General features: G+C 66.9%; 53 protein-coding genes, 1 tRNA gene and 1 other RNA gene (2 of these 55 only partly in view). 35 read left to right on the forward strand and 20 right to left on the reverse strand.

Annotated features, from left to right (window positions below; genetic code table 11):
* A protein-coding gene (gene thyX, locus WG921_RS12940) for an FAD-dependent thymidylate synthase (protein ID WP_340109661.1) crosses the window boundary here: on the reverse strand, positions 1–688 show its 5' portion. 245 nt of this gene lie to the left of the window's left edge; 688 of the gene's 933 nt are visible here — the first part of the coding sequence; the start codon lies at positions 686–688; its stop codon lies off the left edge, out of view.
* Between the two features lie 139 nt (positions 689–827).
* On the opposite strand from thyX, the gene WG921_RS12945 reads away from it, so the two are divergent.
* The 5 genes from WG921_RS12945 to WG921_RS12965 all read left to right on the forward strand — a co-directional run bounded on the left by WG921_RS12945 (position 828) and on the right by WG921_RS12965 (position 3,981).
* Entirely contained in the window at positions 828–1,256 is a 429-nt protein-coding gene (locus WG921_RS12945; protein WP_340109662.1) for a VOC family protein, read from the forward strand.
* An 18-nt stretch (positions 1,257–1,274) separates the two neighbouring features.
* Positions 1,275–1,624: a transfer-messenger RNA gene (gene ssrA, locus WG921_RS12950) on the forward strand.
* Positions 1,625–1,743: 119 nt separating this feature from the next.
* Positions 1,744–2,211 carry an SspB family protein gene (locus tag WG921_RS12955; RefSeq protein ID WP_340109663.1) on the forward strand — a complete coding sequence of 156 codons (468 nt, stop codon included), beginning with the start codon at positions 1,744–1,746 and terminating at the stop codon, positions 2,209–2,211.
* Between the two features lie 67 nt (positions 2,212–2,278).
* Positions 2,279–3,673: a class II fumarate hydratase gene (fumC, locus tag WG921_RS12960; RefSeq protein ID WP_340109664.1), complete on the forward strand. Its 1,395-nt coding sequence runs from the start codon at positions 2,279–2,281 to the stop codon at positions 3,671–3,673.
* Between the two features lie 50 nt (positions 3,674–3,723).
* The gene (locus WG921_RS12965) at positions 3,724–3,981 is read left to right on the forward strand and encodes a ribbon-helix-helix domain-containing protein (protein WP_340109665.1); all 258 of its coding nucleotides are present in this window, start codon (positions 3,724–3,726) and stop codon (positions 3,979–3,981) included.
* Between the two features lie 18 nt (positions 3,982–3,999).
* Here the strand turns inward: WG921_RS12965 and WG921_RS12970 are convergent, their stop codons facing one another.
* On the reverse strand, positions 4,000–4,731 hold the full coding sequence (locus WG921_RS12970) for a cytochrome c biogenesis CcdA family protein (protein ID WP_340109666.1): 732 nt from the start codon (positions 4,729–4,731) through the stop codon (positions 4,000–4,002).
* 72 nt (positions 4,732–4,803) lie between these two features.
* Positions 4,804–5,211, reverse strand: coding sequence for a c-type cytochrome (locus WG921_RS12975; protein ID WP_340109667.1), 408 nt, complete (start codon positions 5,209–5,211; stop codon positions 4,804–4,806).
* Positions 5,212–5,291: 80 nt separating this feature from the next.
* Here WG921_RS12975 and ychF point away from each other — a divergent pair, with 80 nt between their 5' ends.
* Positions 5,292–6,389 carry a redox-regulated ATPase YchF gene (ychF, locus tag WG921_RS12980; RefSeq protein WP_340109668.1) on the forward strand — a complete coding sequence of 366 codons (1,098 nt, stop codon included), beginning with the start codon at positions 5,292–5,294 and terminating at the stop codon, positions 6,387–6,389.
* A 6-nt stretch (positions 6,390–6,395) separates the two neighbouring features.
* On the opposite strand, the gene WG921_RS12985 is transcribed toward ychF, so the two are convergent.
* Complete coding sequence (locus tag WG921_RS12985) at positions 6,396–6,995, reverse strand: HD family hydrolase (protein ID WP_340109669.1); 600 nt, start codon at positions 6,993–6,995, stop codon at positions 6,396–6,398.
* Between the two features lie 135 nt (positions 6,996–7,130).
* Here WG921_RS12985 and WG921_RS12990 point away from each other — a divergent pair, with 135 nt between their 5' ends.
* Positions 7,131–7,763 carry a hypothetical protein gene (locus tag WG921_RS12990; RefSeq protein ID WP_340109670.1) on the forward strand — a complete coding sequence of 211 codons (633 nt, stop codon included), beginning with the start codon at positions 7,131–7,133 and terminating at the stop codon, positions 7,761–7,763.
* A 144-nt stretch (positions 7,764–7,907) separates the two neighbouring features.
* The gene (ahcY, locus tag WG921_RS12995) at positions 7,908–9,299 is read left to right on the forward strand and encodes an adenosylhomocysteinase (protein WP_340109671.1); all 1,392 of its coding nucleotides are present in this window, start codon (positions 7,908–7,910) and stop codon (positions 9,297–9,299) included.
* Between the two features lie 80 nt (positions 9,300–9,379).
* Here ahcY and WG921_RS13000 read toward each other — a convergent pair whose 3' ends face one another.
* Entirely contained in the window at positions 9,380–9,991 is a 612-nt protein-coding gene (locus WG921_RS13000) for a glutathione S-transferase (protein ID WP_340109672.1), read from the reverse strand.
* A gap of 138 nt (positions 9,992–10,129) precedes the next feature.
* On the reverse strand, positions 10,130–11,818 hold the full coding sequence (locus tag WG921_RS13005; protein ID WP_340109673.1) for an NAD(P)H-dependent oxidoreductase subunit E: 1,689 nt from the start codon (positions 11,816–11,818) through the stop codon (positions 10,130–10,132).
* Positions 11,819–12,014: 196 nt separating this feature from the next.
* Here WG921_RS13005 and WG921_RS13010 point away from each other — a divergent pair, with 196 nt between their 5' ends.
* Entirely contained in the window at positions 12,015–13,718 is a 1,704-nt protein-coding gene (locus WG921_RS13010) for a bifunctional sulfate adenylyltransferase/adenylylsulfate kinase (RefSeq protein WP_340109674.1), read from the forward strand.
* 173 nt (positions 13,719–13,891) lie between these two features.
* On the opposite strand, the gene WG921_RS13015 is transcribed toward WG921_RS13010, so the two are convergent.
* Positions 13,892–14,881, reverse strand: a complete 990-nt coding sequence (locus WG921_RS13015; RefSeq protein ID WP_340109675.1) for an extracellular catalytic domain type 1 short-chain-length polyhydroxyalkanoate depolymerase — start codon at positions 14,879–14,881, stop codon at positions 13,892–13,894.
* A 191-nt stretch (positions 14,882–15,072) separates the two neighbouring features.
* Here WG921_RS13015 and WG921_RS13020 point away from each other — a divergent pair, with 191 nt between their 5' ends.
* A complete protein-coding gene (locus WG921_RS13020) occupies positions 15,073–15,528 on the forward strand; it encodes a methylated-DNA--[protein]-cysteine S-methyltransferase (RefSeq protein ID WP_340109676.1) in 456 nt (151 codons plus the stop codon).
* 21 nt (positions 15,529–15,549) lie between these two features.
* Here WG921_RS13020 and WG921_RS13025 read toward each other — a convergent pair whose 3' ends face one another.
* Genes WG921_RS13025 through dgcN form a run of 3 tightly spaced genes read right to left on the reverse strand, consistent with a single transcriptional unit; the run spans position 15,550 to position 18,370 of the window.
* Positions 15,550–16,401, reverse strand: coding sequence for a D-amino-acid transaminase (locus WG921_RS13025; protein WP_340109677.1), 852 nt, complete (start codon positions 16,399–16,401; stop codon positions 15,550–15,552).
* Between the two features lie 2 nt (positions 16,402–16,403).
* On the reverse strand, positions 16,404–17,378 hold the full coding sequence (gene dgcA / locus WG921_RS13030) for an N-acetyl-D-Glu racemase DgcA (protein ID WP_340109678.1): 975 nt from the start codon (positions 17,376–17,378) through the stop codon (positions 16,404–16,406).
* A complete protein-coding gene (dgcN, locus tag WG921_RS13035) occupies positions 17,375–18,370 on the reverse strand; it encodes an N-acetyltransferase DgcN (RefSeq protein WP_340109944.1) in 996 nt (331 codons plus the stop codon). Before dgcN ends, dgcA begins: the two co-directional genes overlap by 4 nt.
* Before the next feature lie 318 nt (positions 18,371–18,688).
* Between dgcN and WG921_RS13040 the strand changes: the two genes are divergently transcribed.
* From WG921_RS13040 to WG921_RS13055, 4 genes are all read left to right on the forward strand, one after another.
* The gene (locus WG921_RS13040; protein WP_340109679.1) at positions 18,689–20,035 is read left to right on the forward strand and encodes a ferredoxin reductase family protein; all 1,347 of its coding nucleotides are present in this window, start codon (positions 18,689–18,691) and stop codon (positions 20,033–20,035) included.
* A gap of 201 nt (positions 20,036–20,236) precedes the next feature.
* Positions 20,237–22,111 (forward strand): dihydroxy-acid dehydratase, encoded by a 1,875-nt coding sequence (gene ilvD / locus WG921_RS13045; RefSeq protein WP_340109680.1) that lies wholly within the window; start codon positions 20,237–20,239, stop codon positions 22,109–22,111.
* A gap of 105 nt (positions 22,112–22,216) precedes the next feature.
* The gene (locus WG921_RS13050; protein ID WP_340109681.1) at positions 22,217–22,768 is read left to right on the forward strand and encodes a sigma-70 family RNA polymerase sigma factor; all 552 of its coding nucleotides are present in this window, start codon (positions 22,217–22,219) and stop codon (positions 22,766–22,768) included.
* A 58-nt stretch (positions 22,769–22,826) separates the two neighbouring features.
* Complete coding sequence (locus tag WG921_RS13055; protein ID WP_340109682.1) at positions 22,827–23,477, forward strand: anti-sigma factor; 651 nt, start codon at positions 22,827–22,829, stop codon at positions 23,475–23,477.
* Between the two features lie 541 nt (positions 23,478–24,018).
* Here the strand turns inward: WG921_RS13055 and WG921_RS13060 are convergent.
* The 3 genes from WG921_RS13060 to WG921_RS13070 all read right to left on the reverse strand — a co-directional run bounded on the left by WG921_RS13060 (position 24,019) and on the right by WG921_RS13070 (position 27,790).
* On the reverse strand, positions 24,019–24,936 hold the full coding sequence (locus WG921_RS13060; RefSeq protein WP_340109683.1) for a hypothetical protein: 918 nt from the start codon (positions 24,934–24,936) through the stop codon (positions 24,019–24,021).
* Between the two features lie 143 nt (positions 24,937–25,079).
* On the reverse strand, positions 25,080–25,748 hold the full coding sequence (locus tag WG921_RS13065; protein ID WP_340109684.1) for an FAD-binding oxidoreductase: 669 nt from the start codon (positions 25,746–25,748) through the stop codon (positions 25,080–25,082).
* Positions 25,749–25,978: 230 nt separating this feature from the next.
* Complete coding sequence (locus tag WG921_RS13070; RefSeq protein ID WP_340109685.1) at positions 25,979–27,790, reverse strand: PHA/PHB synthase family protein; 1,812 nt, start codon at positions 27,788–27,790, stop codon at positions 25,979–25,981.
* 151 nt (positions 27,791–27,941) lie between these two features.
* Between WG921_RS13070 and WG921_RS13075 the strand changes: the two genes are divergently transcribed.
* From WG921_RS13075 to WG921_RS13100, 6 genes are all read left to right on the forward strand, one after another.
* A complete protein-coding gene (locus WG921_RS13075; protein WP_340109686.1) occupies positions 27,942–28,190 on the forward strand; it encodes a hypothetical protein in 249 nt (82 codons plus the stop codon).
* A gap of 108 nt (positions 28,191–28,298) precedes the next feature.
* Positions 28,299–29,591 (forward strand): homoserine dehydrogenase, encoded by a 1,293-nt coding sequence (locus tag WG921_RS13080; protein ID WP_340109687.1) that lies wholly within the window; start codon positions 28,299–28,301, stop codon positions 29,589–29,591.
* Positions 29,592–29,708: 117 nt separating this feature from the next.
* The gene (gene glpX, locus WG921_RS13085; RefSeq protein WP_340109688.1) at positions 29,709–30,677 is read left to right on the forward strand and encodes a class II fructose-bisphosphatase; all 969 of its coding nucleotides are present in this window, start codon (positions 29,709–29,711) and stop codon (positions 30,675–30,677) included.
* The gene (locus WG921_RS13090; protein ID WP_340109689.1) at positions 30,677–30,925 is read left to right on the forward strand and encodes a hypothetical protein; all 249 of its coding nucleotides are present in this window, start codon (positions 30,677–30,679) and stop codon (positions 30,923–30,925) included. Before glpX ends, WG921_RS13090 begins: the two co-directional genes overlap by 1 nt.
* A complete protein-coding gene (gene recJ, locus WG921_RS13095; protein WP_413788595.1) occupies positions 30,913–32,691 on the forward strand; it encodes a single-stranded-DNA-specific exonuclease RecJ in 1,779 nt (592 codons plus the stop codon). Before WG921_RS13090 ends, recJ begins: the two co-directional genes overlap by 13 nt.
* 63 nt (positions 32,692–32,754) lie before the next feature.
* A tRNA-Glu gene (locus tag WG921_RS13100) sits at positions 32,755–32,829 on the forward strand.
* A gap of 97 nt (positions 32,830–32,926) precedes the next feature.
* Here the strand turns inward: WG921_RS13100 and WG921_RS13105 are convergent.
* A complete protein-coding gene (locus tag WG921_RS13105; protein WP_340109691.1) occupies positions 32,927–33,787 on the reverse strand; it encodes a VOC family protein in 861 nt (286 codons plus the stop codon).
* A 15-nt stretch (positions 33,788–33,802) separates the two neighbouring features.
* Positions 33,803–34,531 (reverse strand): SDR family oxidoreductase, encoded by a 729-nt coding sequence (locus WG921_RS13110; protein WP_340109692.1) that lies wholly within the window; start codon positions 34,529–34,531, stop codon positions 33,803–33,805.
* 183 nt (positions 34,532–34,714) lie between these two features.
* Between WG921_RS13110 and WG921_RS13115 the strand changes: the two genes are divergently transcribed.
* The 7 genes from WG921_RS13115 to WG921_RS13145 are packed head-to-tail and all read left to right on the forward strand — an operon-like array spanning position 34,715 to position 42,860.
* Positions 34,715–36,313 (forward strand): ABC transporter substrate-binding protein, encoded by a 1,599-nt coding sequence (locus tag WG921_RS13115; protein WP_340109693.1) that lies wholly within the window; start codon positions 34,715–34,717, stop codon positions 36,311–36,313.
* A gap of 45 nt (positions 36,314–36,358) precedes the next feature.
* Positions 36,359–37,333, forward strand: a complete 975-nt coding sequence (locus tag WG921_RS13120; RefSeq protein WP_340109694.1) for an ABC transporter permease — start codon at positions 36,359–36,361, stop codon at positions 37,331–37,333.
* Positions 37,330–38,211, forward strand: a complete 882-nt coding sequence (locus tag WG921_RS13125; protein WP_340109695.1) for an ABC transporter permease — start codon at positions 37,330–37,332, stop codon at positions 38,209–38,211. Before WG921_RS13120 ends, WG921_RS13125 begins: the two co-directional genes overlap by 4 nt.
* Positions 38,208–39,869, forward strand: coding sequence for an ABC transporter ATP-binding protein (locus WG921_RS13130; RefSeq protein ID WP_340109696.1), 1,662 nt, complete (start codon positions 38,208–38,210; stop codon positions 39,867–39,869). The genes WG921_RS13125 and WG921_RS13130 overlap by 4 nt, the downstream gene beginning before the upstream one ends.
* A gap of 16 nt (positions 39,870–39,885) precedes the next feature.
* Entirely contained in the window at positions 39,886–41,193 is a 1,308-nt protein-coding gene (locus tag WG921_RS13135; protein WP_340109697.1) for an NAD(P)/FAD-dependent oxidoreductase, read from the forward strand.
* Positions 41,194–41,214: 21 nt separating this feature from the next.
* The gene (locus WG921_RS13140; protein WP_340109698.1) at positions 41,215–41,682 is read left to right on the forward strand and encodes an L-2-amino-thiazoline-4-carboxylic acid hydrolase; all 468 of its coding nucleotides are present in this window, start codon (positions 41,215–41,217) and stop codon (positions 41,680–41,682) included.
* A gap of 5 nt (positions 41,683–41,687) precedes the next feature.
* On the forward strand, positions 41,688–42,860 hold the full coding sequence (locus WG921_RS13145; protein WP_340109699.1) for a M20 aminoacylase family protein: 1,173 nt from the start codon (positions 41,688–41,690) through the stop codon (positions 42,858–42,860).
* Positions 42,861–42,906: 46 nt separating this feature from the next.
* On the opposite strand, the gene WG921_RS13150 is transcribed toward WG921_RS13145, so the two are convergent.
* Positions 42,907–43,839 (reverse strand): AraC family transcriptional regulator, encoded by a 933-nt coding sequence (locus WG921_RS13150; RefSeq protein WP_340109700.1) that lies wholly within the window; start codon positions 43,837–43,839, stop codon positions 42,907–42,909.
* A gap of 91 nt (positions 43,840–43,930) precedes the next feature.
* Here WG921_RS13150 and WG921_RS13155 point away from each other — a divergent pair, with 91 nt between their 5' ends.
* The 7 genes from WG921_RS13155 (at position 43,931) to WG921_RS13185 (ending at position 51,302) form a co-directional block, all read left to right on the forward strand.
* Entirely contained in the window at positions 43,931–44,740 is an 810-nt protein-coding gene (locus WG921_RS13155) for a cysteine hydrolase family protein (RefSeq protein ID WP_340109701.1), read from the forward strand.
* A gap of 416 nt (positions 44,741–45,156) precedes the next feature.
* A complete protein-coding gene (locus WG921_RS13160) occupies positions 45,157–46,239 on the forward strand; it encodes an ABC transporter ATP-binding protein (protein WP_340109702.1) in 1,083 nt (360 codons plus the stop codon).
* Entirely contained in the window at positions 46,239–47,324 is a 1,086-nt protein-coding gene (locus WG921_RS13165; protein WP_340109703.1) for an ABC transporter ATP-binding protein, read from the forward strand. The genes WG921_RS13160 and WG921_RS13165 overlap by 1 nt, the downstream gene beginning before the upstream one ends.
* A complete protein-coding gene (locus WG921_RS13170) occupies positions 47,321–48,193 on the forward strand; it encodes a carbohydrate ABC transporter permease (protein ID WP_340109704.1) in 873 nt (290 codons plus the stop codon). The genes WG921_RS13165 and WG921_RS13170 overlap by 4 nt, the downstream gene beginning before the upstream one ends.
* A gap of 1 nt (position 48,194) precedes the next feature.
* Complete coding sequence (locus WG921_RS13175; RefSeq protein ID WP_340109705.1) at positions 48,195–49,079, forward strand: carbohydrate ABC transporter permease; 885 nt, start codon at positions 48,195–48,197, stop codon at positions 49,077–49,079.
* Between the two features lie 163 nt (positions 49,080–49,242).
* The gene (locus WG921_RS13180) at positions 49,243–49,518 is read left to right on the forward strand and encodes a DUF2160 domain-containing protein (protein WP_340109706.1); all 276 of its coding nucleotides are present in this window, start codon (positions 49,243–49,245) and stop codon (positions 49,516–49,518) included.
* A gap of 77 nt (positions 49,519–49,595) precedes the next feature.
* Positions 49,596–51,302: an ABC transporter substrate-binding protein gene (locus WG921_RS13185; protein WP_340109707.1), complete on the forward strand. Its 1,707-nt coding sequence runs from the start codon at positions 49,596–49,598 to the stop codon at positions 51,300–51,302.
* Positions 51,303–51,406: 104 nt separating this feature from the next.
* Here WG921_RS13185 and WG921_RS13190 read toward each other — a convergent pair whose 3' ends face one another.
* From WG921_RS13190 to WG921_RS13205, 4 genes are all read right to left on the reverse strand, one after another.
* Positions 51,407–52,726, reverse strand: a complete 1,320-nt coding sequence (locus WG921_RS13190) for an adenylate/guanylate cyclase domain-containing protein (RefSeq protein ID WP_340109708.1) — start codon at positions 52,724–52,726, stop codon at positions 51,407–51,409.
* 587 nt (positions 52,727–53,313) lie between these two features.
* Positions 53,314–54,435, reverse strand: coding sequence for a TRAP transporter substrate-binding protein (locus tag WG921_RS13195; RefSeq protein WP_340109709.1), 1,122 nt, complete (start codon positions 54,433–54,435; stop codon positions 53,314–53,316).
* A 40-nt stretch (positions 54,436–54,475) separates the two neighbouring features.
* On the reverse strand, positions 54,476–55,795 hold the full coding sequence (locus WG921_RS13200; RefSeq protein WP_340109710.1) for a TRAP transporter large permease: 1,320 nt from the start codon (positions 55,793–55,795) through the stop codon (positions 54,476–54,478).
* Complete coding sequence (locus WG921_RS13205; protein ID WP_340109711.1) at positions 55,792–56,385, reverse strand: TRAP transporter small permease subunit; 594 nt, start codon at positions 56,383–56,385, stop codon at positions 55,792–55,794. The genes WG921_RS13200 and WG921_RS13205 overlap by 4 nt, the downstream gene beginning before the upstream one ends.
* 96 nt (positions 56,386–56,481) lie before the next feature.
* Between WG921_RS13205 and WG921_RS13210 the strand changes: the two genes are divergently transcribed.
* On the forward strand, positions 56,482–56,714 hold the 5' end (the start) of the coding sequence (locus WG921_RS13210) for a GMC family oxidoreductase (protein WP_340109712.1). 1,369 nt of this gene lie beyond the right edge of the window; the window shows 233 of its 1,602 coding nt (coding positions 1–233); the start codon lies at positions 56,482–56,484; its stop codon lies beyond the right edge, outside the window.

Consider the following 56,714-nt stretch of genomic DNA (forward strand, 5'->3'; position numbering starts at 1 on the left):
GGGAGAGGAAGTGGAGGAGATTGTGCAGGTCCACCTTCCAGTACCATTGCGTATAGATGTTCGCCGTCAGGTTCATCCGCGCCAGCTCCCGCGCGAGGCCGGCGCGCCCGGGGTCGATCGTCTCGCCGGCGTAGGTCTGGTTCAGCATCCGCTCATATGTGTCGTAACACCGGTTCGCGTCGGCTCGAAGGAGCCGCAGCACCTCCTCCGCCTCCGCGCCCTCGAGCACCGCGCCGCGGCCCTGCCGGTTGGAGCTGGCCTGCGCCGCCAGATTTTCCGGCGCGGGGATATAGAACTCCCGGTCCATCACCGAATAGCGGGCGGAATATTCGTTCACGTTCGCGGTCCGGTGCCGGATCCACTGCCGCGCGACGAAGATCGGCAGCTTCACATGCAGCTTGATCTCGCACATCTCGAACGGCGTCGAATGGCGGTGGCGCATCAGGTAGCGGATCAGCCCGCGGTCGTCGCGCGCCTTTCTGGTGCCGGCGCCGTAGCTCACCCGCGCCGCCTGCACGATGGCGGAATCGTCGCCCATATAGTCGATGACCCGGACGAACCCATGGTCGAGACAGGGGATCGCCTCGTAAAGCCGCGCCTCCAGCCCGTCCGAGACCGCGCGCCGCGTCGGCCGCGCGTCGGCCCGCGACTTTTCGATTTCGTTTTGCTGTTCCGCCGTAAGCGCCATATCGTGTCCCTGATCTCCTGTCGCGCGCTGCGAGACGCCGCATCTTGCGCGTGAGAGCGAGATATTCAAGCCGACGCGACGGCGATGAGAGGCGGCCCGCCGCCGGCGGAAGGCGAATGAACCGAACAAGGAGCGCAATGTGAAAATCAAATATCTGCACACCATGGTCCGCGTGAAGGACCTCGACGCCTCGAAGCGCTTCTATTGCGATCTTCTGGGGCTGGAGGAGACCCGCCGCATCGACAACGAGGCCGGCAAGTTCACCCTGGTCTTCCTCGCGCCCCCGGGCCAGAGCGACGCCGAGATCGAACTGACCCATAACTGGGGCTCGGAGGAGGCGTACGGCGAAGGGCGGAATTTCGGCCATCTCGCCTATGAGGTCGAGGACATCTACGCCATCTGCGAGAAGCTCCGCGCCGCCGGCGTCACCATCAACCGCCCGCCGCGGGACGGGCGCATGGCCTTCGTCCGTTCGCCGGACGGGATCTCGATCGAGCTTCTGAACGCCGGCGGCGCGCAGGAGCCGAAAGAGCCGTGGAAGAGCATGGAGAACACCGGCAGCTGGTGAGCGATTCAGGCGCGCCGGCCCCTTCACAACCGGGCGCGGCGCGCCTATGTTCATGGCGTCCCCTCGGGGACTATGGTGATAAACGCGCACGTAATACACGGATCGGACCCGGGGGCGGTACCCGGCGGCTCCACCAAAATCCCGTTCATTGGCGGGCGAGGGGCCGAAACAGGATCGACGGACGTCTAAAGGTGTTTGCTTTCACCCGGTGAGCCACCACCGTTATCGGTGCAAAAAGTACAGTTGCCAATGACAACCGTGCTCCGGTGGCCGTCGCTGCGTAAGCAGCGCCCAAACCGAAACCTAAGTCCTGCAGCTTAGCAGTTGCAGGCGGGGCCCGCAGGCGCCTGGCAACAGAAGCCTGCACCTTTACCTCCCACATCAAAATCCGTCTCTATCTTGCGTCAGGTCGTTCCCTGCGACGGCGCACCGTCTATGATCGACCGGCGAATCGGATATGTTTCGCAAAACGGAAGAAAGAGACTGGATGCCCAGAGACGGCTTGAACTACGGCCAATTGATGGAGCGCGCGCTTCGCGGCGTCATGGCGGAGGCGTTGACGGAAGTCGCGGCGGAAGGCCTTCCGGGCGACCACCATTTCTACATCACGTTCTCCTGCGCCCATGGCGCGGCGCGGATGCCCGACTGGCTTCGCGAAAAATATCCCGACCAGATCACCATCATCATTCAGCATGAATATGAGGGGCTCGAGGTCGAGCCTGAGGGATTCCGCATTCGGCTCAGCTTCACCAACCGCCCGGCCGATCTCTATGTGCCTTTCGACGCGGTCCTCACCTTCGTCGACCCGTCGGTCGAATTCGGCCTGAAATTCGACGCGACCGAGGTCGAGGAGGAGGCGGACGCCGCGGCCGAGGACGCCGCCGCCGGTGAAGAAGAGAAGGAGCCGAAAGGCTCCGCCGACGTCGTCAGCCTCGACACGTTCCGCAAACACTGAGTCCGCACGCGCCGGACCACGAACATCAGATCAGGGCCCCGAGGGCCCACGAAGAAGGGAATCGCTTATGTCCGCCACCCGCACCGAGACCGACAGCTTCGGACCGCTGGAAGTGCGGGCCGACCGATACTGGGGCGCGCAGACCCAGCGGAGCCTGATGAACTTTCCCATCGGCGGCGAACGTCAGCCGGTCGCCATCGTCCGCGCCCTCGGCGTGATCAAGCAGGCCTGCGCCGAAGTGAACATGGAGCTCGGCGCGCTCGACCCGAAGATTGGCGACGCCATCGTGAAAGCGGCCGCCGAGGTCGCCGCCGGCGACCTCGACGATCATTTCCCGCTCGTCGTCTGGCAGACCGGCTCCGGCACCCAGACCAACATGAACGCGAACGAGGTGATCTCGAATCGCGCCATCGAGATGCTCGGCGGCGTCATCGGCTCGAAGGATCCGGTGCACCCGAACGACCACGTGAACCGCTCGCAATCCTCGAACGACACCTTCCCGACCGCCATGCATATCGCGGCGGCCACCATCGCCACCTCGGTCCTCCTTCCCGGCCTGAAGAAACTTCACGCCGCGCTGAAGGAAAAGTCGGAGGCGTTCAAGGACATCATCAAGATCGGCCGCACCCACACCCAGGACGCGACCCCGCTGACCCTCGGTCAGGAATTCGGCGGCTACGCCCATCAGGTCGCGCAGGGGATCAAGCGCGTGGAGCGCGCCCTCCCCGACCTGTACGAGCTGGCGCAGGGCGGCACCGCGGTCGGCACCGGGCTCAACACGAAAGTCGGCTTCGACGCGGCGGTCGCCGCCGCGATCGCGCGGATCACCGGCCTTCCCTTCGTCACCGCGCCGAACAAGTTCGAGGCGCTGGCGGCGCATGACGCCGTGGTGGAGGCGTCCGGCGCGGTCCGCACCGTCGCCGCGTCGCTGTTCAAGATCGCCAACGACATCCGCTTTCTCGGCTCCGGACCGCGCAGCGGGCTCGGCGAGCTTCTCCTGCCGGAGAACGAGCCCGGCTCCTCGATCATGCCGGGCAAGGTGAACCCCACCCAATGCGAGGCGCTGACCCAGGTCTGCGCCCATGTCATGGGCAACGACGCCGCGATCGGCTTCGCCGGCAGCCAGGGCCATTTCGAGCTGAACACCTATAAACCGATGATGATCTACAATCTTCTCCAGTCGATGCAGCTGATCGGCGATTCCGCCTCCGCGTTCACCGACAACTGCGTCGCCGGCATTCAGGCCAACGAGGAGCGGATCTCGAAACTGATGCGCGAAAGCCTGATGCTGGTGACCGCGCTCGCGCCCGAAATCGGCTATGATAAGGCGACCACGGTTGCGAAAACCGCGCTGAAGAACGGCTCCACGCTCAGGGAGGAGGCGGTTCGCCTCGGTTTCGTCGACGCCGAGACCTTCGACCGCGTGGTCCGCCCCGAGGACATGATCGGCCCGAAAGCTTGATCCGGCGGCCGGGTCGCCCCGGCCCCGCGCGCCCGGCCGAGCCGTTTCGCATGACCACATACGCCCGCCCCGAGAAACATTCGCTGACCCTCTCGGGGCACCGCACCAGCGTGACCATGGAGGCCCCGTTCTGGCGGGCCTTCCGGAACCTCGCGCGGGCCGAGGGGGTGTCGGTCAACGCGCTCGCCGCGCGAATCGACGCCGCCCGCCCGCTCGATGTCGGTCTCGCGTCGGCGATCCGGGTTCATGTGCTGGCCGCCGCGCTCCGCGATCCGAGCGCCCTCGCAGACTCCGACAACGCCGGGTGAGCGCCGCCCCCGGCCCGCCTAGCCGATGGACCCGAGCACCGGGAACGTCTCCAGCAGCCAGTAGGCCGCGCGGTTGAACGCTCCGGTGATCATCGCGACGCCGACCGCGATCAGCAGCAGCCCCATCGCCTTCTCGACCAGGCCGAGATAACGGCGAAAACCGCGCATCCAGCGCAGGAACGGCCGCACGAACAGCGCCGCGAGGATGAACGGCAGGCCGAGCCCCGCCGAGTAGACCGCGAGCATCGCGACGCCCCGGCCGATGGTCTCCTCCTGCCCCGCCAGCACCAGGATCGTGGCGAGCACCGGCCCGATGCACGGCGTCCAGCCGAAGGCGAAGGCGAGCCCGATGACATAGGCCCCGGCGTAGCTTCCCGCCGTCCGCCCGGCGTCGAGCCGCGCCTCCCGATAGAGAAACGGAATCCGGATCACGCCGAGGAAGTGCAGCCCGAGGATGATGATCACCCCGCCGGCGATCCGCCCGAACAGGATCTTGTTCTGCAACAATATCTGCCCGAGCGCGGAGGCGGTGGCGCCCAGCGTGATGAACACCGTGGCGAGCCCGAGCACGAAAAAGATCGACGAGACCAGAACCCGGCGCGCCAGCGCGTCGTCGATCTTCTCGTCTTCGGTCAGCTGATCCAGCGTGGTCCCGGCGATGAACGCCAGATAGGGCGGCGCCAGCGGCAGCACGCAAGGCGAGAGAAAACTCAAGAGTCCGCCCGCGAAGGCCGTCAGGATTTCCAGCATTCATCCACTCCGTTCATCGCCCCATAGCGCAAGCGGAGCCGGGGGTCCTCTCACGATTTCGCGCATTCCCCGTCAAGGCGCCGCGCCGGCGGTGAGAAACGCCACGATCTGCTCGATCTCGAGCGCGGTGAGCCGCGTGCGCCCGACCAGCTCGTCCGGGGCCTCGCCCGCCTTTCCCGGCGTGTAATAGGCGGGCATCGCCGTCTCGGGATCCACGATTCTCGGCTCCACGATCATCAGCCTGATCTCGCCCGCGGAAAGCCGCGCCCCCATCTCGGCGAAATCCGGCGCGCCGTCTCCGTCATGGCATCCCGCGCAGCCCGCCGCCGCGTAAAGCGCCGCCCCCGGCCCCGGATCGCCCGACCACTCCGCGAGGGGCGCCGGAATCGACGCCGCATCCTCGACGACATAATCGACCAGAGGGGCCGCCAGCGCCGCGACGGGCGCCAGCGCGAGGGCGGGGAGGAACGCTTTCTTCATCACGCGCGCCACCCTAGCGGATTGCCGCCGCGCCGCAACGCGGCTAATCAGGCGCCGCACGACACGGAAAAGGGGCGGAAATGGGGTTCAAATGCGGAATCGTCGGATTGCCGAACGTCGGCAAGTCGACTCTCTTCAACGCGCTGACCCGCACCGCCGCGGCGCAGGCCGCCAATTTTCCCTTCTGCACGATCGAGCCGAATGTCGGCGAGGTCTCCGTCCCGGACGAGCGGCTGGAGACGCTGGCGAAGATCGCCGGCTCGAAGGAGACGCTCCCGACCCGGCTGACCTTCGTCGACATCGCCGGGCTCGTGCGCGGCGCCTCGAAGGGCGAGGGGCTCGGCAACCAGTTCCTCGCCAATATCCGCGAGGTCGACGCCATCGCCCATGTCCTCCGTTGTTTCGAGGATGACGACATCGCCCATGTCGAGGGCCGGATCGACCCGATCGCCGACGCCGAGACGATCGAGACCGAGCTGATGATCGCCGATCTCGAAAGCATCGAGCGGCGGATGCAGAATCTCGTCCGCAAGCTGAAAGGCGGCGACAAGGACGCCCTGCAGCAGCAGCGCCTGCTCGAAGCCGCGAAAACCGCGCTCGAAGCCGGGCGCCCCGCGCGCACCGTCGAGATCGACGAGGAGGACCAGAAGGCCTGGACCATGCTCCAGCTTCTGACCGCGAAGCCGGTGCTCTATGTCTGCAACGTCGCCGAGGCCGACGCCGCGAGCGGCAACGCGCTCACCGCGAAGGTCGAGGCGCTCGCCGCCGCGGAGGGCGCCGGCGCCGTCATCATCTCCGCCGCGATCGAGGAGGAGATCGCGCAGCTCGAACCCGACGAGCGCGCGCTCTTTCTGGAGGAGATGGGCCTTGGCGAGGCCGGGCTCGACCGGCTGATCCGCGCCGGATACGAGCTGCTCGGGCTCATCACCTATTTCACCTGCGGCCCGAAGGAGACCCGCGCCTGGACGATCCAGCGCGGCTGGAAGGCGCCGAAGGCCGCCGGCGTCATCCATGGCGATTTCGAAAAGGGCTTCATCCGCGCCGAGACGATCGCCTACGCCGATTACGTCGCGCTCGGCGGCGAGCAGAAGGCGCGGGAGGCCGGAAAGCTCCGCGCCGAGGGCAAGGCGTATGAGGTCGCCGACGGCGACGTCATGCATTTCCTCTTCAACCGCTGAGCGGGTTCAGCGCGCCGCCATCAGCGCGTCGAACCGGCGCAGAAACGCCGCCGCCGCCTTGTCCGGCGGAAGCGGCGCGAGGCGGATCTCCCGCCAGCCGGCGAAGCGCGGCCGCGAAAACAGCCGCCCCGCCTCCTGCTCGTCGAATCCGGCGAGCTGCACCGCCTCCAGCCAGGCCGAGGCCCGGTCGGCGCGCTTGATCCGCGCCGCCACCGCCTCCGGCGTCGCCGCCGGCAGCCCGAAGCTGAGATGGACCGCCTTCTCCAGCCGCGCCTCGAACGCGTGATAATCCACCCCGAGCGCGGCCTTGAACGGCGAGATCATGTCCCCGATCACATATTCCGGCGCGTCATGCAGCAGCGCCATCAGCCGCTGATCGGCGCTCGGCGCCGGTTTGAGCTTCGCGAAGATCCGCTCCACCAGCACCGAATGCTCCGCCACCGAATAGGCCCACTGGCCCCGCGTCTGCCCGTTCCAGCGCGCGACCCGCGCCAGCCCGTGCGCGATATCGCCGATCTCGATGTCGAGCGGCGACGGATCGAGCAGGTCCAGCCGCCGCCCCGACAGCATCCGCTGCCACGCCCGCGGCGCCGCGTCCCGCCTCATCGCGCGGCGACCCGCCGCGGCGGATTCGGCATGTGAGATTCTACAATTTCCATTAGTTCTTTCTTAACCTTTAGATTGATTTTCGCGCATTGTCGCATATACCCCCGGCGAGCTTTAGGCCCCGAAGGAGACAAAATGAACATGCCGCATCTGATCAAGTCCGCGCTTTTCGGCCTCGCCTGCCTCGGGCTCGGCTCCACCGCTCAGGCCGCGGTCGTCGGCGGCGCCAGCGTCGACATCACCAACGGCGTTTTCCTGTCGGCCACGGCGCCCGGAGGATACGACATCGACATCACCGGCGACTTCTTCGCGGAATCGCTGATCGCGGATTTCGACGCCGTGCGGACCTATCGGGTCTCCGCCGACTTCACGCTCAACAACGATCTGATCCTCGATGAGGCGGCGCTCCTGCCGCCGATGTCGATCAACGACATCCTCGATTTCGCGACCGGCTCCGGCCTCGCCGCCCTGTTCGCGCCGGTGCTGACCCAGAACCCCGGCACGATCGAGATTCTCGGCGTCGACGTCGACTACAGCTACAGCGACATCGTGACGACGGCCAACTCGGTCTCCGGCATGTTCGCCATCGGTCTGCTTCTCCCGCAGGGGGCCGGGAACCTCCTCGGGCTCGCGTCTCCCACCGACGGGGCGACCTTCTCGGCGTCTCTGGCCATCGCGCCGGTGCCGGTTCCGGCGGCGCTGCCGCTGGCGCTCGGCGGCTTCGCGCTTCTCGGCTTCATGGGCTGGCGGCGCCGCGCCGCCGCCTGATCCGACGGCGACGGAATGATCGGGCGGTCCCATGGGGCCGCCCTTTTTCATTGTCGGACCCGCCGCATTGCTGGCCTCGGATCACGCTGCTATAGCGACCGCAATCCCAGAACCCGCGCCGAACGGCGAAAGCAGGAGCCCCAAATGGCCGACTACATCGTGAAAGACATCGCGCTCGCGGAATATGGCCGAAAGGAGATCGCGATCGCCGAGACCGAGATGCCGGGCCTGATGGCGCTCCGCGAGGAATACGGCGCCGAGCAGCCGCTGAAAGGCGCGCGAATCGCCGGCTCCCTGCACATGACGATCCAGACCGCCGTGCTGATCGAGACGCTGGTCGCGCTCGGCGCCGAGGTCCGCTGGGCCTCCTGCAACATCTTCTCGACCCAGGATCACGCCGCGGCCGCGATCGCCGCCGGCGGCACCCCGGTTTTCGCCATCAAGGGCGAGACGCTGCCGGAATACTGGGCCTACGCCGACCGCATTTTCGACTTCAAGGATGGCGGCGCCAACCTGATCCTCGACGATGGCGGCGACGCGACGATGTATATCGTCATCGGCGCCGAGGTGGAGGAGGGCCGCGAGGAGCTGATCGCCACCCCGACCTCCGAGGAGGAGGAGGCCCTCTTCGCCCAGATCCGCAAGCGCATGAAGCAGAGCCCGGGCTGGTTCAAGAAACAGCGCGCCATGATCAGGGGCGTCTCCGAGGAGACCACGACCGGCGTGCACCGCCTCTACAAGCTGATGGAGCAGGGGCGCCTGCCCTTCCCCGCGATCAACGTGAACGACAGCGTCACCAAGTCGAAATTCGACAACAAGTACGGCTGCAAGGAATCCCTCGTCGACGGCATCCGCCGCGCCACCGACACGATGATGGCCGGCAAGGTCGCCGTGGTCTGCGGCTACGGCGATGTCGGCAAGGGCTCCGCCGCCTCGCTCCGCGGCGCCGGCGCCCGCGTGAAGGTGACCGAGATCGACCCGATCTGCGCGCTGCAGGCGGCGATGGACGGGTTCGAGGTCGTGACGCTGGAGGACGTGGTGAAGACCGCCGACATCTTCGTCACCACCACCGGCAACAAGGACGTGATCCGCATCGAGCACATGCGCGAGATGAAGGACATGGCCATCGTCGGCAATATCGGCCATTTCGACAACGAGATTCAGGTCTCGGCGCTGAAGAACCTCAAATGGACCAACATCAAGGACCAGGTGGACATGGTCGAGATGCCCTCGGGCGCCCGGCTGATCCTGCTCTCCCAGGGGCGACTCCTCAATCTCGGCAACGCCACCGGCCACCCGTCCTTCGTGATGTCCGCCTCGTTCACCAATCAGGTGCTCGCCCAGATCGAGCTCTGGCTCCGCGGCGACGCTTACGCGAAGGAGGTCATCATCCTGCCGAAGCATCTCGATGAGAAGGTCGCCCGCCTTCACCTCGAGCGGATCGGCGTGAAGCTGACGGTTCTGAATCCGGATCAGGCGGAGTATCTCGGCGTTCCCGCCGAAGGCCCCTACAAGCCGGACCATTACCGCTACTGACGCTTCGGAGGGCGCGCCGCGCCTTTGTCACGGAAACGAACGCCCGCCGGCGCGCAGATGCGCCGGCGGGCGTCTTTCGATCAGGCCGCCGTCGCCGCCATGGACGGGCGCTTCAGGAACGCCTCGCCCCACGCCGCGAGCCCGGGCCGGCCGTCGCGCCAATCGCTCCAGCCGCCCATCTCCCTGCGGAAATCGAGATAGCCGAGCATGCAGCCGATCCCGATCACTCCCATGTCGAGCGGGCCGGCGAGATGGGCCAGCCAGCGCTCCTCCAGCGCGTCCAGCCCGCGGGAGATCTTCGCGCGCTGCCCGTTCACCCACGCCTCGGAGCGATGCTCCTCCGGCCGCATCCGCGTCTCGTAGATGCAGAGCAACGCGGCGTCGAGCACGCCGTCCGCATGCGCCTCGAGCGTCATCGTGGACCAGAGCGCCTCGCCCGTCGGGTAGAGGCCGGTCCGGTATTTGGCGTCGAGATAGCGGGTGATGACGCGGCTGTCGTAGAGCGCGGGGCCGTCATCGCGCACGAGACAGGGGATCTTGCCCACCGGATTGGCCGCGATCAGCGCCTTGTTCGGATCGACCGGCGTCGTGGCCCCGTCGATCAGCGCGACATCGCCGGTCTTGCCGGCCTCTTCGAGCAGAACCATGACCTTCCGGACATAGGGCGACGGGCCAGCGTGAAAAAGCTGCATCTATTCCTCCTTCGGCGCGGAGGGCTGACCCCAGCCGCGCTGGCGCTCCCCCCACATTTGAAAGCGCCGAGAATGAGCCGGAAGCCGCGCCCGCGCAAGCGGCTCCGAAGCGGCCCGCCCCGCGCGCGGCCGGACCGGTCAGACCGCGTCGGGGAAATGCTTCATCACCAGCCGGATCGGATTCGGCGCCGCCTGGCCGAGGCCGCAGATCGACGCGTCCTCCATCACCTCGCAGAGATCGGAGAGAAGCTCCCGGTCCCAGCGCTCGGCCTGCATCAGCTTCACCGCCTTCTCGCAGCCGACCCGGCAGGGCGTGCAGCGGCCGCAGCTCTCATCCTCGAAGAACCGCAGCATGTTGAGCGCGGCCGCCTTCACGCTGTCCGTCTCGGACAGCACGACGACGGCGGCGGAGCCGATGAACGAGTTGTGCTCCTGCAATATGTCGAAATCGAGCGGGCTGTCGTTGATCGACGCCGGCAGGAGCCCGGCCGAGGGCCCGCCCGGCTGGTAGGCGGCGAAGACATGCCCCTCCGCCATGCCGCCAGACGCCTCGATGATGTCGAGGATGGTGGAGCCGGCGGGAAGCAGCTTCACCCCCGGCGCCTTCACCCTTCCCGACACCGAATAGGAGCGCAGGCCCCGGCGCCCGTTCCGCTCGACGGCGTTCAGCACCTCCGGCCCCTCGCGGCAGACCCGCGCGACCCAATGCAACGTCTCGATGTTGTGAACCAGCGTCGGGCGCCCGAACAGCCCGACCGCCGCGACATAGGGCGGCCGGTGGCGGGGCATGCCGCGCTTGCCCTCGATCGATTCGATCATCGCGCTCTCTTCGCCGCAGATATAGGCGCCGGCGCCGCGGCGCAGCTCCACATATCCCGGCGGGACCAGCGCCGCCGCCTCCAGCGCCGCGATCTCGCGCCGGAGAATCTCCAGCACCGCCGGATATTCGTCCCGCATGTAGATATAGCAGCGCTCCGCCTCCACCGCCCAGGCGGCGATCAGCATCCCCTCGAGGAAAAGATGCGGGACCCGTTCGAGATGATACCGGTCCTTGAACGTCCCCGGCTCGCCCTCGTCGCCGTTCACCGCGAGATAGCGCGGGCCCGGCGCCCCGCGCACGAAGGACCATTTCTTTCCCGTGGGAAAACCCGCGCCGCCAAGGCCGCGAAGCCCGCTGGCGAGAAGCGTCTCCTGAACCTCGTCCGGCGTCTTCGCCCCCGCCCGGAGCGCTTCGAGCGCCTCGTAGCCGCCGGCCGCGCGATAGGCGCCGAACGGCTCGTAATCCGGGATCGGCGGGGTGAAGTCTCCGGCTTTGATCGCGGCCCGCACCTTCTCCGGCGTCGCCTCGTCGATATGGAGATGGCCGATCTGCAGCGTCGGCGCGGTGTCGCAGCGCCCCATGCAGGGCGCGCGGATCACGCGGACCTCCGCCGGGTCCAGCCCGGCCTCCAGCGCCGCCTTCAGCTCCCGCGCGCCCGCGAGCTCGCAGGAGAGGCTGTCGCAGACCCGGATCGTGAGCGCGGGCGGCGGGGCCTCGCCCTCCTTCACCACATCGAAATGCGCGTAGAAGGTCGCGACTTCATAGACCTCGGTCTGCGAGAGCCGCATCTCCTCGGCCAGCGCGCAGAGATGCGCCGCCGAGAGATGGCCGAACCGGTCCTGAATCAGATGCAGATGCTCGATCAGCAGGTCGCGCCGGCGCGGCCGGTCGCCGAGCAGCGCGCGGATCTCCGCCAGCGCCGCGTCTTCGAACTGCCGCCCCTTCGGCGTCGCCCGCCCCTTGCCGCGCCCGGACTTCCAGACGCCTTTGCGCTTGTCAAAGGCCATGCCGCATCCCTCGCTTCTCCGCACCCGAACGGAAGGCTACGCCCGCGATCCGCGTCTGTCGATGATCGGAGCGCGCGCGCGTTTCCGGCGGCGAATCTCACCTACTCTTGAATTTTTCACCATGCCATCGCAATAGGCCGCAAGAACCCAGTTGGCGCCGGCCGGCGCCATTCCCATAGTACTAAGGTCATTTGACATGTCCGCGAACATCGCGCCGATACCAGAACTTTACGTCTCCGCAGAGAGCGCCGCCAAATTGAAGATCGAGGCGGCGGATCTGCCGTCCTGGGATCTTACGCCGCGCCAGATCTGCGATATCGAATTGCTGATGAACGGCGGCTTCAGCCCGCTCAAGGGCTTCCTCGGCGAGTCGGACTACAATTCGGTCCTCGAGACCATGCGCCTCGGCGACGCCTCGCTCTGGCCGATGCCGATCACGCTCGACGTCTCCGAGGCCTTCGCCGAGACGGTCGGCCCCGATCAGGACATCGCGCTTCGCGACCAGGAGGGCGTGATCCTCGCGATCATGTCGATCACCGACAAATGGGTCCCGAACAAGTCGCGCGAGGCCGAAAAGGTCTTCGGCGCCGACGATATCGCGCACCCGGCGGTCAATTACCTCCACAACACCGCCGGCCCGGTCTATCTCGGCGGGCCGGTCACCGGCATCCAGCCGCCGGTGCATTACGATTTCAAATCGCGCCGCGACACGCCGAACGAGCTTCGCGCCTTCTTCCGCAAGCTCGGCTGGCGCCGGGTCGTGGCGTTCCAGACCCGCAATCCGCTCCACCGCGCCCATCAGGAGCTGACCTTCCGCGCCGCGCGCGAGGCGCAGGCCAATCTCCTGATCCATCCCGTCGTCGGCATGACCAAGCCGGGCGACATCGACCATTTCACCCGCGTGCGCTGTTACGAGGCGGTGCTGGACCAGTATCCCGCCTCCACCACGCATCTGTCGCTGCTCAATCTCGCCATGCGGATGGGCGGCCCGCGCGAGGCGGTCTGGCATGCGCTGATCCGGAAGAATCACGGCTGCACCCATTTCATCGTCGGCCGGGACCACGCCGGCCCCGGCAAGAACAGCCAGGGCGAGGATTTCTACGGGCCGTATGATTCGCAGAACCTCGTCGCCGAACACGCCCGCGAGATCGGGGTCGAGCTCGTCCCCTTCAAGCAGATGGTCTATGTGCAGGACCGCGCCGAATACCGGCCGGTGGACGAGGTGCCCGAGGGCGCGACCGTCCTCTCCATCTCCGGCACCGAGCTTCGCCGCCGGTTGCAGGAGGGGCTGGAGATCCCCGAATGGTTCTCCTTCCCGCAGGTGGTGGCCGAGCTTCGCAAGACCCGGCCGCCCCGCGCGAGCCAGGGCTTCACCGTGTTCTTCACCGGGCTTTCGGGCTCGGGGAAATCCACCATCGGCAACGCGCTGATGGTGAAGCTGATGGAGCTTGGCGGGCGCCCGGTCACGCTTCTCGACGGCGACGTGGTGCGCAAGCACCTCTCCTCCGAGCTCGGCTTCTCGAAGGAGCACCGCGACCTCAACATCCTCCGGATCGGCTATGTCGCCTCCGAGATCACCAAGAACGGCGGCATCGCGATCTGCGCGCCGATCGCGCCCTACGCCGCGACCCGCCAGGCGGTCCGCGAGATGATCGAGCAATACGGCGCCTTCATCGAGGTGCATGTCGCGACCAGCCTCGAGGAATGCGAGCGCCGGGACCGCAAGGGCCTCTACAAGCTCGCCCGCGAAGGCAAGATCAAGGAATTCACCGGCATCTCCGACCCCTATGAAGCGCCGGTGAACCCGGAGCTGGTCTGCGACACCATCAAGGTCACGCCCGACGATTGCGCGCAGGACGTGATGCTGAAGCTGGAAAGCATGGGCCTGATCTCCGCCTGAGGCCGAATCCGCGCGATGGCCGCTCCCGCCGGGGCGGCCATCGCGCGGGTATGCCGATGGCCGCCGCCGCGGCAGGCGCGATCATCGTCGCGATGGCGGCCTGGAGCCCATGTTGTCGAAACGGTCGCCGTTGCGGCTGATACGCCGGCGGAACACGTCCCGCCACAGCCTCCTCACCGCGCAAGGCCCCAGAAATCCGCGATGTGGCGGGTCGAGGAAATGCCGACTTCCAGCATATACTCGCCTTCTTCTCCGAGGCCCTCGTCTCCCGCGGCGCTGATCGGCGTGCCGTGGCCCATTCCTTCGATGATGTATTCCTCGATTACCTCCCGCCCGTCCGCGTCGCACCAGACCTTCCGGGGAAAGCTGTCAACCGTCTCCACACGTGTCGGCGATTCCTCGACCTTGTGGATCTCCCGCCACTGACTGACGATGGAACCGGCGTTGGAACTGTCGACGGTCGTATCGCTCCCGCCATGCCAGACCGAGATTGTCGGCCAGGGGCCGGTGGATTTCGAAGCTCCACGGACAAGTTCGTCGAGTTGTCCGTCCGACGGGCCTCCGAAGCCGTTCATGCGAACGATCGCCTCCATCATGTTGTTCGCGCTCCCGTAGGGCAGCCCTGCGATGATCGCCCCTCCTGCGAACACTTCCGGATAGGTCGCAAGCATCACGGATGTCATGGCGCCACCCGAGGACAGCCCCGTAATGAAGATGCGCGACGGGTCTACCGCATGATCATCAACGACCTGTTTGATCATATGTCGGATAGAGAGCGGCTCGCCCCCGCCGCGTTGGCTGTCGCTGGTCTCGAACCAGTTGAAGCTGCCAAGGAGGTTGTTGGTCAGTCTTTGCCCCGGGAACAGGAGCGCTATCCCGCATTCGTCGGCGAGAGTGGACCAGCCTGATCCGACATCATAGCTTTCCGCCGATTGGGTGCTGCCATGCAGCACGACGACAAGCGGACCGTTCTTCTTGAAATTCTCCGGAATATAAATGTCCGCGCTCAGCGCCCCGGGATCCGATCCGAAGTCGCCCAGGTCCGTCAGGTGATTGCTGGTATTCGAGAAAATTGACATACTAATCCTTATTGCGCTTTCAGCGCAGTTGTTGATAAGCTTGTATTTGACGAAGGCGCTCCCCCCCTGCAGATAATGCTGCAATGCAGCATATCCATATGGGCGACAAACAAACTTACCCTAACCTAACGGCAGGTCCGTCCGCTGACCTGACCTTCTGAACATTCGGCCCCCCCCCCGCATGGTTCTGCGATGGTCCCTTCCCGCGCCGCACCCCACACGCGCGGCGCCGAAAGAGGATTGAGCCGCCGGCGGCGCGGGCGCATGATCCGCCCATGCCCAGCCATTCCACAGAAACCGCCCTCGGCCGCTTCACCATCGACGCGGCGGGGGGCGCGATCACCGGGCTGCGCTGGGGCGGCCCGGTCGAGACGTCGGAGGACCCGCTCCTGATCGAGGCCGCGGCGCAGCTCGGCGCTTATGCGGACGGGCGGCTTCGTGCGTTCGATCTCCCCCTCGCGCCCGCCGGCGGCCCGCTCCAGCAGGCGGTGATGGCGGCGATGCGCAGGATTCCCTTCGGCGAGACCCTCACCTATGGCGAGATCGCCGCCCGGGTCGGCGCGCCGGCGCAGGCCATCGGCCAATGCTGCGGCGCCAACCCGATTCCGGTCATCATTCCCTGCCACCGGGTGACCGGAACCGGCAAGCTCGGCGGGTTCTCGGCGCCGGGCGGCGTCGAGACCAAGGTGGCGCTTCTGCGCCATGAAGGCGCCTATTCGCTGCTGATCTGAGCGCGCCCGGCCCGCGCCCCCTCAGATCGCGGTCTTCCGGCTCTCGTCGATATAGACCTCCCGCAGCCGCGCCGCGATCGGCCCCGGCGCGCCGCCGCCGATCGGGGCGCCGTCGATCTCCACCACCGGCGTCACGAACCCGGTGGCCGAGGTGTAGAACGCCTCGTCCGCCGCCTTCGCCTCCTCGACCGAGAACGCCCGCTCCTCGATCTTCATCTGCGCCTCCCGCGCGAAGCGGAGCACGGCGGCGCGGGTGATCCCGTGCAGGATGTCCTGCGAAAGGCCGCGGGTGACGATCACGCCGTCCTTCACGATATAGGCGTTGTTCGAGCTGCCCTCGTTCACCAACCCGTCGGTCACCAGCCAGGCGTCGTCCTTGCCGGCCGCCTTCGCCTCCATCTTGGCGAAAGACGGGAAGAGAAGCTGGACCGTCTTGATGTCGCGGCGCGCCCAGCGCTGATCCTCGACCGTGATCACCTTGATCCCGGTCTTCGCCTCCGGCGCGTTCACCGGGTCCGACGCCTGCGTGAACAGCACGATCCCCGGCTCCGCGTCTTTCGGCCAGACGAAGGAGCGGTCGGCGGCGCCGCGGGTGATCTGAAGATAGACCAGGCCGTTGGCGAGGGCGTTCTTCTCGATCAGGCTCCGGTGGATCGCCAGCAGCTCCTCATCCGTGCAGGCCGGCTTCAGCTTCAGCTCGGTGAGCGAGCGATGGAGCCGCGCGGCGTGGCCCGGAAAATCGATCAGCTTGCCGTCCAGCACGGCGGTCACCTCATAGACCGCGTCCGCCATCAGGAAGCCGCGATCGAACACCGAGATCTTCGCCTCCTCTTCGGGAACGTAGTCTCCATTCACATAGACCGTGCGGCTCATCTTCATCCCCATAGCTCCGGCGCGGGCGGATGCGCGCCGCGCTCATCGAATGTCAGTCCCGGCCGCCGGTCCCGCGCCAGCAGGAGCGGGCCATCGAGATCGGTGAAATCGGCGCCCTGCGCCGCCAGCACGGCCGGCGCCATCGCCAGCGACGAGCCGATCATGCACCCGACCATCACCTTAAGCCCGGCCGCGCGCGCCGCGTCGCGGAGCGCCAGCGCCTCGGTCAGGCCGCCGGTCTTGTCGAGCTTGATGTTGATCATGTCGTATTTGCCGACCAGCCCGGGCAGCGACGCCCGGTCATGGCAGCTTTCATCGGCGCAGACCGGCAGCGGCCGCAGGAGCCCGCGAAGCGCCTCGTCTTCGCCTGCGGGGAGCGGCTGCTCGACCATGGCGACGCCCAGCTCAAGCAAAAGCGGCGCGATCGCCGAGTAAAGCTCCACCGTCCAGCCCTCGTTGGCGTCGACGATGATCCGCGCCCCCGGCGCCCCGGCCCGCACCGCGCGAAGCCGGGCGATATCCTCGTCGCCGCCGCCGAGCTTGATCTTCAGGAGCGGGCGATGCGCATGCTCGGCCGCCTTCGCGCCCATCTCGTCGGGCGCCGCGAGCGAAAGCGTGTAGGCGGTGATCTCCGGTCCCGGCGCCGCCAGCCCGGCCAGCTCCCAGACCCGTTTTCCCGCCCGCTTCGCCTCCAGATCCCAGAGCGCGCAGTCGAGCGCGTTTCGCGCCGCGCCCGGCTTCATCTCCGCCTGCAGCGCCGCCCGGTCGCCGCCGCCCGCCGCGAGCCAGCCCTCGATCGCCTCGATCACGCCCTCCTGCGTCTCGCCGTAGCGCGCATAGGGCACGCATTCGCCCATGCCCCGATGCGGGCCGTCGATCAGCTCGACCGAGACCACCTCCGCCACCGTCCGGCTGCCGCGCGAGATGGTGAAGACGCCGGCGATGGGGAAAAGCTCGCGCCGGACCACCCCCCTCACGACAGCGCCTCGACCAGCGCGCCCGCGCCATGCCGGAACGGGTCCACCGCCGGCAGGCCCATCTCCCGCTCCACCTGGCGGAGATAGGCGTCCGCCTCCGCCTCCGGCAGCGCGGCGGTGTTGATCGAGCAGCCGATCGAGACGCAATCGGGGTTCGCCACCCGCGCCAGCGTCTCCGCCAGCGGCCGGAGCGCCGCCAGCCCCGGCGAGACGTAATGCGGCAGGCCGCGCATATGGGTCCGGGTCGGCTCATGGCAGAGCACGAGATAATCCGGCGCGCCGCCATGGATCAGCGCCATGGTGACGCCGGAATAGGACGGGTGGAAAAGGCTCCCCTGCCCCTCGATCAGGTCGTAATGGTCGTCGTCGTTCGGCGGGGTCAGCGTCTCCACCGCGCCGGCCATGAAATCCGCCACCACCGCGTCGAGCGGGACGCCGCCGCCGGTGATCAGGATGCCGGTCTGGCCGGTGGCGCGGAAGGTCGCCTTCATGCCGCGCGCCAGCATCTCCTTCTCCATCGCCAGCGCCGTATACATCTTGCCGCAGGAGCAATCGGTGCCGACCATGAGAACGCGTTTGCCGCTCCGCCGCCGCCCCTCGCCGATCGGGTATTTCGTCACCGGCAGGCGCACGTCATGGAGCGTCCGCCCGGTGCGCGCCGCCGCCTCGACCAGCGCCGGCTGATCCCGGAGCAGGGTGTGAAGCCCGGCGGCCACGTCCATCCCCGCCTCCATCGCTTCGACCAGAACCTCGATCCAGGCGTCGGAGATCAGCCCGCCCCGATTCGCGACCCCGATCACCAGCGTCTTCGCCCCCGCCGCCGCCGCCTCCGCCACGGTCGTATCCGCCAGCTTCATGTCGGCGTTGCAGCCCTTGAGCCGCAATTGCCCGACCGAGGCCTCGGGCCGCCAGTCCTTCACCCCCTGCGCGACCTTCGCCGCCAGCGCGTCGGGCGCATCGCCCAGAAACAGAAGATAGGGTTGTTTGAGCATCGAGCGGCCTCCCCGGAAAAGATGCGTCATTGCGACGATCCGGGGCGGGTGTGTCAAGCGGAGAGCACGGGCCAGGAGCGCGGTTTGCGCCGAGCGGCGCGGCGCCAGCGTCCGCGATCACAGTCCGCGCATCCAGAATCCGTGCGGGGCGCGCCTCTCATGTGCGACGGAAAAGGGGGCTGTCTTCGTAACTCTCCCGATGGGGCCCGCGGGGCGCGTCCGCGACATCGTGCGTCAGAAGATCGTCGCGCCGACGGGTCGCGCCCGCGCCCGCGACCCCGTAAGGAGAGGCGGCTGAAATTTGCGCGAGGCTGACGAATGACCAGGATCAACATCCGCTTGTTCTGGGGGTTCTGGGCCGTGGCGGCGGCCCTTTGGCTGGCGCTGAATCCCGAGATCTTCAGCGCGACCTCCGTCTTCACCCTGCGCGGCCCGATGATGCAGTTCAGCGGGGCGCTCGCCATCGCCGCGATGAGCGTGGCGATGATCCTCTCGTTGCGCCCGCTCTGGCTGGAGGCGCGGGTGAACGGGCTCGACAAGATGTACCGGCTTCACAAGTGGCTCGGCGTCGGGGCGCTCGGGCTGGCGGTGTTCCACTGGCTTTGGGCCGAAGCGCCGAAATGGGCCATCGAGCTGGGGCTGCTGACGCGCCCGGAGCGGGGGCCGCGCCCGGAGATCGTCGACCCGATTCAGAACTTCTTCGCCGGCTTTCGTCACACGGCGGAGGGGCTGGGCGAATGGGCTTTCTACGGCGTCGTCATCCTGCTGCTCATCGCGTTGATCAAGTTGATACCTTACAGGATTTTCCGTTACAGCCACCGGCTGATGCCGCTTGTCTACCTTGTCCTCGTGTTCCATTCCGTCATCCTGATAGACTTCGCGATGTGGGCGACCCCGCTCGGCGCCGCGCTGGCGCTGCTCATGCTGGCCGGCGGCTACGCCGCTCTGGCGTCGATATTCGGGCGGATCGGCGCCGGGCGCCGCGTCGCTGGCGAGATCGTCGAGATGCGCACATATCCCGGCGTGCGCTCCCTCGAGACGGTGATCCGGCTCGGCGCGGGCTGGCGAGGGCACCAGGCGGGGCAATTCGCCTTCGTGACGTCGAATCCGGTCGAAGGCGCGCATCCCTACACCATCGCCTCGGCCTGGTCCCCGGACGAGCGGACCGCCGCCTTCGTCGCGAAGGAGCTCGGCGACCACACCACCGGCCTCGCCGACCGCCTCAAGCTCGGCCAGAGGGTGACGGTGGAAGGCCCCTATGGCCGCTTCACCTTCGATGACGGCCTGCCGCGCCAGATCTGGATCGGCGCCGGCATCGGCATCACCCCCTTCCTCGCCCGGATGAAGGAGATGGCGACCGAAGCCCCCGACGGGGTGCGGCCCGAAATCGATCTCTTCCACACGACGCGCGAAGTGGACGAGGCGGCGCTGGAACGCCTCGCCGGGGACGCCCGCGCGGCCAAGATTCGGCTGCATCTGCTGATCGACGCCCGCGACGGCCGGCTGACCGGACAACGCATCCGCGACGAGGTCGCGGGCTGGCGCGAGGCGAGCCTCTGGTTTTGCGGCCCGAGCAAGTTCGGCGCCGCGCTGCGGGCGGATTTCGCCGCCCAGGGCTTCCCGGTCGATGAACGGTTTCACCACGAACTGTTCGAGCTGCGCTGAACGCGAAACCCGGTCCGCGGCGGGCGCGCGCCCGCCGCGCCGCCCGTCCGGGCGCCGTCAGCAGGCGCGGCGTCGGCCTGATCGCGACCGGCGTTCCCGAAGGGATGCGCCGCGCCGGCCTCCGCCACGCCTTTCCATGCCTCCCCCGCGGGCATATAACCCTCCGAACGAGAACAGAGCCGCGCTGACGGAGGAAGCCAGATGCCCCAATACAGATCCCGCACCACGACCCATGGCCGCAACATGGCGGGCGCCCGCGCCCTCTGGCGCGCCACCGGCATGGGGGAAGGGGATTTCGGCAAGCCGATCATCGCCATCGCCAACTCCTTCACCCAGTTCGTGCCCGGCCATGTCCACCTGAAGGACATGGGCCAGCTGGTCGCCAGGGAGATCGAGCGCGCCGGCGGCGTCGCCAAGGAGTTCAACACCATCGCGGTCGACGACGGCATCGCCATGGGCCATGACGGGATGCTCTATTCGCTCCCCTCGCGGGAGATCATCGCCGATTCGGTCGAGTACATGTGCAACGCGCATTGCGCCGACGCCGTGATCTGCATCTCCAACTGCGACAAGATCACCCCCGGCATGCTGATGGCGGCGATGCGGCTCAACATCCCCGCCGTCTTCGTCTCCGGCGGGCCGATGGAGGCCGGCAAGGTCGTGCTCGACGGGACCGAGCGCAAGGTCGATCTGGTCGACGCGATGATGAACGGCGTCAACCCCGACATCTCCGACAATGACAGCCTCAAGACCGAGGTCTCCGCCTGCCCGACCTGCGGCTCCTGCTCCGGCATGTTCACCGCCAACTCGATGAACTGCCTCGCCGAAGCCCTCGGCCTCGGCCTGCCCGGCAACGGCTCGCTGCTGGCGACGCACAGCGCCCGCCGCGAGCTTTTCCTCGAAGCCGCGCGCACCATCGTCGCCCTCGCCAAACGCTATTACGAGGAGGACGACGAGACCGCGACCCCGCGCGGCATCGCCAATTTCGAGAGCTTCGAGAACGCGATGACCCTCGACATCGCCATGGGCGGCTCCACCAACACGGTGCTCCACCTCCTCGCCATGGCGCGCGAGGGCGACGTGCCCTTCACCATGGCCGATATCGACCGGCTCTCGCGGCGCGTCCCGCATCTCTCCAAGCTCGCGCCCTCGACCTCGCTCTTCCACATGGAGGACGTGCACCGCGCCGGCGGCATCATGCGCCTCCTCGGCGAGCTGGACCGACTCGGCCTCATCCACCGCGACCGGCCGACCGTCCACACGAAGACCCTCGGCGAGGCGCTCGACAAATGGGACATCATGCGGAACCCCTCCCCCGAGGTTGAGGAATTCTACCGCGCCGGGCCCGGCGGCGTCCGCACCATCGAGGCGTTCAGCACCTCCAATCTCTGGAAGGATCTCGACCGCGACCAGAAGAACGGCTGCATCCGCTCCGGCGAGCACGCCTATTCGCAGGATGGCGGGCTCGCGGTCCTCTTCGGCAACATCGCCGAGGACGGCTGCATCGTGAAGACCGCCGGCGTGCCGGAGAAATGCCTCGAATTCACCGGCCGCGCCCGCATCTTCGAGAGCCAGGACAGCGCCGTGAAGGCGATTCTCGGCTCGAAGATCAAACCCGGCGACGTGGTGGTGATCCGCTACGAGGGGCCGCGCGGCGGGCCGGGGATGCAGGAGATGCTCTACCCCACCTCCTATCTGAAGGCGGTCGGGCTCGGCGAATCCTGCGCCCTCATCACCGACGGGCGCTTCTCCGGCGGCTCCTCCGGGCTCTCCATCGGCCATATCTCGCCCGAGGCGGCGCTCGGCGGCGCGATCGGCCTGATCGAGGAGGGCGACGAGGTGGTGATCTCGATCGCCAACCGCAAGCTCCACCTCAATGTCGAGCCCGGCGTCCTCGCGGCGCGGCGCGCGGCGATGGACGCGAAGGGCGCGGCCGCATGGGCGCCGACCGAGAAGCGCGCGCGGAAAGTCACCCAGGCGCTCAAGGTCTTCGCCGCCTTCGCCACCTCCGCCTCCGAAGGCGCGGCGCGCGACGTGGAGGGCTCGATGTCGAAGGCCCGCCTCGCCGCCGAATGATCCCGGCGGGCGGGCGGGGGCCTCTCCCCCGCCCGCCGCGCGCCCCCGGCCCGCGCCGGAGTTTCCCCTATCGCTTCACCCCGGTTTGCGGCAAAATCCGCGCCGATGGAGCTGACCGAAAGCGTTGAGGATCTGATCGCCGCCGCCGCGCGCGGCGACCGCGGCGCGTTCCGCGCGCTCTATGATCGGACGGCTGCGAAACTTTTCGGCCTCTGCCTTCGCATATGCCATGACAGGGCTCTGGCGGAGGATGCGGCGCAGGACGCGTTCATCGACATCTGGCGCAAGGCCGCCGAGTTCGACCCCGCGCGCGGCCGCGCCGGCGCCTGGATGGCGGTGATCGCGCGCAACCGCGCCATCGACATCGTCCGCCGGCGGGGGCGCGCCCCCGGCTGGGGCGGCGCGGACGACGCCTTCGCCGCGCTCGCGGACCCGAAGGCGCGCGCGGATGGCGGCGCGGAGGCGATGGCGCTCTCCCAATGCCTCGCGCGGCTGGAGGAGACCCCGCGCCGGATGCTGGTGCTGGCCTATGTGGAGGGCTTCACGCGCGATGAGCTGGCGGCGCGGTTCGGCGCGCCGGTGAACACGGTCAAGACGTGGCTGCGCCGGGGGCTCGCCGCGCTGAAGACCTGCCTCGACGACGGGGCGGGCGTCTAGAAGAGCGGGCGCCTGGACCGGCGGCCCGCGCAAGCAAGGGGTGCGAACGGGACATCCGATGGACGAGACGGAGTTTCAGGCCGCCGAACGCGCGCTCTCGCTGGAGCCGCCCTCGGCCGAGACCGCGGAGGAGGCCCGCCTTCGCGAAGCGTGGGAGCGACGGCTCGCCCCGCTTCTCATCGCCCCCGCCGCGCCGCCGCCGCCCGATCTTTTCGCCCGGATCGAAGCCGCGCTCGACGCGTCGGACCGGGAGGGCGCCGCCCCCCCGCCGCAGATCCTCCGCCTTCGCCGGCAGGTCCGGCGCTGGAAGCTGGCGACCGGCGCCGCGCTCGCCGCCGCCGCCGCGCTGGCGCTCTACATCGCCGCGCCCGCCAAGGCGCCGCCCCCCGCCGCCCGCTATGTCGCGGTCGTCGCCGACGAGACCGGGCGCACCGGCCTGATCATCCAGTTCGACGCCGAGACCGGCGCCGCGACCGTGATCCCCACCGCCACGCCCCCCGACAGCAAATCCTACGAAATCTGGACCGTGCCCGCCGGCGCCGCCAAACCGGTCTCGCTCGGCCTCCTGCCGCGGGAGGCCGTCGTCCGAACCGGCCTCACCCCCGCCCCCGACCAGATCTTCGCCGTCAGCCTCGAACCCAAGGGCGGCTCCCCGACCGGCGAGCCGACGACGCTGGTTTATCAGGGCCGTGTGGTGAAGGTGGAGTGAGAAAGCGTTTTTATTCGGCGTCGATAATCAGGGCCGGGTCGCGCGCGCCTGACAGCCAAACGCTATCGTCACCATCATGCGGAGGACATACTTCCAGAGTTCCTTTCAACGCTTCGATCATTGCCCTGAACGTCGTCTAGAAAGCGTCGAGATCCCCAAACTCGCCTCATATTTGGCAATAAACTAGGCAGATTCGCTCGCCTCTCTTGCTTACAGAGGCTAATTTCTTCACAAGTCAAGTATCTAGGATTCTCTGTTTTGATTCAAGCGCTTGAAATAACTGATGATTAGGCTGAACTGCGGATTCATGCTATGGTGCCGTCAGGCTAATTTTACATGACTGATCAGCAGATGCTCCCTACCAACGGCCAGATGAAGGATTCGCGCCGCAAGTGGCTTTCCGGCCTTGCCATCACATTGACGACGATCATTGCGTATCTAGCATTCTGGCGCCTGTCTCCAGTCACCACCTTTATCATAGGGTGCCTCGCCCTCTTTGCTATGGCCGTAGCGGCGTGGGTTTATGGTGGCAAGCCGGCGGCTAAGCGCCAACCGAAGGCGAAATCACCTCGACGACAGACCGACCGCCACGGGTAACTTTCCATTCCCCACCGTCCAGTCGCTGCCTGATTCTTAACCTGATACGCATGGGGATGTTGGCTCGCAGCGTTTCCCGGATCGCGCTCTGCTCCAACGCAGCAAGAAACGATTTATCCTTCATCACCGCCCGAATCCTCCCAGAAATACCTTCCTGCCTGAATATCCAGACCCGCTCCGCATTTTCGAGCTGAGGAGATACAAGTATCACATCCAATTCCTGCGTGATAACACGTTCAGCTGCTACCTTTTCTTGAACGTCGAACAGCCCGTCAAATTCCGCGAACTGCTCGGCTGGGATTGTCCGCCGTGGCTTCCAGTCTTTTTTGTCGGGTGCACCGGCCCCTAGGCCCGTTATCTTCCGATCTTGTTGCACACGTTTGAAGACGGCTTTTCTGTGAGACTGCACCACAGGGTCTATCGTCGCTTCTTTCACAGCCGCTTTGATCTGTTCAAACTGGGCTTTACTAAATTCCTCGCTATCAAACCAATAATTGATTGTCGGCACTGCAGTAATAGGGATAACGATCACCAAACCGATCGCCATACGAAATAACAAAGGAACCGCCTGCCAACCATCTTTGATGCGTTCCGCAGTCTGATTGATCTTGGATGTCTCGATTTTTCGAAATGACCGATCAATTTTCGCAATCCATCTCGATGAACCAGGCTCTGCTGCAATCAGAGTGATACGATATTCAAATAACGGATCGATAACTGCCGCAGCCGCCTTCATGCCTCTCGACCATTCGATCACAGCCGCCGCTGCGACTTCGATATCGATTAACTCTGAAGGTCGTATCTGAAAATATAATCCAACCGTCGATTCCAGGTCATCGTCAAGCAAAATTGAGTCAGGCATGTGCCGCCCCCCCTAGGTTAGCTATGCTGACTCGGTAACTTACGTCAATTGCGCATGCTAAGGAGATATATTATCCAAAAAGACAACCGCTGCATCTAACCTCGCCTCAGAGGCAAGAATGAGTATAGAATTACTTTTCGCCCTTACGCCTCCTCCTCAATCAGCTTCTCGCCCTTCACCCCCAGCTCGTTCAGCGCCTTGCGGACCGCGGTCATCATCGGCGGCGGGCCGCAGAGGTAGCAGCGGCTGTCCGCGTCCACGAATTTGGCCAGAAACTCCCGGTCGAGCCTTTGCTGCGGGACGCTTGCGCCCGCCTCATCGACCACGAACACCGTCTTGAGGCCCGTCATCGCCTCGAACCGGTCGCGCCAGATGATGTCGGCCTCGGTCTTGTTGGCGAAGATCAGCGTCGAGCCTTTGAGCGTCCCCCGCTCGCGAAGCCGCTGGCGCAGGATCGCGATCATCGGCGTCACCCCGGCGCCGCCGGCGATGAACACCCCCGGCCCCTGGTCCGAGAGCGCGCCGAAGGGCCCGTCCATCTCCATCTCGTCGCCCGCCGCCATCTTGCCGACCTGCGCGGTCATCCCGTCATGATCCGTATAGGCCTTGATCACGAACTCCAGATCCGGCTCATCCGGGAGGCTCACCGGCGTGAACGGCCGGCCCTCCTTCTCCCAGCCCGCCGCCCTCACCAGAAACAGCTCCACTCCCTGCCCGGGCGCATAGGCGAATCCCTCGGGCCGGTCGAAGATCAGGTGGTGCGTGTCATGCGTGGCGCGCTCGATCCGTTTCAGCTTCAGTCGATATGTCATGGGAAGCTCCTTTTCTTCGCCATCCGATGCGCGGCGAAGGCCCGGAGTTCCCTGAACGGGCGCGGCGTGACGCCGCAACCGGGCGCCCGGCGCCCGCCGGCTCGGCGGCGCCGAGAGGCCGGGAAACGCCCGGAATCACCCCCCGGCGGCGCCTATCGCACGAACGAACATTTGGCTTATTCTTTTATATCAATAAGATAACACCCTTATCGCACGCGATAACCCCCGCCTCATCTCTGATCGAACCGGACCTTCACATAGGATCCCGGCGCCGGCTCGATCACGCCGAGCCTCGCGCCGGGCTCCCGCGCGTCGATCTTCTTGCCGGAGCGCTGGGCCAGCCAGCGGTCCCAATCCGGCCACCACGACCCCGGGACCTCCTCGGCCCCCGCCAGCCATTCCTCGGCGTCGGCGGCCTCCACCCCTTCCCGCACCCAATGCTGGTATTTGCCGAGCGCGGGCGGGTTCACCACCCCGGCGATATGCCCCGATCCGGCGACGACGAAGCGGTTCGCCGCCTTCTTCAGCAATTTCGCCCCGCGATAGACCGAGGCGACCGGGGCGATGTGATCCTCCCGGCTCGCCAGGTGATAGACCGGGATGGCGACGTCCCCGAGATTGATCCGCTCCCCGCGCACCTCCAGCTCGCCCTTCGCCAGCGCGTTGTCATTATAGAACCGCTGCAGATAGAACCGGTGCACCTTGGCCGGCATCGAGGTGCTGTCGGCGTTCCAGTAGAGCAGATCGAACGGAAACGGGGCCTTCCCGAGCATGTAGTTCTGCACCACATAGCCCCAGACCAGATCCGACGACCGGAGCATGTTGAAGGCGTTGGCCATCACATCCGCCGGCAGGAAGCCCTCTTCCATCTGCTCGTCGAGGAGTTGAAGCGTCTTCTCGTCCGCCAGCACCTGCAACTCTCCGGCGGAGGAGAACTCCAGCTGGCCGGTGAACATGGTCGCCGAGGCGACGCGCCGGTCCTTCTTCTTCGCCATATACGCGAGCATGGTGCCGGTCATCGTCGCGCCGATGCAGTAGGAGGCGACGTTGACCTTCTTCTCGCCGGTCTCCTCCAGCACCTTGTCGATCGCCTTCATGATCGCGGTCATGTAGCTGTCCCAGGTCTCGTCCTTCTGGGCGGCGTCGGGGTTCACCCAGGAGATCATGAAGACTCGATGGCCCTGCTCCACGAGCCACCGCATCATCGATTTCTCGGGGTTGAGATCGAGGACGTAGTACTTGTTGATCCAGGGCGGCACGAAGAGCAGCGGGCGCGCCCAGACCTTCTCGGTCTTCGGCGCGTACTGGATCAGCTGCAGAACCTCGTTCTGCCAGATCACCGCGCCCTCGGTCAGCGCCAGATTCTCGCCGACCTTGAACGCCTCCATGTCCGTCTGCGAGATCAGCAGCTTGCCCTTCCCCCGCGCGACGTCCTTCGCCAGCGCCTCGACGCCGCGAACGAGATTGGCGCCTTTCTCCTCCACCGTGGCCCGAAGAACCGCCGGGTTCGTCACCGCGAAATTCGAGGGGCTCATCGCCTCCATGATGTTGCGCATCACGAAATCGAGCTTCCTGCGGTCGCGCTCCGGCATGTCGCCGGTGGTGTGGGCCACGTCCTGCGCCCAGCGCGAGGTGAGGAGATAGGTCTGCTTCATGTAGTCGAAGAACTGGTTCTCGGACCATTCCTTGTCGGCGAAGCGTTTGTCTCCACGCTCCGGGCGCACCAGCGGTTCGGCCTCCTCCGCGCCGATCCAGCCGGTCATCGAGCGCCGCCAGAGTTCGGCCTGCGCGGTCCAGAGCTCAAGCGACTTTTCCGCCAGCGCGAGAGGGTTGCTCAACATCTCCTGAGTCAGCCCGGCGAAGAGCGGCCCGATATTGATCGGGTCGGCCTGATATTCCTGCGCGTCCTTCACGCCGGCGTCGGCCATCTGCGCCAGGATCTCCTGCGTGCGCTGCATCACCGTCGCCATGTTGGCCGCGAATTCGGCGCTCTCCTCCGCCCCGGGAAACTCTGTCATCGGCTCGCCCGCCTTCATGGTCATGCTCTTCTCCCGCGTTTCAACGCCCTGCGCCGCGCCTGGCGCTGGCGGCCCGCGCCCGGTCCGGTTAATCTCACGCCAACCATAACACGGGGCGGCTTCAATGGCGCATTTACTTATTCGTTTCCGAGGCGCTCGCCTAGGATTCGCGCTCATGGCGGGCGGCCTTCTCGCCGCGTGCATGGGGCAGGGCCCGGAGGTGTTCGACAAAGCGGCGCCCGTATCCGGCGCGGATGGGGCGGACTGGCCGCGCCTCGCCGACATTCCCCCCACGCCGCCGGCCGGGGTGTACACGAAATCCGCGCCCGATCCGGCGCAGGGCGAGGCTGTGCGCGCCGAGCTCGCCGCCGCGGCGGAGGCGTCGGCGCGCCGCCGGCGCGCGCTCGAAGGCCCGGTGGAATGACCCTCGCTCCCCGGCGGCCGAGGCCGCCGCGACCGCCTCGCGCGTTGCTCCCGGCCGGATTTTGCCGCAAGAGAGGCGCCGACGACGCAATCTTGAGCGAGGCCCGGCATGGCTGACCCTTTACGCATCGGAATCATCGGGCTCGGCACCGTCGGGGGCGGCGTTCTGAAACTTCTCTCCGACAATGCGGCGCTGATCGCGGCGCGGGCGGGGCGGCCGCTCTCGGTCGTCGCGGTCTCGGCGCGGAACCGGGGCCGGGACCGGGGCGCCGATCTCTCCGCCATCGACTGGGAGGATGATCCCGTCGCCCTCGCGCGGCGCGACGACATCGACATCGTCGTCGAAGCCATCGGCGGCGAGGACGGCCCGGCGAAAGCGGCGGTCGAGGCCGCGCTGGGCGCCGGCAGGCATGTCGTCACCGCGAACAAGGCGATGCTCGCGCATCACGGGCAGGCGCTCGCCGAGATGGCCGAGGCGCGCGGCGCCGCGCTCAGGTTCGAGGGCGCCGTGGCGGGCGGCATCCCCTGCGTGAAGGCGCTCGGCGAAGGCTTGGCCGGAAACCGGATCGCCCGGGTGATGGGCGTGCTCAACGGGACCTGCAATTACATCCTGACCCGGATGGAGGCCGAAGGCGCGCCCTACGCCGATGCGCTGGCCGCCGCGCAGCGGCTCGGCTATGCGGAAGCCGACCCCGCCTTCGACGTCGGCGGCGTCGACGCGGCGCACAAGCTCGCGCTGCTCGCCGCGCTCGCCTTCGGAACGCGGGTGGATTTCGCCAATGTGAAGACCGAAGGCATCGACCAGATCAGCCTCGCCGATATCGAGCACGCCGCGGAAATGGGCTACCGCATCAAGCTGCTCGGCGTCGCGCGGCTGCACGAGGACGGGCTGGAGCAACGGATGCAACCCTGCCTCACGCCCGCCGCCAGCCCGATCGGCAAGCTCGACGGCGTGACCAACATGGTGGTTCTGGAGGGCGACGCGGTCGGCCGCATCGTTCAGGAGGGGCCGGGGGCGGGCGCCGGGCCGACCGCCTCCGCGATCGTCGCCGACCTGATCGACATCGCCCGCGGCGCGCGCACGCCTGCGTTCGGCGTTCCCGCGGCGACGCTCCGCGCCGCCCCGCGCGCGATCGGGCGCGCCCCCGCGGCCTATTATCTCCGCCTCGCGCTTCGCGACGAGCCCGGCGTTCTCGCCACGGTCGCCGCCGCGCTCGGCGCCGAAGGCGTCTCCATCCATCAGATGCGCCAGACCGCGGGCGACTCTCAGGGCGACGAGGCGACGGTGCTGATCACCACGCACGAGACGCGGCGCGAAAAGCTCGACGCCGCCCTCGCCACCATCGCGGCGAGCAATGTCGAGACCGGCCCGCCGGTCGCGATCCGGATCGAACAGGTCTGAGAAGACGGAGCGAAACTCCATGGAACGCGGATTCGCGCAGATCCCGCCGCCCGGCGCTTTGCGCATCGGCGTTCAAGCGCGTATGAAACCGACGACACGCGGCGAAAGGCGACACGCATGACCCAGAACACCACCGAATTCGCTGACAGGATGCTTTCCCTCGGCCTCGCGCGGGTTTCGGAGGCCGCGGCCATCGCGTCCGCCCGCCTCGTCGGCCGCGGCGACGAGAAGGCCGCCGACCAGGCCGCCGTCAACGCCATGCGCGAGCAGCTCAACCTTCTGAACATCCGCGGCGTCGTCGTCATCGGCGAAGGCGAGCGGGACAAGGCGCCGATGCTCTATATCGGCGAGAAGGTCGGCGCCGGCGACGGGCCGGAGGTCGATATCGCGCTCGACCCGCTCGAGGGCACGACGCTGACCGCGAAGGACATGCCGAACGCCCTCACGGTGATCGCCATGGGCCCGCGCGGGACCATGCTCCACGCCCCCGACGTCTACATGGACAAGCTGGCGATCGGCCCCGGCTATCCGGCGGGGCTCCTCGATCTCGACATGTCGGTGACGGAGCGGGTCGGCGCGCTGGCCAAAGCCAAGGGATGCGCGCCCGAAGACATCAAGGTCTGCGTGCTGGAGCGCCCCCGCCATGAAGAAATGGTGGAGGAGCTCCGCGCCGCCGGCGCGCAGATCCGGCTGATCACGGATGGCGACGTCGCCGGCGTCATCCATTGCGCCGAGCCGGACAAGACCGGGATCGACATGTACATGGGCGCCGGCGGCGCCCCGGAGGGCGTGCTGGCGGCGGCGGCGCTGAAATGCATGGGCGGGCAGTTTCAGGGGCGGCTCCTGTTTCGCGACGATGACGAGAGAGGCCGCGCGGCGGCCGCCGGGATCACCGATCTCGACCGGAAATACAGCCGCGACGACCTGGTCACCGCCGATGTGATCTTCGCGGCGACCGGCGTCACCGACGGCTCGATCCTGCCCGGCCTGAAGCGGCGCGGCGGCTATATCGAGACCGACACGATCCTGATGCGCTCGCGCACCGGCTCGGTGCGCTGGCTGCATTACCGCACGAAGCAGGACTGATGCCGCGCGGCGCCGGCCCTGACGCGGCGCCGGCGCCGAGGCGCCCGGCGTTCATCGTCTTTCTCCTGATCTGGCTCGCGATTCTGACGGGCGGCGTCGTCTTCGTCGGCCGCGCGCTCCTGTCCGGGCCTGACGAGGGCGCAGGCGTGATGATCCTCTGGCTGGCGGTCGCCGGCGGCGCCTGGTGTGTCGGCGTGTGGCTCCTGGCGCGGGCGCTGCGGCCCCGAAGACGGCGATCGCAGCCTTGACCGACGCCCCGCCCCCACCCGCGTTCCTGAATGTCGAAAACTCGCTTCTCGGGCGGCGCTGGACCGGGCCGGGGGAGCCGGCGGAGCGGATCGGCGCCGCCATCGCCCAGCGGCTGGAGGCGCCGGAGATCGTCGGCCGCGTTCTGGCCCTTCGCGGCGTCGCCCCCGAAGACGCGGCCGATTATCTCAACCCGACCCTGAAGGCGCTGCTGCCGGACCCCTCCACGCTCCGCGATATGGACGTCGCCGCCGCGCGGCTGGTCGCGGCCGTGTCTTCGCGCGAGAGAATCGCGATCTTCGGCGATTACGATGTCGACGGCGGCGCCTCTTCGGCGCTGCTGGTCGATTGGCTTCGCGCGCTCGGGCGCGCCGCGACGGTCTATATCCCCGACCGGATCGACGAAGGGTACGGCCCCAACGTGGAGGCGATGGCGGCGCTGGCGCGGGAGCATGACCTGATCGTCTGCGTCGATTGCGGCACGCTCAGTCACGCCCCCGTCGCCGCCGCGACCGCCGCCGGCGCGGAGGTGATCATCGCCGATCACCATCTGGCCGGAGAGACGCTTCCGTCATGCGCCGCCGTGGTCAACCCCAATCGCCACGACGACGAGAGCGGGATGGGCCATCTTTGCGCCGCCGGCGTGGTCTTTCTTCTCCTGGTCGCGGCGAACCGGCTCCTGCGCGAAAAGAGCGTGGCGCCGCCCGACCTCATCGCCGCGCTCGATCTCGTGGCGCTGGCGACGGTGGCGGATGTCGCGCCGCTCATCGGCGTCAACCGCGCTTTCGTCCGGCAGGGGCTGAAGGTGATGGCGGGCCGGCGCCGGCCGGGTCTTCGCGCGCTCGCCGATATCGCGAAGCTCACCGCGCCGCCGAGCGCCTTTCATCTCGGCTACATGCTCGGCCCGCGGGTCAACGCCGGCGGCCGAATCGGCAAGGCCGATCTCGGCGCGCGGCTGCTCTCGACCCTGTCGGGCGAGGAGGCCGAGGGAATCGCGCATGAGCTTGACCGGCTGAACGCCGAGCGGCGGAGCATCGAGGCCGACGTGCTGGCCGCCGCGATCCTCCAGGTGGAGAGCCGGGGAGTGGACGGGCCCCTGGTCTGGGCCGCGGCGCCGGGCTGGCACCCGGGCGTCGTCGGGATCGTCGCGGCGCGCCTCAAGGAACGATTCGATCGGCCCGCCGTGGTGATCGGGATCGACGGCGCGGAAGGCAAGGGCTCCGCGCGGTCGGTCGAAGGGGTGGATCTCGGCGCGGCGGTCGGCGCGCTGGCGCGCGAGGGCCTGCTGCTCAAGGGCGGCGGCCACCGGATGGCGGCGGGGCTCACCGTCGCCGCGAACGAGATCGACGCGGCGATGGCGAGGCTGGCCGACAAACTCGCGCGCTCGGTCGGCGCCCGCCCGGCGGCGCGGACGCTTCGGATCGACGGCGCGCTCTCCGCCGCCGCCGCGACGCCGGACCTCATCGCGCTGCTCGAAGCCGCCGGCCCGTTCGGCCAGGCCGCGCGCGCGCCGCGTTTCGCCCTCCCGGCGATTCGCGTCGCCTTCGCCAAGAGAGCCGGGGAAAGCCATTTGCGCCTCACTCTGGCGGATCCGGCCGGCGGCCGGCTCGACGCCATCGCCTTTCGCGCGTTCGAAGGGCCGCTCGGCCCGTTCCTCGAAGCGACCGGCGGCGCTCCGGTCCACATCGCCGGGCGGCTCGAGATCGACGATTGGGGCGGGCGGCGAAAAGCCAAGCTGACCGTGGAGGACGCGGCGCCGGCCGATTAGGCCGATGCCGAAAACGGCTTGAAACCCCCCGCGCGCCGCATTATGACCCGCGGGGCTTCAGAGGCTCCCTTCGTCTATCGGTTAGGACGCCAGATTTTCAATCTGGAAAGACGGGTTCGACTCCCGTAGGGAGCGCCACTTCCCGGCGCCGGAAACGCCCCCCGCCACTTCGAGAGAGTGCAAGAGCCTGGCGAGGGCGCGCGCCCGGCGCGTCCGGTTCCGGGCGCGCATCGGGTCAGGCGGAGACGAATTCAATGATCGCCCCGCTGGCCGCCTCCGGTCCGACGGCGAGCCCCGCCGAAGTCTCGACCGGCGCGACGCCGCCCTTCTCCAGCGCGGCGCGCGCCCTGGCCATGTCCGAGACGCGGATGCGCAGCGCCGCATAGGCGTTCCGCGGGGTCGCGCTCACGTCGAAATCGGGATAGCGCGCCGCCAACTCCTCGCGCGTCAGGAACTCCATCGGGGCGGAGCGCCGGCCCGTCTCCACTCGCGCGCCGCCCTCGATGGCGGAGGCCTTCCCCGCCGCGAAAAGCCGTGAGAAACCGCGCGCGGCCGCATCCGGATCCTCCGTCCCGGCCACGACCGCGGCGAGGCCTTCGGCGCTGTTGGGATGCTCCAGCAATTCGGGGATCCATACGTTCTCGCGCGTCAGATGCTGGCACATGAAGCAGATGCCGAGCGGAACCTCCTCCGGCTTGAACTGGAACGTGCGGAACGACGCCATCGCCTCGCCGCCGCCGGGAAGCGGCACCGGGCGGGAGAAGCCGGTCGGCGTCTCCGTCGCGATCCCGAGCGCGTCCAGCGCCGCCTTCGCCGCGTCGGCGTCGTCGATTCGGCAGGCGACGGCGTGGAGGCCCTGCCCCTCGCGCGCCAGCGTTTCGCGGCGGCCGAGATTGCCCGGGGTCTCCGCGATCAGGCCCAGAATCTCGAAATAGTCGTCTGGAAACATGATGGTGTGGTTCGCGGCGCCCTTGCTGGCGCTATGGACGCCGCGCGGCGACAGATTGAAACCGAGGCGGGCGTAGGCGTCGCGGCTCTGGTCGAGATCGTCGACCAGAACGAAGACATGGTCGACGCCCTTCACGGGATGGGTCATGGGGAAGGCTCCTGATTATCTGCGGACGGGCGCGACGGTGATTTCGTGAATGGCGACATTGGGGTTCATCCGGGCGACGAAGAGAGCCGCGTCGGCGAGATCCTCGGGTTGGATCATCGTCGCCGCCGCGGCCGGGTCGTAGCCCGGGCGGCGCGCCATGAGCGGCGTCGCGACCTCGGCCGGGCAAAGCGCGGTGGAGCGAACGCCGTTCGCGCCCTCCTCCGAGTTCAGGCTGGCGCTGATGTCGGTCAGCGCGTGTTTTGAGGCGCCGTAGGGCACGCCGCCCGCCGCCGAATGGAACCGGCCCGCCCAGGACGACGTGTTGATGACGACGCCGCCGCCTTGCGCCCGCATGATCGGCAGGGCCGCGGCGATGGCGTTGAGCGCGCCCTTGACGTTCACGTCGATCACCGCATCCCAGCTTTCCCAGTCGATCTCCGCCCAGCGGCGTTTCGGAATATTCAGCCCGGCGTTGTTGCAGAGCAGATCGAGCCGCCCGGTTTCATCGGCGATCTTGCGCGCGATGCGCGCGAGGCCGTCGCGGTCGCGCACGTCGGCGGCATGGACGAGGGCGGTTCCGCCGGCCGCCGCGATCTCCGCGGCAAGCGCGTGCAGAGGGTCGGGCGAGCGCGCGGTGAGCGCGACCACGCAACCGGCGTCCGCGAAGGCGCGCGCCATCGCCGCGCCGATCCCCGAGCCCGCGCCGGTGATCCAGATCGTCCATCCGGTGATGTCGTGTCGCATCGATTTCCCATCCACAGAGGATTTCGTCAAAATCGGACTTTTGGAAGCATGTCCGAACGGGGGCGCCATGCTGCCACTGGAATGCGGCGATTGACAAGCCGTCCACTTGGTCGCGATAGTCAAGCGCATAGTCAACTCCGCAACTGAAGCGGGGAGGTTTCTTATGCGCGACAGGAGAAAACTATGATGACGCCGTTCAGGCTTGCCGGGCCCGTAGCCGTCGGCGCGACCGCCATTTTGATCGCCGCCGGCGCGTCCGGACAGGAAACGCCGAAGCGTGGCGGGACCGTGGTTACGCAGATGAGTTCCGAGCAGCGCATCCTGAATCCGGCGCTGCGCGCCTCCACCGGCGTCTACAACATATCCGGCAAGATCGTGGAGCCGCTGATCGACAAGAGCTATGACGGCTACGTGCCGGTTCTGGCGACGGACTGGTCCTCCTCCGACGATGGGCTGGAGATCACGTTCAAGCTGCGTGAGGGCGTGAAATGGCATGACGGCGTGGATTTCACCTGCGAGGATGTGTCCTACACCGCGATGAACATGTGGAAGGAGTTGCTGAACTACTCCTCCACGCTTCAGCAGAACCTCGAAGCGGTGGATTGCCCCGATCCGCATACGGCGGTGTTCAGGTATTCGAAGCCGATGCCGCTGGACCTGATGCTCGCCGCCATGCCGGATCTCGGCCATCCGATGCCCAAGCATCTCTATGAAGGCACGGATATCCTCAAGAACGAATACAACACCGCGCCGGTCGGCACCGGGCCGTTCAAGTTCGTCGAGTACAAGCGCGGCCAGTATGTGATGATGGAGCGCAACGAGGAGTACTGGCGTGGGGAGCAGTACCCCTATCTTGACCGGATCGTGATGCGATTCATCAAGGACAAGTCGGCCGCGGCCTCCGCGCTCGAAGCCGGCGAGGTGCTGGAATCGAGCTTCAACGGCATTTCCATGTCCGATGTCGAGCGTCTCAGGGAAGATCCGCGCTTCGATGTGGGCACCAAGGGCTACGAGAACAACGTCGCCCACTCCACCGTCGAGTTCAATCACCGCAATCCGGCGCTGGCCAATCTGAAGGTGCGTCAGGCGATCTATCACGGGCTCGACATCGATTACGCCATCCAGACGATCATGCGCGGCTTCGCCAAGCCCGGCCGCGGCCCGATCCCCTCGACCGCCGGCGCGAACTACACCGACGAGGTGCCGACCTATCCCTATGACGTCGAGAAGGCGAAGGCGCTGCTCGATGAAGCGGGTTACCCCGAGGACGAGAACGGCGTGCGGCTGCGGCTGCGGCATCGGCCGGCGCCCTGGGGGGAGTACACCCAGCTCTGGGCCGAGTATTTCGCTCAGGCGATGAAGGAGATCGGCATCGAGGTGGAGATCCTGACCAACGACGCGCCGGGCTTCCTCAGCGGCGTCTACCGGGACCACGACTTCGACACCGCGAACGGCTGGCATCAGTTCCGCTCGGACCCCGCCGTGTCGACGACGGTCTGGATCCGCTCCGGCGCGCCCGTGGGCACGCCTTGGTCCAACCAGTTCGGCTGGCAGTCCGACAAGATGGACGGGATGATCGACGCCGCCGCTCAGGAGCTCGATCCCGAGGTGCGCGCGCAGATGTATCATGACATTCAGGTCATGGCGATGGAGGAGCTGCCGGTCATCTTCGCCATCGAACATCCGTTCATCTCGGCGACGTCGAAAAGGCTGCGCAATCATCACAACACTCCGCGCTGGGTGTCTTCGAGCTGGTACGATCTCTGGCTCGCGGACGAGTGACCTGATGGGGCGGCCGCCGCGCCGCCCCATCGCGGGAGAACGAAGATGCCGATGTTGAAATACGCGCTTCGCCGCGCAGCGCAGGCGATACCGGTGATCCTGTTGATCATGGTCGGCGCCTTCCTGCTGCTCAAGCTCGCGCCCGGGGACACGGTGGACGCGCTGGTCGGCGACATGGGCGGCGCCGATGCGCAATTCATCGCCAAGCTTCGCGCGGAATACGGGCTCGACCAGCCGGTCTGGGTGCAGCTCTGGCGCTACCTGATCAAGATGGCGAGCTTCGATTTCGGCTGGTCCTTCGTCTATGAGCAGCCGGTGGCGACGGTGCTGCTCGACCGGCTCTGGGTCACGCTGACGTTGATGTGCGCCTCGCTCTTTCTGGCGTTCACCATCGGCGTCGCGCTGGGCGCCATCGCCGCGCGGCGGGCCTATTCCGCGACCGACAACGTGATCTCCACGCTCGGGCTGGTGTTCTACGCCACGCCGAGCTTCTTTCTCGCGCTGATGATGATCGTGCTGTTCTCGGTCAAGCTGGGCTGGCTGCCGGTGGGCGGGGTCAAGAGCATCGCCGCCTTTTACACCGGCTGGGACTATTACGTGGATGTCGCGCTGCACTTCGTCATGCCGACGGCGGCGCTGTCGCTGATCTATCTCGCGTTCTATCTGCGCCTGATGCGCGCGAGCGTGCTGGAGGTCGCGGAGCTCGACTATGTCCGCACCGCCCGCGCCAAGGGGGCCGGGGAAGGGCGGCTGATGATCCACCACATCATGCGCAACGCGCTCCTGCCGGTCGTGACTCTGCTCGGGCTTCAGTTCTCCACGCTGCTCGGCGGGTCGGTGGTGGTCGAGACCATCTTCACGCTGCCCGGCCTCGGCCAGCTCGCGTATCAATCCGTGATTCAGCGCGACATGAACACGCTGATGGGCATCGTTTTCCTGAGCTCGGTCATTGTGATTCTCGTCAACTTCCTGACGGATCTGCTTTACGCCCGGCTCGATTCGAGGATCGAACTGTCATGAGCCTCGCCGAACCTGACGCCCTGCCGCCGGCCGAGCCCTCCCGTCTTCTGGTCTTCTGGCGGCGCTATCGCCGCAACCGCGCGGCGGTGCTGGGACTGGTCCTGCTCCTGGGCGTGATCCTGATGGCGTTGCTCGCGGGGGTCTATGAGCCGGTGGACCCGCTCCGCCGGGCGGGCGTTCCCCTCACCTGGCCGTTCATCGACCGGGCGACGCCGCTCGGCACCGACCAGCTTGGCCGCGACATCCTCGCCGGCATCCTCTACGGCGCGCGCATTTCGCTTCTGATCGGACTGGTGGCGACGTTGATCTCGATCACCATCGGCGTCGTCATCGGCGCGATCTCCGGCTATTTCGGCGGATGGATCGACGATGTGCTGATGCGGGTGACCGAGGCGTTCCAGACCATCCCCAGCTTCGTTCTGCTGCTGGCGCTGGTGGCGATCCTCGGCTCGTCGATCGAAAATATCGTGCTCGCCATCGGCATCGTCTCATGGACCGCGCCCGCGCGGCTGGCGCGCGCGGAGTTCATGTCGCTGCGCAAACGCGAATTCGTTGAGGCGGTGCGCAATCTCGGCGTCGGCGACGCGGCGATCATCTTCCGCGAGATCCTGCCGAACGCGCTGCCTCCCGTCGTGGTCTACGCGTCGGTGATCATGGCGCTGGCGATCCTGATGGAGAGCGCGTTGGCGTTCCTCGGCCTCGGCGATCCGAACTATGCGAGCTGGGGCAACATGATCGGGCAGGGCCGCGCGGTGCTGCGCAGCGACTGGTTCGTGGCGGCGATCCCCGGCGTCGCCATCGTGCTGACGGTGCTTTCCTTCTCTCTGCTGGGCGAGGGCTTGAACGAGGTTCTGAACCCGAGGCAGAAGAAGGGATGAGCGACACGCCCGGATCCGAAAGCGAAACGCCGATCCTCGAGATCGAGAATCTCCGCGTGGCGCTGCCCAAGGGCGCGGACAGGCCCTATGCGCTCGATGGACTGAGCCTGACCGTGCGGCCGGGCGAGATCGTCTGCCTCGTGGGCGAGAGCGGCTCGGGCAAGAGCCTCGCCGCCGGCGCCGTGATGCGGCTGTTGCCGGAGCCGCAGGTGCGGATGACCGGCGGGACGATCCGCTTCGACGGGCGCGACCTCTCCGAGCTTGACGAAGCCGGGATGCGCGCGCTGCGCGGCGACCGCATGGCGATGATCTTTCAGGAGCCGATGACGGCGCTGAACCCGCAAAAGACCGTGGGCTGGCAGATCGACGAGGTTCTGATCCTGCACACGGATCTGAACCGCCGCGCCCGCCATGCGCGCGCGCTGGAGATGCTGGAGCGGGTGCAGATCCCGGACCCCGCCTCGGCCCTCAACGCCTATCCGCACCAGGTCTCGGGCGGGCAGCGCCAGCGGGTGATGATCGCGATGGCGCTCGCCATGTCGCCCATGCTGGTGATCGCGGATGAGCCGACCACGGCGCTCGACGTGACCACGCAGCTTCAGATCCTCCGTCTCATCCGCGAGCTTCAGAAGGACGCGGGCTCCGGCATCCTCTTCATCACTCATGATTTTGGCGTGGTGGCGGAAATCGCCGACCGTGTCGCGGTGCTGCGGCGCGGAGAGCTGGTGGAGCATGGCCCGGCGGAGGAGATCCTGAACCGCCCGCGCCATGAATACACCCGCGCCCTGATCGCCGCGGTGCCCGGGCTGCGCCCGCCGCCGCCGCGCGATTTCTCGGGCGCGCCGGTGGTGCTGCGCGCCGAGAACATGGTCAAGACCTTCAAGGCGAGCGGCGGCTTTCTGAGCGGCAAGCGCAAGGCGGTGCGGGCGGTCGACGACGTCTCCTTCGATCTCCGGCGCGGCGAGACGTTGGGCGTCGTCGGCGAGAGCGGCTCGGGCAAGACCACGGTTTCGCGCTGCGTGACCCGGCTTCTGAAGGCCGATAGCGGCAAGGCCGAACTTGACGGCCGCGACATTCTCCACGCCGACGCGCGCACGCTCCGCGCGATGCGCTCCGAAATCCAGATGGTGTTCCAGGATGCGATGGCGTCGTTCAATCCGCGGAAGCGGGTGGTGGACCTGATCGCTCAGGGTCCGATCACGCATGGGATGAAGCCGGCGCTGGCGCGGGAGAAAGCGCGCGAGCTGCTGGCGCTGGTCGAGCTCTCCCCCGCCGCCGCCGAGCGCTACCCGCATGAGTTCTCCGGCGGCCAGCGCCAGCGCATCGGCATCGCCCGCGCGCTGGCGATGGAGCCGAAGGTGATCGTGGCGGACGAGCCGGTCTCCGCGCTCGACGTGTCGGTGCAGGCTCAGGTGCTCAAGCTGCTGACGGATCTCCGGGTGCGGCTCGACCTGTCGCTCCTGTTCGTCACCCATGATCTGCGGGTGGCCGCGCAGATCTGCGACCGGGTGGCGGTGATGGAGAAGGGGCGGATCGTCGAGATCGGCGTCACCGCCGAACTCTTCGCCGATCCGCAGCACCCCTACACGCGCAACCTGCTCCGCTCGATTCCCGGCCGCGACTGGACGCCGCCCACGCTGCCGGGCGACGCGGCATGACCTGTCCGGGGACATCATGATCGAATCCTTTCCTCCCTCCATCTGGGCCGAGGTCTCGGCGCCCCGCCCGCCCAAGCCGAAGCTGCAGGGCGAGGTCGAGGCCGACGCGGTCGTGATCGGCGGCGGCTTCACCGGCCTCTCATCCGCGCTGCACCTCGCGCGGCGCGGCCTGAGCGTCGTTCTGCTGGAGGCGAACGCGGTCGGCTGGGGCGCGTCGGGGCGCAACAACGGGCAGGTGATCCCGATTCTGACCGCCGCCGAGCCGGATGCGATGATCGCCCGGCACGGCGCCGCCGGCGAGCGGTTCGCCCGGCTGGTCGGCGCGAGCGCCAGCTACCTCTTCGACACCGCGCGCGAAGAGGGGATCGAGGCGGAGGCCGAGGCCGAGCAGGCCGGCTGGTTCCAGCCCGCGCACTCCCCCGGGCGCATCCGGCTCAGCGAGAAGCGGGTGAACGCCTGGCGCCGGCTCGGCTTCCCGGCGGAATTGCTGGATGCGGACGCAGCCGAGAAGGTGCTCGGCTCCCGGTTCTGGCATGGCGGCATGTTCAACCCGACCGGCGGCCATGTGAACCCGCTGGGGCTGGCGCGCGGCCTCGCCGCCGCCGCCGAGCGCCGCGGCGCGGTGATCCACGAGGACAGCCCCGCGACCAGCTGGGCGCGGGAGGGCGATTTCTGGCGCGCGCGGACGGCGGAAGGCTCGGTGAAGGCCCGCGCACTGATCCTCGCCACCAACGCCTACACCGATCAGGCCGCCCCGTCGCTCGCCCCAAGGCTGGCGCGGAGCATCGTGCCGGTGCTCTCCTGGCAGATGGCGACCGAGCCGATCGGCGACAATCTGCGGAAGGCGATCCTGCCGGGGCGGCAGGCGGTCTCAGACACCCGCGGCGATCTCCGCTTCTTCCGCTATGACGCGCGCAACCGCCTCATCACCGGGGGCGCGGTGCTCGGGCCGTGGAACGCGGCCGAACGCGTGAAAGCCACCGCCGCGGGGCGCCTGGCCGAGGCGTTCCCGGATCTCGGCGCGCCGAAGATGACCCATGTCTGGTCCGGCTATGTCGGCATGACCTGGGACCGCTTTCCGCGCATCCATCGGCTCGGCCCCGACGGCTGGGCCTGGATCGGCTGCAACGGGCGGGGCGTCGCGCTCTCGATCTCGCTTGGCCGCGAAATGGCCGCCGCCGTCGCGGGCGCGCCGGAGACGGAGCTGGCGCTGCCGCCTTCGGAGCCGCGCCCGCTCGCGGCCCATGCGATCGCGCGCCGCATCGCGCCATGGTATCTCGCCTGGCTGAAGCGCGCCGACCGCAGAGAGCCGAATTTCGACTGATCCTTTCGAGAGGAGACGCAGATGAACGACATGGGCATTCTGGAGCGGCGCCGCATCGAGGCGCTGATCCTCAAGCACGTCTATGAAGTGCTGAAGGCCCGCATGGGCGAGGAGGAAGCGCAATCCGTGATCGGCGAGGCCGTCTCCAATTCCGCCATCGAGCACGGCAAGGGCTTCGCCGAAGCGCTGGGGCGGGAGCCGACGCTCAAGGATTTTCTCGACATCATGCCGCTCTGGACCAAGGACGACGCGCTTCAGATCGAAGTGCTGGCGGCGGACGAGGAGAAGCTCGACTTCAACGTGGTCCGCTGCCGCTACTCCGAAATGTACAAGGAGATGGGCCTCGGGAATATCGGTCATCTTCTGTCCTGCAACCGGGACGGCGACTTCTGCGTCGGCTACAACCCCGACATGGAGCTGACCCGGACGCAAACCATCATGAAAGGCGCCAGCCACTGCGACTTTCGTTACCGCATGAAGAAGGATTGATCTCAATGGCCGTTGAAAACTGGGTATCGAAACAGATCGCAGACCTGACCGAGTTCCGCCGCGACCTGCACCGCAACCCCGAGTTGCTCTACGATGTCACCCGCACCGCCAGCCGCGTCGCCGAGGCGCTGCGCGCGGCGGGCGTCGACGAGGTGCACGAGGGGATCGGGCGCACCGGCGTCGTCGGGATCATTCGCGGGCGCACCGACGCTTCGGGCCGGATGATCGGCCTGCGCGCCGATATGGACGCGCTGCCGATCCTGGAGGCGTCGGGCGTCGAGTGGGCCTCCGAGGTTCCCGGAAAGATGCACGCCTGCGGCCATGACGGGCACACCACGATGCTGCTGGGCGCCGCGCGGGAGCTGGCCGAAAGCCGCAATTTCGATGGCGCGGTGGCCGTGATCTTCCAGCCGGCCGAAGAAGGCGGGGCCGGCGCCAAGGCGATGATCGACGACGAAATGCTGACGCGCTTCCCGATGCAGGAGGTCTACGGCATGCACAACAAGCCCGGCCTCGCGCTGGGCGAATTCGCCGTGTGTCCCGGACCGATCATGGGCTCGGTGGACGAGATTCGCATCACCATCGAAGGCGTCGGCGGCCACGCCGCCTTCCCGCACCAGACCACGGACCCGCTGATGGCGACCTCGGCGCTGGTGCAGGCGGTGCAGTCGATCGTCTCGCGCAATCTCGACCCGCTGAAATCGGCGGTGATCTCGATCACGACGATCCACGGCGGCGACGCCTTCAACGTGATCCCGCAGGCGATCGAGCTGACCGGAACCGTGCGGACGCTGGACGAGGAGGTCCGCACCATGGTGGAGCGCCGCCTGAGCCGCGCGGTCCAGGGCATCGCCGACGCGTTCGACGCGAAGGGGACGCTCGACTACATCCGGATGTATCCGGTCACGGTCAACGACGAGGTGGGCGCCGAACGCTCCGCAGCGGCCGCCGCCGAGGTCGCGGGGGCCGAGCGCGTGGACACGGCCTGGTCCCCCTCCATGGGCGGCGAAGACTTTTCGTTCATGCTGAACGAGCGGCCGGGCGCGATGATCTTCGTCGGAAACGGCCCGAGCGCGGGGCTCCATCATCCCGCCTATGACTTCAACGACGAAGTCATCGCCTGGGGCTGCTCCTACTGGACGACGCTCGTGCGCCAGCGGCTTCGCGTCGGCGGATGAAGCGCCCCCGGCGGGGGAGCGATGTCTGGCGGCGGCGCGATCGCGCCTAGGATAGGTCGCCAGACATCTTCTCGTCGCTGAAGGAGCGGCGGTACTTGCCGGGCGACATCCCGAACCGGGCTTCAAATTGCTGTGTGAAATGGCTCCGGCTGGAGTAGCCGGACAATTCCGCGACCCGCGCGATCCCCACGCCGCCGTCAAGCAGAAGGCGCGCGGCGTGCTGAAGCCGCAGGTTGCGGACAATCTCCATCGGGGCCGCTCCGAAGCTCCGATGGAAATGCTCGGCGAACCGGGACCGGCTCATGCCGACCAGCTCAGCCATCGATTCGACGCTGTGCGGCGCGCTCGGATTGCTTAGAACAGCCGAGAGCGCCGGCCAGAATCGCAGATCCGCCAGCGCCGCGATCCAGCGCATCGGGCCGCTCCGCGCTTCAACGCGCCGCCGGATCGCTTCGATCACGCATTGCAGAAGCAGCGCGCGAACCATCGCCCGAGAGCCGATCCGCGGCTGCATGATCTCGGCGACGATCAACTCAAGGGCGGAAGCGGTCACCGACGCGTCGCGGCCCGGCTCGATGACCGGCTCGCGAAGAAGATCGATCACCGGACCGGCGCCGCGGATGCCGATCGAGACGCTTGCGCACAGAACGACGAGTCCGGTCGCATCTCCGTCCGCGTCGTCGCCGCCCGACCGGTGATGCGCGAGGCCGAGGCCGGCGGGCTTGCATTCGGCGAAGGATACGAACTTCCCGTCGGACGCGCCAAGCGAATGGCTGCCGCCCGCCGGAACGAAAATCAGGTCGCCCCGAGCGATTCCGACCGGCGGAACGCCGGGCATATGCAGCGCGCCCTCGCCCGACAGGACATAGTGCAGGCTGGCGGCGGGAGCGCGGGGCATGGACAGCCATCCCCGCGGCGCCAGTTCGCAGAGCGAGAACGGGGTGGTCTCGACCACCATCGCCTCAAAGACCGAATCCAATCGCGTGTCTGCCACAGCCCGCACATCTTCGAGACGAAACCGAACATCTCGAGGTTTATCTATCAGGTCTCGCTTAAGCAAGGAGACCAGAATGTGCTCTGATCACGATCACACCTCTCATCATGACGTCACCCGCCGCGCCGCGCTGTTGGGAACCGCCGCCACGCTCGCGGCGGCCACGGCGACCGAGGCCGTCGCGCAAAACGACGCCTACGCGCCCCCGGCGGAGCCGGCGCTTCCGCCTTCGACGATGAAACTGCGGGCGGGCGAAGTCGCCGTCGTCGTCACCGATCCTCAGATCGACTTTCTCAGCCCGGATGGCGTGACATGGGGAGTCGTCGGTGAAAGCGTCCAGGAATTGGGGACCGTCGCCAATATCGGCCGCCTGTTCCGCGCGGCGAAGGCGAAAGACCTGACCGTCGCGGTTTCTCCCCATTATTACTACCCCACCGACCACGGATGGAAATTCGAGGGCGCGCTCGAAAAACTGATGCACGCCATCGGGATGTTCGACCGGAAAGGCCCGCTCGACCTTGAAGGCTTCGCCGGCTCGGGCGCCGACTTCATGCCGGAATACAAGGAGTTCATCGAGGACGGGAAGACCATCGTCACCTCGCCGCACAAGATCTACGGGCCCGAGACCAATGATCTCGTCCTGCAATTGCGCAAGCACGGAGTGAACCAGGTCGTGCTGGCGGGGATGTCCGCGAATCTCTGCACGGAATCGCATTTGCGCGAATTGCTCGAGCAGGGGTTTGAGGTTGCGGTCGTATCTGACGCGACGGCGGCGGCGAAGCTCCCCGAAGGCGACGGCTACCTCGCGGCCCTGACCAACTTTCGCTACATGGCCAATGCGCTCTGGACGACGGATGAGGCGACGGCGCGGATCGAGGCGCTGTAATCTCCACGCCCGCCATGGGGGGAGCCGCCCGCGCGGCTTCCCCACGATTCCCTCCGCTCGCCTCAACGCCGAAGGCGGCGGCGCGATCCATTTCGCAGCCGATGACCGCGCCCTTCGCCCGCCGGACGGCGTCCGACCCTGCCGGCCCGCGCGCATCCCGACCATCAGGACATATCCGCCGAGCCGCCGAAGCTGTCGCCGCCCATGGTCCGGGCGGAGGGCGGCGGGCGCCCCCTGCCGGCGGGTTCGACGACGGCGCCGACGTCTGCGTAACTTGAGGGCTCCGCGCCGACAGCCATTGCGCGCGCCACAAAATAATGGCAGCCGTGGAAGGATGGGTCCTTCTCACTTGCGGCCCCCGAAACGGGGGCGGGTCAGCATTCGTCGCCGAATGACGCCAGAAAGGAGATAACCGCGTGACACTGACACTTGACGGCGTGACGCTTGTCGTAGGCGGCCGGCCCCATATCCACGAGACGTCCCTGACGTTGGAGAAAGGCACCATGAATGTGCTTCTCGGGCCGACGCTGGCGGGCAAGACGTCGCTAATGCGGCTGATGGCGGGGCTGGATCAGCCGACGAAGGGCCGCATCATGTGGAACGGCGCGGACGTGACCGGCCAGCGCGTGCAGGACCGCAAGATCGCGATGGTATATCAGCAGTTCATCAACTACCCGTCGATGAGCGTCTATGACAACATCGCCTCGCCCATGAAGCTGATGGGGATCGGCCGCGCCGAGATCGACGCCCGCGTCCGCGAGACCGCGGAGTTGATGCAGATCACGCCGCTGCTGGACCGCAAGCCGCTGGAGCTGTCGGGCGGGCAACAGCAACGCTGCGCGTTGGCGCGCGCCCTGGTCAAGAACGCGGGCCTCGTCCTTCTGGACGAGCCGCTGGCCAACCTCGACTACAAGCTGCGCGAGGAGCTCCGCGCCGAGATCCCGCGCATCTTCGAGAAGACCGGTTCGATCTTCGTCTACGCCACGACCGAGCCGGAGGAGGCGCTTCTGCTCGGCGGCAATTGCGCGACGCTCTGGGAGGGGCGGGTCACGCAATTCGGCCCCACGGCGCAGGTTTATCGTCAGCCGGCGGACGCGACGACCGCGCGGGTGTTCTCGGACCCGCCGATGAATTTCCTTCAACTGGAAAAGCGCGGCGGCGCGATCCGCCGCGCCGGCGTGGATTTCAAAGGACTGGAGATCGAGCAAGGGCTGCCCGAGGGGCGCTATCTGGCCGGGTTCCGCCCCAGCCACCTGACGCTGGAGCCGAGCGCGGGCGCGATCCGCTTCGACACCACGCTGAGCGTGACCGAGATCACCGGCTCGGAAACCTTCATCCATCTCGACCACGGCGCCGACCGCTGGATCGGATTGATCCAGGGTGTCCGCGATCTGCAGCCGGGACAGCCGCTTCCGGTCTATCTCGACCCGAGCCGCGTCTATCTGTTCGCCGAGGACGGCGCGCTCGTCGCCGGCGCCTCCTACGCGAAGGTCGCGTGATGGCGAAGATCACCCTCGACAACCTGGCCCATTCCTACCTGCCCAACCCGCGCTCCGAGGACGATTTCGCCCTCAAGGAGCTGAATCACGACTGGGCCGACGGCGCCGCCTACGCGCTTCTCGGCGCGTCGGGCTGCGGCAAGTCCACGCTGCTCAACATCATCTCGGGGTTGCTGATCCCGTCGCAGGGCCGCGTTCTGTTCGACGGCCGCGATGTGACGACCGCGCCCACCGCGGACCGCAACATCGCGCAGGTGTTCCAGTTTCCGGTCGTCTACGACACGATGACGGTTCGCGAGAACCTGGCCTTCCCGCTCAAGAACCGGGGCCTCGACGCAAACGAGATCGAGCGCCGGGTGCGGAAGGTCGGCGCGATGATCGCCATGGAGGCGCAACTCGACCGGAAGGCCCGCGGCCTGACGGCGGACGCCAAGCAGAAGATCAGCCTGGGGCGCGGCATGGTCCGCGAAGACGTGAATGCGCTGCTGCTGGACGAGCCGCTGACCGTGATCGACCCGCATATGAAATGGGAATTGCGCACGCAGCTCAAGACGCTGCATCGCAGCCTCGGGCACACGATGATCTACGTGACCCATGACCAGACCGAGGCGCTGACCTTCGCCGACAAGGTGGTGGTGATGCATGACGGGCGCGTTGTGCAGATCGGCGCCCCTCAGGAACTGTTCGAGCGGCCCGCGCATACGTTCGTCGGTTATTTCATCGGCTCGCCGGGCATGAACCTGTTCGACGCGCGGATCGACGGGCGCACGGCTCTCGTGGCCGGCGCGCCGGTGGATCTCGGCGGCGTCTACACCGCGTCCGGGCGCATGCAGATCGGCGTGCGCCCGGAATTCGTCCGCCTGCGCGAAGGCGGGGACGGCGTCCCCGCCCGCGTGCGCCGGATCGAGGATGTGGGGCGCCACAGGATCGTCCGGCTGGACGTGGAGGGGAGCGAGGTGAACGCCATCGTCGACGAGGGCGAGGCGATCCCGGCCGGCGCCGACCGCATCACGTTCGAGCCGGGCGCCATCAACGTCTATGCGGACGACTGGCGCGTGGCGGCCTCGGAGGAGCAACCGCAATGAACAAGACCGTCAATCAGAAGGCCTGGTTCCTGGTCCTGCCGGTGGTGATCCTCGTCGCCTTCGCCGCCGTCATTCCACTGATGACCGTGGTGAACTACTCGGTGCAGGACACGTTCGGGCAGAACGTCTTCTTCTGGGCCGGGCTCAGCTGGTTCGAGGACATGCTGTCCTCCGACCGGATGTGGAACGCGCTGGGGCGGCAGGCGATGTTCTCGACGATCATTCTGGCGATCGAGGTGCCCCTCGGCATCTTCGTGGCGCTCAACATGCCGAAGAAGGGCGTCTGGTCGTCGGTCTGCCTGGTGACCATGTCGCTTCCGTTGCTGATCCCGTGGAACGTGGTCGGCACGATCTGGCAGATTTTCGGGCGCGTCGATATCGGCCTGCTCGGCTACACGCTTGACGCGCTGGGCGTCGATTACAATTACACGCGGGACACCGTCGACGCCTGGGTGACGGTGATCGTCATGGATGTCTGGCACTGGACGTCGCTGGTGGCGCTTCTGGCGTACGCCGGCCTGCGCTCGATCCCCGACGCCTATTATCAGGCCGCCAAGATCGACCAGGCCAGCCGCTGGAGCGTGTTCCGCCATATCGAACTGCCCAAGATGTCCGGCGTTCTGATGATTGCGATCCTGCTCCGGTTCATGGACAGCTTCATGATCTATACGGAGCCCTTCGTCGTCACCGGAGGCGGGCCGGGCAACGCCACCACGTTCCTCTCCATCGACCTTGTGAAGATGGCGCTGGGGCAGTTCGACCTCGGCCCGGCGGCCGCCTTCAGCCTGATGTACTTCCTGGTCATTCTGGCGATTTCCTGGGTGTTCTACACGGTGATGACCACGCTCGATCAAAGGGAGGGCGGGTGACATGACCGACACCGCGCTTCCCGGCGCCGGCCCCGCGAACGGCGCCATGACCATCGAGAAGCCGCGCACGGCGCCGCGCCGCTTTCGCCCTTCGGGGTCCGCGGTGACGATGGGGCTCTATCTTCTGTTCCTGATGCTGCCGGTCTACTGGCTGGTGAACATGAGCCTGAAGACCAACGCCGAGATCCTCGGCGCGTTCTCGCTCTGGCCGCAGGACCTGACCTTCGCCAACTACGCGCTGATCCTGACCGACGCCAGTTGGTACATGGGCTACGTCAACTCGTTGATCTACGCGGTCCAGAACACGGTGATCAGCCTCGTGGTGGCGCTGCCGGCCGCCTATGCGTTCAGCCGCTACAGCTTCATGGGCGACAAGCACCTGTTCTTCTGGCTGCTGACCAACCGCATGGCCCCGCCGGCGGTGTTCGCGCTGCCGTTCTTCCAGCTCTATTCCTCCATCGGCCTCTTCGACACGCATATCGCGGTCGCCCTCGCGCAATGCCTGTTCAACGTGCCGCTGGCGGTCTGGATTCTTGAAGGCTTCATGCGCGGCGTGCCCCGCGAGATCGACGAGACCGCCTATATCGACGGCTACTCGTTCCCGCGGTTCTTCATCCGCATCTTCATGCCCCTGATCTCCAGCGGGATCGGCGTCGCCGCGTTCTTCTGCTTCATGTTCTCCTGGGTCGAACTGTTGCTGAGCCGCACCCTGACCAGCGTGGACGCCAAGCCGATCGCCGCGGTCATGACCCGAACGGTCGGCGCCGCCGGCGTGGACTGGGGCGTGCTGGCCGCCGCCGGCGTGCTGACCATCCTTCCGGGGGCGTTCGTGATCTATTTCGTGCGCAACTACATCGCGAAGGGCTTTGCGTTGGGGCGCGTGTGATGCGCCCATCGTCGTTCGTCGCCTTTATCGGGTTCGCCGCATCCGCAGCCGCTGATGACGCCGAAGTGATCGAGGCGCATTCTGACGCCGGGTGGCGTTCCGATTTCGGGATGATAGCCTGACGCCGGGGCCGGCGGACATCCACATGGAGGAAACGTCGATAATGCTTGACTGGATGGCCTGGACCTGGCCCACGGCGGCCTTCTTCGCGGTGATCGCCCTGCTTCTGATCACCTTTTCGATTCTCGCCGTGAGGTTCCCCGAAACGCCCCGCAAGGGCGTGCTCCGGATCGCGACGACGCGGGGCGACCGGCTCTTCATCACGCTGCTCGGCTCGGCCTTCATCAATCTCGCGTGGCTCGGTCTGACGCCTTTTCCGCAGGCCTGGGCGCTGGTACTCTGTCTCGGCTTCGCCGCAGTGGTCTTCCGCTGGGTCTAGGTCGCGCGAATCCCGCTCCGGCGGCCGTCGCCGGGGCGCTTCGTTCCGCCTGCCGAATAACAAAGGGAGGAATAATAATGAACGTCTTGTTGAAGTCTTCCACCGCGATCGGGCTCGCCCTCGGGCTGGCCGGTCCGGCGTTCGCCGACATGGACGCCGCGAAGGCGTTCCTCGACGCGGAGATCGGCGATATCTCGACCTTGTCGCGCGCCGAGCAAGAAGCCGAGATGCAGTGGTTCGTCGATGCGGCCCAGCCCTTTCAGGGCATGGAGATCAACGTCGTTTCGGAAACCATCGCGACCCATGAATACGAGGCCCAGGTTCTGGCCCCGGCCTTCACCAGGATCACCGGCATCAAGGTCAACCACAGCCTGATCGGCGAAGGCGACGTGGTGGAGAAGCTGCAAACGCAGATGCAGACGGGCGAGAACATCTACGACGCCTATGTCAACGACAGCGACCTGATCGGCACGCACTGGCGCTATCAGCAGGTGCGCAGCCTGACCGACTGGATGGCGAACGCGGGCAAGGACGTCACCTCCCCCACGCTCGACCTGGAGGATTTCATCGGCACGCGGTTCACCACCGCGCCCGACGGCGAGCTATATCAGCTCCCCGACCAGCAGTTCGCGAACCTGTACTGGTTCCGCTACGACTGGTTCAGCGATCCCGAGATCCAGGCCGACTTCAAGGAGAAATACGGCTACGACCTCGGCGTTCCGGTGAACTGGTCCGCCTACGAGGATATCGCCGAATTCTTCACCGGCCGCGAGATCGACGGCGTGAAGGTCTTCGGGAACATGGATTACGGCAAGAAGGACCCAAGCCTCGGCTGGCGCTTCACCGACGCATGGATGTCGATGGCCGGCATGGGCGACAAGGGCGAGCCCAACGGCCTGCCGGTCGATGAATGGGGCATCCGCGTCAATGACAAGTCCCAGCCCGTCGGCGCCTGCATGGACCGGGGCGGCGCCGCCAACTCGCCCGCCGCAGTCTATGCGGTGAACAAGGCGATCAAGTGGCTCCACGACTACGCGCCGCCCGCCGCCGCCGGCATGACCTTCTCCGAAGCGGGCCCCGTTCCCGGACAGGGCAACATCGCGCAGCAGATGTTCATGTACACCACTTTCGTCGCGCCGCTGGTGGCCTCGGACGCGGTGATGAACGAGGACGGCACGCCGAAATGGCGCCTCGCGCCCAGCCCGCACGGCGTCTATTGGGAAGACGGCATGAAGGTCGGCTATCAGGACGTGGGATCCTGGACGCTGATGAAATCCACCCCCGAAGAGCGCGCCAAGGCCGCCTGGCTCTATGCGCAGTTCGTCACCTCCAAGACGGTGGACGTGAAGAAGGCCGACGTGGGCCTCACCTTCATCCGCGAGTCGACCATCGCCTCGGACCACTTCACCAATCGCGCCGACAAGCTGGGCGGCCTCGTGGAGTTCTACCGTTCGCCCGACCGCGTGCGGTGGTCGCCCACCGGCACCAACGTGCCCGACTATCCCAAGCTGGCGCAGTTGTGGTGGCAGAACATCGGCGACGCCATGTCGGGCGCCAAGACCTCGCAGCAGGCGCTGGATCAGCTCTGCGCCGACATGGAGGACGTGATGGCGCGCCTGGAGCGCGCGGGCGTCCAGGGCGATCTCGGCCCCGTGCTGAACGAGAAGGAGTCGGCCGAACACTGGCTCGGACAGCCGGGCGCCCCCAAGCCCAAGCTGGAGAACGAGGACGAGGAGCCCAAGACCGTCAGCTATGACGAGCTGGTCAAGTCCTGGAACCAGTAAGAGCCCGATCCCGGCCGGGGCGCGCTCTCGCCGCGCCCCGGCCACACCGCCCCGACCCGCCGCAAGATATCGCCTGAACAGCGCCGCCGAGGCTTGGCCGGCGATCAGACCAGGCGTCGATCCGACGGGCGCGCCAGGTCGGGCGCCCCGGTTGCGGCGAGAGCGAGCCTCCGCTCGACCCCGGCCACCTGCTGCTCGGGGAGCCTGTCGAAATCGGCCTCGCCGGCGAATCCCTGTCTCAGAGCGCGGTCGAGCGTCTCCAGCGTGACGAGCGCGGGCCGCCGCGCGATCTTGCAGTGCTTCTCGATCTTCGCCGCGAGGTTCACGACCTCCCCCAGCACAGTGAATTCGAGGCGGCTTTCTTCGCCGGTGACACCGACGAGCGTCTCGCCGGCGGTCACGCCGACGCCGATGCCGATCTTCTCCTTCCCCGCCATGGCGCGCTCGGCGTTCCACGCCTCGACCGAGGCGAGAACGTCCTGAACGGTGCGGAGCGCGTCCGCGGCGTAGGTCTCGCTCGTCAGCGAGGCCCCAAACGTCGCGAGGACCCCGTCGCCGAGATATTTATCGATCGAGCCGCCGTTGTTCTGCACCGCCGGCACGACGCGCCGATGAAACGCGCGGAGGAGAGCGAGGGTCTCTTCCGGCTGGAGGCGCGCCGAAAGCCCGGTGAAATCCCGCAGGTCCAGGAACATCACCGCAGCCTCCCGGCGCACCGCCTCGCCCGGCGAGAGGCCGATCTCGGCGTGGCGGATCTCGCGCGCCACCTCCGGCTCGAAGAATTTTGAAAGCGCGTTCGCGGCGTAGGCCTCGCTTGCGGATCGGATCATCAACCGGCGCGCGCGGACGACCGCGGCGGCGAGGATCACCGTGACGGCGCCGATCGAGATCAGCTTGTCGACCTCCGCGCCGATCAGGATCGTCTGCGACGTCATGTATTCGGCGAAGCTGCGCGTGATCTTCATCTCGCCCGCGGTCACAACCGCATAGACGACCAGCACAAGCCAGCCGATGATCGCCGTCGCGCCGGCGAGAAGGACGTAGCCCGCCTCGAATCTCAGCGTCCGGAGCGCGATGAGGATGAAGACGTAAAGCAGCGTCGGCGCTTTCAGATAGATTGTCGCCGGCTCCTCGTACTGGAGATGGAAGCTCCAGATCGTCAGCATCAGGACCCCGACATCCATCACCACCGAGAGGCTCAGAAAGAGCGGGGAAAGCTGGTTCCGCAGCGCCAGCCGGAGCCTGAGCGCCGTGAAAAGACCATAGACCGCGAGCGCCCACGGCACCGGCTCGAAAGACACGCTCGCCGGAAACGCCTTTGGCGTAAGCGCATAAAAGACGCCGAAGAAAGCGACGGCCGCGAATTGCGAGACACAGAGGAAGATCTCGCTGAAGCGCTGATCCTCCTGGATCGCGGCCCGCACGATCAGCGGCAGGTCATCGGGCGGCCGGCGTCCGAAGACAAGCTCAATGGCGCTTGCGAATGAGGATCGGACCCGCGGAAGCGATGAAAACCATCTCCGCGCCGGTTGCGTGCGTGAATTTAGAACGACGGCCTCCTGTCGAATCCTCTCAATTCCATATGATCCGGCGACCAATATAGGCCACGCCGATGGATTGGCGGCCATCAAGTCTTGTTGTCAACACAATTTCGTGATTAATTGCTATATTAAGGAGATATAAATATCCCCATACAGACAATACAAATCTCTCTGTATTATATAATAGCAAAACTATACTTTATGAACAGCGAAATACTGACCGGCTCCGGTTGAGATCTCCAGCTCCAAAGCCGTCCGCCCTTGGCGTAGAACTCCCGGCCCTCGCCATCTCAAGCCGGTGCGTTCGGGCGCGCGCCGCAACGTCTCGAAACCCATGACGCCGCAGAGATGTTCATGTGGACCGCTCGTCTTCAATCGCGCCGCATGGCGCGGATCGAGATCGGGAAAGACGCCGGCCCGAATGCGACGCATCGGGCCGGCTCTGTCGGGCGCCGCGGCGCCCGAGGACGTTACTTGTTCTTCTCGCGCTCGGCTTCCGCGCCCTTCACCACGTTGTCGTAAAGGGTGATGATCCGCGAATGGTAGGGATAGACCAGCTTCGCGAACTCTTCCTGTGACTGGTAGACCTTGGCGAAGAAGGGATTGCCCTCGAGATACCCCTTGACCACCTTGTTCTGCGCCTCGATGAACAACGGGTAATACTCATCGGGCGTGTCGAGAACGTTGATCCCGCCCTTCTCGTAATATTCGACCGCCTTGGCGTTCTCATAGAGATTGGTCGCGTTGGTCATGGTGGCGTTGGCGCGCACCGCGTTCTCGATGATGGCCTTCAGATCGTCCGGCAGATCCTCCCAGAAGTCCTTGTTGATCAACAGCTCGCCGATATCGGTCTGCTGATGCAGGCCCTGCAGGTAGTAATAGTCCCAGATCTTGTCGAGGCCGAGATTCCTGTCGTCGGCCGGGCCGATCCACTCGGCGGCGTCGATGGTGCCCCGCTGCGCGGCCGGCACCAGCTCTCCGCCCGGCATGGCGACGGCCGGCACGCCCATCTCCTTGTAGGTCTCGCCGGCGATGCCCGGCGGCGTGCGGAACTTGATGTTGCGGAATTCGTCCATGTCCTTGAACGGCTTGGAGAACCAGCCCAGCGGATCCGGCCCCATCGGCTGCATCAGGAAGGGCTGCACGTTGAAGCCCATGACATCCTGCATCAGCTCGTCGTAAAGCTCCTTGCCGCCGCCGACGTAATACCACGACATCAGCGATTGCTGGTCCATGCCGGTGCTGGCCGGAACGTTGGAGAACAGCACATAGGCCGAGTTCTTGCCCGACCAGTAGTGCGGCCAGGCGTAGCCCGCCATCACCACGCCGGCGCTGACCGCATCGAGGATCTCGAACGCCGAGACCTCGGCGCCGTCGGGCAGCACCTTGATGTCGAGGCGGCCGGCCGACATGCGCTGCACGTTGTCGGCGAAATCCTGCGTCAACTTGAAATAGAGGCTCGAATTCGGCACGGCGGTCTGGATCGACATCTTGTAGACCTTGTCCTGCGCCTCTGCGGACGGGACCGTCAGCGCGCCCGCCGCGAGGCCGAACGCGACGGCGCCCAGCATCCGTTTCATCTGATATTTCATTTTTTCATCCTCCTCTGCTTTTAGTTGTAGTCACTGCACGTCACCGGGCCAGCGCTTCGGGCAGCCACAGGATCAGGCCCGGAAAGGCGATCAGCACTCCGATCACCATAAGCTGGATCACGACGAACTGGCTCATCCCGATATAGATGTCGCTCATGCTCCATTGGGGGACGACGCCTTTCAGGAAATACGCCGAAAGCGCCATTGGCGGGGTCAGCCACGACGTTTGCAGCGTCACCGCGACAAGAATGGAGAACCAGAGCGGATCGTACCCCATCGCCTTCATCGTCGGCAGGAAGATCGGCACGATCACCAGCACGATCGGGATCCACTCCAGCGGCGAGCCGAGCAGAAAGACGATCGCGAGGATGATCAGCAGCATCACCATCGGGCTGACCGGCAGCGCCAGAAGCGCCTCCGTCAGCACATCCCCGCTGCCGAGCCGCGAAAAGACGGCGCCGAAAAAATTCGCGGAGCCGAGAAGGAACATGATCATCGCGGAGACGACCGCGGTGTTGTAGACGCAATATTTCAGCGACGCCCAATCCATCCTGCGGTAGGCGAAGGCCAGCAGGAGCGAGATCAGCGCCCCCGAGGCGGCGGCGTCGGTCGGCGTCGCGACGCCGGCGATGATCACCCCCAGCGTCGCCGAAATGACGATGAAGACCGGGATGACGCCCAGAAACAACTCGCGGAGCTTCTCCAGCCCGGTGGTCTCGTCGATTTCGGCGCGGGTCAGCGGCGGGCCGAGCGCGGGGTTCAGATGGCTTCGGATCAGCGTGTAGACGATATAGGCGAGCGCGAGCAGCAGCCCCGGAATGATCGCGGCGGTGAAGAGATCGGACACCGGCACGCCGATCACCGGGCCCATCACGATCAGCATGATCGACGGCGGAATGAGGATGCCCAGCGTGCCGCCGGCGGCGATCGCGCCCGCCGACAACCGCGTGTCGTAGCCGGTGGAGCGCATGATCGGCGCGGCCATGACCCCCAGCACGGTGACCGACGCGCCGACGATGCCGGTGGCGGCGGCGAAGATCGTCGCGACCAGCAGCACCACCAGAAAGAGCGCGCCCCGCAGCCGGCCGAGCAGCAACCGGAGCGCGGTGAACATCCGCTCCATCAGCCCCGAGCGCTCCAGCACGAACCCCATGAACAGAAACAGCGGGATCGCGGCCATCGTCGTGTTGCGCATCAGCGAAAAGAACTGGAACTGCATCAGGCTGACGACGCGGTCGCCCATCCCGAAATAGCCGAACACCAGCGAGATGAAGATGAAGGTGAACGCCATCGGATAGCCGGTCAGCAGGCCGACGAAGACCAACCCGAGGGAAATGAAACCAAGGACCGGTTCGGTCATGACGGCGTCGCCTCTTCCCGGAAACGTCGATTGGACAGGATGCAGAACAGGCTTTTCACCAGTTCGCTGACGCCCTGGATCAGCAGCAGCGCCCCGGCGATCGGCATCGTGGCCTTCAACGGATAGATGATCGGCATCCATGGGCTCGACGGGATGCGCTCGCCCCGCTCCCACGAGATCGCCGCATAGCCGATGGTCGATTCGGTGAAGAGGTACATCGCCGGAAAGAACAGCAGCACGATGAACAGCGCGTCGATCACGCCCTGCCAGCGCGGCGGCAGGATGTTGAACAGGAAATCCGCCCGGACATGCGCGTCGCGCCCGAGGGTGTAGGCCGCGCAGAGCATGAACATGGCCCCGTAGAACATGTAGGTCACGTCGTAGGCCCAGATCGTCGGCCGGTTGAAGCCGAACCGCGCGACGACCTCATACGCCAGAGCGCCGACCATCGGCAGGATGAGCCATGCGGCCGCCTTGCCCACCAGCATGCCGGGAAAATCCAGAACCCGCGCGATCCGGCGAAAGCGGGCCTCTCGCTCGGGCGTCATCCAGACGCGCGGGTCGGTCGAGGCCGAGATTTGACTTCGCATCGCTCACTCCCTCCCAGAAATGAGACTTGTTGTCTCAACTAAAAGCGGACTAGAATCGCAATGCAAGGAGAATCTGGCCCCGGGAGGGCCCGCGATATGGACGAGGGCGCGTTCGATTACATCATCGTCGGAGCCGGGTCGGCGGGCTGCGTGCTGGCCAACCGGTTGAGCGCGGACGGCCGCAGCCGCGTGCTTCTGCTCGAGGCGGGCGGGCGCGACAGCAACCCGTGGATCCATATCCCGGTCGGATATTTCAAGACCATGAACAACCCCGCGGTGGACTGGCGCTACCGCACCGAGCCGGACCCGGGGCTGGCGGGCCGCGCGCT

The organism is Paludibacillus litoralis (assembly GCF_037646705.1).
Taxonomy (GTDB): domain Bacteria; phylum Pseudomonadota; class Alphaproteobacteria; order Rhodobacterales; family Rhodobacteraceae; genus Pikeienuella; species Pikeienuella litoralis.

Coding starts and splice junctions, on each gene's coding strand:
- WG921_RS13115 (WP_340109693.1), top strand. CDS start 34,715: ATGATGACGCCGTTCAGGCTTGCCGGGCCCGTAGCCGTCGGCGCGACC.
- WG921_RS13050 (WP_340109681.1), top strand. CDS start 22,217: ATGGAGCTGACCGAAAGCGTTGAGGATCTGATCGCCGCCGCCGCGCGC.
- WG921_RS13105 (WP_340109691.1), bottom strand. CDS start 33,787: ATGACCCATCCCGTGAAGGGCGTCGACCATGTCTTCGTTCTGGTCGAC.
- WG921_RS12985 (WP_340109669.1), bottom strand. CDS start 6,995: ATGAGGCGGGACGCGGCGCCGCGGGCGTGGCAGCGGATGCTGTCGGGG.
- WG921_RS13055 (WP_340109682.1), top strand. CDS start 22,827: ATGGACGAGACGGAGTTTCAGGCCGCCGAACGCGCGCTCTCGCTGGAG.
- fumC (WP_340109664.1), top strand. CDS start 2,279: ATGTCCGCCACCCGCACCGAGACCGACAGCTTCGGACCGCTGGAAGTG.
- WG921_RS13040 (WP_340109679.1), top strand. CDS start 18,689: ATGACCAGGATCAACATCCGCTTGTTCTGGGGGTTCTGGGCCGTGGCG.
- WG921_RS12970 (WP_340109666.1), bottom strand. CDS start 4,731: ATGCTGGAAATCCTGACGGCCTTCGCGGGCGGACTCTTGAGTTTTCTC.
- WG921_RS12990 (WP_340109670.1), top strand. CDS start 7,131: ATGAACATGCCGCATCTGATCAAGTCCGCGCTTTTCGGCCTCGCCTGC.
- WG921_RS13125 (WP_340109695.1), top strand. CDS start 37,330: ATGAGCCTCGCCGAACCTGACGCCCTGCCGCCGGCCGAGCCCTCCCGT.
- WG921_RS13025 (WP_340109677.1), bottom strand. CDS start 16,401: ATGAGCCGCACGGTCTATGTGAATGGAGACTACGTTCCCGAAGAGGAG.
- WG921_RS12965 (WP_340109665.1), top strand. CDS start 3,724: ATGACCACATACGCCCGCCCCGAGAAACATTCGCTGACCCTCTCGGGG.
- WG921_RS13065 (WP_340109684.1), bottom strand. CDS start 25,748: ATGACATATCGACTGAAGCTGAAACGGATCGAGCGCGCCACGCATGAC.
- WG921_RS13165 (WP_340109703.1), top strand. CDS start 46,239: ATGGCGAAGATCACCCTCGACAACCTGGCCCATTCCTACCTGCCCAAC.
- WG921_RS13155 (WP_340109701.1), top strand. CDS start 43,931: ATGTGCTCTGATCACGATCACACCTCTCATCATGACGTCACCCGCCGC.
- WG921_RS13010 (WP_340109674.1), top strand. CDS start 12,015: ATGTCCGCGAACATCGCGCCGATACCAGAACTTTACGTCTCCGCAGAG.
- WG921_RS13175 (WP_340109705.1), top strand. CDS start 48,195: ATGACCGACACCGCGCTTCCCGGCGCCGGCCCCGCGAACGGCGCCATG.
- WG921_RS13075 (WP_340109686.1), top strand. CDS start 27,942: ATGGCGGGCGGCCTTCTCGCCGCGTGCATGGGGCAGGGCCCGGAGGTG.
- WG921_RS13135 (WP_340109697.1), top strand. CDS start 39,886: ATGATCGAATCCTTTCCTCCCTCCATCTGGGCCGAGGTCTCGGCGCCC.
- WG921_RS13020 (WP_340109676.1), top strand. CDS start 15,073: ATGCCCAGCCATTCCACAGAAACCGCCCTCGGCCGCTTCACCATCGAC.
- WG921_RS13110 (WP_340109692.1), bottom strand. CDS start 34,531: ATGCGACACGACATCACCGGATGGACGATCTGGATCACCGGCGCGGGC.
- WG921_RS13185 (WP_340109707.1), top strand. CDS start 49,596: ATGAACGTCTTGTTGAAGTCTTCCACCGCGATCGGGCTCGCCCTCGGG.
- WG921_RS13140 (WP_340109698.1), top strand. CDS start 41,215: ATGAACGACATGGGCATTCTGGAGCGGCGCCGCATCGAGGCGCTGATC.
- glpX (WP_340109688.1), top strand. CDS start 29,709: ATGACCCAGAACACCACCGAATTCGCTGACAGGATGCTTTCCCTCGGC.
- WG921_RS13145 (WP_340109699.1), top strand. CDS start 41,688: ATGGCCGTTGAAAACTGGGTATCGAAACAGATCGCAGACCTGACCGAG.
- WG921_RS13130 (WP_340109696.1), top strand. CDS start 38,208: ATGAGCGACACGCCCGGATCCGAAAGCGAAACGCCGATCCTCGAGATC.
- ychF (WP_340109668.1), top strand. CDS start 5,292: ATGGGGTTCAAATGCGGAATCGTCGGATTGCCGAACGTCGGCAAGTCG.
- WG921_RS13195 (WP_340109709.1), bottom strand. CDS start 54,435: ATGAAATATCAGATGAAACGGATGCTGGGCGCCGTCGCGTTCGGCCTC.
- WG921_RS12955 (WP_340109663.1), top strand. CDS start 1,744: ATGCCCAGAGACGGCTTGAACTACGGCCAATTGATGGAGCGCGCGCTT.
- WG921_RS13060 (WP_340109683.1), bottom strand. CDS start 24,936: ATGCCTGACTCAATTTTGCTTGACGATGACCTGGAATCGACGGTTGGA.
- WG921_RS13090 (WP_340109689.1), top strand. CDS start 30,677: ATGCCGCGCGGCGCCGGCCCTGACGCGGCGCCGGCGCCGAGGCGCCCG.
- ahcY (WP_340109671.1), top strand. CDS start 7,908: ATGGCCGACTACATCGTGAAAGACATCGCGCTCGCGGAATATGGCCGA.
- WG921_RS13200 (WP_340109710.1), bottom strand. CDS start 55,795: ATGACCGAACCGGTCCTTGGTTTCATTTCCCTCGGGTTGGTCTTCGTC.
- WG921_RS13120 (WP_340109694.1), top strand. CDS start 36,359: ATGCCGATGTTGAAATACGCGCTTCGCCGCGCAGCGCAGGCGATACCG.
- WG921_RS13000 (WP_340109672.1), bottom strand. CDS start 9,991: ATGCAGCTTTTTCACGCTGGCCCGTCGCCCTATGTCCGGAAGGTCATG.
- WG921_RS13070 (WP_340109685.1), bottom strand. CDS start 27,790: ATGACCATGAAGGCGGGCGAGCCGATGACAGAGTTTCCCGGGGCGGAG.
- dgcN (WP_340109944.1), bottom strand. CDS start 18,370: ATGCTCAAACAACCCTATCTTCTGTTTCTGGGCGATGCGCCCGACGCG.
- WG921_RS12975 (WP_340109667.1), bottom strand. CDS start 5,211: ATGAAGAAAGCGTTCCTCCCCGCCCTCGCGCTGGCGCCCGTCGCGGCG.
- WG921_RS13205 (WP_340109711.1), bottom strand. CDS start 56,385: ATGCGAAGTCAAATCTCGGCCTCGACCGACCCGCGCGTCTGGATGACG.
- ilvD (WP_340109680.1), top strand. CDS start 20,237: ATGCCCCAATACAGATCCCGCACCACGACCCATGGCCGCAACATGGCG.
- WG921_RS13180 (WP_340109706.1), top strand. CDS start 49,243: ATGCTTGACTGGATGGCCTGGACCTGGCCCACGGCGGCCTTCTTCGCG.
- WG921_RS13080 (WP_340109687.1), top strand. CDS start 28,299: ATGGCTGACCCTTTACGCATCGGAATCATCGGGCTCGGCACCGTCGGG.
- WG921_RS13170 (WP_340109704.1), top strand. CDS start 47,321: ATGAACAAGACCGTCAATCAGAAGGCCTGGTTCCTGGTCCTGCCGGTG.
- WG921_RS13005 (WP_340109673.1), bottom strand. CDS start 11,818: ATGGCCTTTGACAAGCGCAAAGGCGTCTGGAAGTCCGGGCGCGGCAAG.